The sequence below is a fragment of the Janthinobacterium sp. 61 genome (assembly GCF_002846335.1).
In the GTDB taxonomy this organism is placed as follows: domain Bacteria; phylum Pseudomonadota; class Gammaproteobacteria; order Burkholderiales; family Burkholderiaceae_D; genus Janthinobacterium.
In genome coordinates, this window is the sequence record NZ_PJMQ01000001.1 from 451867 (window position 1) to 509284 (window position 57418).

Here is a 57418-nt window from a genome sequence, read left to right on the forward strand (position 1 = left end):
CGCGCTGGTGCCGGGGAAGTTGGCGAACAGGTTGTTGAAGCTGCGGTTTTCCAGGTAGATCACGACCACGTTCTTGACGTGGGCCTTGAGTTTCGCGTCGAGCGAACCCTTGGCGATGGTCTTTTTGGCTGGCGCGGCGTCGGCCAGCGCCGGCAGGCTGGCAGCCAGGCCGACTGCGGAAGCGGCCTGAAAAATGCGCCGGCGCGAGGGATTGGCGGGTTGGTCGGCCGGATCGGCTGGCAGGGCGGGGGCGAGGTCCTTCACACATTCTCCTTGGGTGTCTCTGTGGGCACGAGTACCGGTGGCGCGGGCCATCGACACTCGTGAAGCGGGAAAATTGTATCACCGGCCCTGCGCCGGCGTGAACTATTCAGCCAGCCCTAGAACTGATAACGCACCTTCAGTGCCACCTTGCGCGACGGGCCATACATGCCCGAGTACCACCAGTCCGACACGGAAGCCGTGTACTGCTTGTCGAGCAGGTTGGCCACGTTGACGGTGGCCGACAGCTTGTCGTTGACGTCGTAGCGCGCCATCAGGCTGGCCACCGAATACGCCTTTTGCTCCCAGTGCAGGGTGCGGTCGATCTGCCAAGCGTCGACCTCCGAATACACGCGGCTTTGCCAGTTCATGCCGCCGCCAAGCGTCAGGCGATTCAGCTCGCCAGGCAGCCGATAAGTGGTCCACAGCTTCACCAGATGGCGCGGAAAGGTGGTCAGGATCGCCTTGCCGGCATTGTTTTCCGTCTGGCTGTAAGACCACGAGGCCGAGATGTTCCAGCTTGGGGTCAGGGCGCCAGTCGCTTCCAGGTCCACGCCCTGGGTCTTGGCGCCCTTGATGGTGCGGTTGGCGGGATTGTTTGTACCAGGCACGGTGTAGCCCGGGTCCGATTCGGCCAGATTGCTCTGGCGGATCTGGTACAGCGCGGCAGCCGTGTTCAGGCGGCCATCGAGCCAGCCGCTCTTGACGCCCGCTTCAAAGGTCTTGCCTTCGCGTGGGGCCAGCAGCTTGCCGTAGCGGTCTTGCTGGGCTTGCGGCTGGTAGATGGTGGAATAACTGGCGTAGGCGCTGTGCGTGCCGTCGATGTCAAATACCAGGCCGCCATACGGCGTGACGACGCGGCTCTCCGAGGCTGGGGACGCGCTGTAGAAGGGCACGGAAGGCGCATCCGAGATGTAATTCTCGCTGTAGCGCAGCACCTTGGCGCCGGCGATCAGTTTCAGGCGCTCGGAGAGATTGAGGCGCGTGGTGGCATACGCGCTGGCCTGGCGGCGCGTGCTGTCGTAGGTGACAAAGGTGTCGCCAAACACGGGCGTTGCCGTGCGATTCCAGCGGTACAGGTTGGCGGGCGTGGTCTGGATACGCTTGTCGAAGCGGCCATCCGTCGTGCTTTGAAATTCGCTGTAGTCCATGCCCAGCACCAGTTCGTGCTGGCGGCCGAACGCGCTGAAGGGGCCGCGCACATTGATGTCCACGCTGTTGACCTGGAGCTGGTAATCGCGGTAATCGGCGCTCAAGCGCAGGCCATCGCCCGTGGCCTGATCGGGGAAGCCATCGCTCACGTTCAGGTAGACGGCGCGCTCTTCCTGCGACGACTGCACGCGGTTGGCCGAGATTTTCAGCTTCCAGTCGCTGGCCAGTGCGTGTTCCACTGTGACGAAGAGGTCGGTCGAATTGGTGCCGAAGCGATTCGACGTGGCCGCCGGACTGAAGGAGCGGGGCAGGTCCGTCATGGCGCCATTGCTGTAGAACAGGGGAAAGCCCAGGTAGGACAGGGATCCATTCGAGCGCTTGCGCTGGTGCGTGACGCCGGCTGTCAGTTTCGTGTCGGCGGACAGGTCCGCCTCGACCACGCCGTAGACCACTTTCTTGTCGCGGCTGTAGCCGTCGATGATGCTGTCGCCTTCCTCGTACACCGTCACCAGGCGGCCGCGCACCGTGCGCGCTTCGTTGAGCGGGCCGGCAATGTCGGCCAGGACGCGCCGCTCATTGTAGGAAGCCAGCTCGCCCTCGACGGAGGCCTGAAACTGTGGCGTCGGCTTTTTGCGCACCATGTTGATGGCGCCCGAGGCATCGCCCGCGCCCGTCATCAGGCCCGAGGCGCCGCGCAGCACTTCGATGCGGTCATATAGCGCCATGTCGGCCAGGCTTTGCGACGGTATCGCGTTGAGGCCCAGGTTTTCCGAATGCGTGCTGACGCCATCGAGCTGGTAATTGGTGATCGAATAGCCGCGCGAAGTAAAGCCCGTGCGCTCGCTGCCCAGCGAGAAGAGGGTGATGCCCGGCGTTTGCGCCATTACTTGCGCGATGGTGCTCAAGCCCTGGTCCTGCATGCGCTGCTGCGTGATGACGCTGACCGACTGCGGCGTTTCCCGGATCGACAGGCCCAGCGGCGTGGCCGTGGCGATGGGCAGGGTGGAAACATACGTGCCCGACCCTTCCGTCGCATCCTGCTGCGCTTTCACCGACACTTCCGGCATCATGGACAGCGCCTCGCCGCCCGCCGCGATATCGGCCGGGCGCAGTACATAGCTGCCGTTGGCGCTGCGCTCGGCCTTCAGGCCCGTGCCGCGCAGCACGCCGTTCAGGGCGGCCAGCACCTCGTGGCGGCCCGTGAGGCCAGAAGACGTCTTGCCGCGCGTCTGTTCCGGCGTGAAGCTGAGGATGACCCTGGACTGGCTGGCAACCTGGCGCAGCGCCGCTGCGAGGTCGCCGGCAGGCACCTGGAAGTCCTGGCTGGCCGCTGGCGCTGCCGCGCTTTCCTGCGCCAGGGCTGGCGCCAGGGCGTTCAGCAGCAGGGCCGAACCGATGAAGACGAGTTGGATGGCATGCGCCATGCGTTTGATGTGCGGCCGTGACCGGGACCTGGAAGACATAACTGGAGACATGGTTACCTTGTGGTGTAGTCGTCAAAAAGAACGTTGCCTACACAGGTCACGCGAGAATCGCAAACGGGTAAGGTTTTTTTGCGGTGGACTCAAAATAAATGCTTGGCGTGCCGGCGCGCTTCCACCTGCACCCAGTAGCGCGTGCGCAGGCGCACGTCGACGGGCAGGGACTCGGGCAGCGACAGCAGCACGGCGTCCAGGTCGGCCAGCGGGAAGACGCCGGAAATGCGCAGCGCGGCGACGTCATCGTCACAGCCCAGCAAGCCGTGGCGGTAGCGGCTCAGCTCATTGAGGAAGTCGCGCAGCGGCATGGCGTCGGCCAGCAGCGAGCCATGGCGCCAGGCCCAGATGTCGGGCGAGACGGCATGCGTGGGCAAGAGCTGTTGCGCCGTCATGCCGCCGCCCTGGCCCGCCTGAATCACCAGCCTGGCATCGCCATGGTGCGGCGTCAGCCGCACGGCGCCTTCCTCGACGGCGACCAGGGTGTTGCCGTCCGCCTGGCGTACCGAGTAGCGCGTGCCCAACGCCTGCGCCTGGCCTTGCGCGGTGTCGACGATGAAGGGGCGGTAGGGCAGGCCCGTGTCGCGGGCGGTGGCGATGAACACTTCGCCCCGCACCAGTTGCAGCAGCCGTTGCGTGCCGCTGAAGCGGATGTTCACGGCACTGCCGCCATTCAGGTGCAAACGGCTGCCGTCGGGCAGGGTCAGCTCGCGGCGCTCGTTGATGCCCGTGGCAATGTCGGCCAGTGCGGCACGGGCCATGTCGGGTGCGTAGGGCGAGCGCGCGCCGAACCAGCCCGTGATGCCGATGGTCGATATCCACGCCAGCAGTTGCAGGCTGTTGCGGCGCGAGACGGGGGCCGCAGGACGCCGTGCCAGGGCCGTGCGGCACGCTTGCGCATCGAGTTCCCGCAAGCCGCCGCTGGCGCTTTCGATGTGTTTCCACGCCCGCTCATGGTCGGGGTGCGCCTGGCGCCACTGGTGCCAGGCTGTTTTTTCCGCCGGCGTGGTGGCGCCACTCATCAGGGTGGCCAGCCATTCAGCTGCCTGCATGGCGATGGCCAGGTCGATGGGCTGGCCCTGTGCGTAGACGGTGGCGCCGCGCATGTCAGTGGCTGGCAAAATCGGGTACGGCAAAAAAGCACAGCAAATTGGCCTTGCTCAGGTATTTTTTGACGGAGTGCGTGGTGGTGCCCAGTTCGGCGGCGATCTCGGCGTAGCTCATGCCGTCCAGGTGGGCCAGCAGGAAGGCAGCCTTGGCCTTGGCGGAGAGCTGATCCAGCGCGCGGTCGATCAGTTGCAGTGATTCGAGCAGGAGGGACATCGCTTCCGGTGAGGGTGCGCAGGCTTGCGGCTGCTGCTGCAGCGCGTCGAGGTAGGCCCGTTCGAGTTCTTCGCGCCGGCAGTGATTGGCCAGCAGGCGCTTGGCGATGGTGGCCAGGAAAGGCCGCGGCTGCACGATGCCGGCACTGCTGCGCGCAACGAAGATTTTGACGAAGGTATCTTGCGCCAGATCGCCGGCCAGCCCCGCATCGTGCAGGCGGCGCTTCAGCCAGTGCAGTAGCCAGGAGTGGTGCTCGGCATACAGGGCCTGGAAATCGGGCGGAGGTGAGGGGGTGGACAGCATGCGTACAGGACGCCTTAATCTAAATGAGAATTGTTCTCATAATAACCTGGCAGTGCGCGCCAGGCAATCAGGAAAACGCGGCGTTGTTGAAATGCGACTGCGCGCCCGGGCCGCGCACGGTGGTGGATTTGCGCTGCTGCACGGTAGATGTAAAAGTTTCCTTGGCGCAAGCTTTCATGTGAGAAAATGCGGGCTGTCGATGTGGTACGGAGCGAAAAATGATGTGGATGGTTGGCGGTGCCCTGATTCTTTTGGTCGCCAGATTTTTATGGTTGGCCTTTTTTCATCGGGTCAACGCGATGTCACGCCAGGCGGAGCTGATGAACTGGCTCGACATCGGCCGGGTGTCGAATGCTGATGGCGGCAAGGATATTTTGTTGGCGAGAAATGAGCGCGGCGCCCGGATCGACTGGCGCACGGGCGAGGTCTGGTTGATGAATCCCAAGGTGGAGGAGCCGTTTGCCGATTTTCTCGCCGTCGAGCGCTGGCTTACCCTGCGCGACATGCCGAAGGCGGACAGGCCTGCGCCAGCCACCCCGGCGGAACCGGAGCCGGAGCCGGCGCCTGAACCCGGACCCGCGCGCGATACCTTGCCGGTCTTCCAGCAAAAGGTCGACGAATGCCTGGCCAAGGCGGAAGGCGGCCAGGAATTGCTGGAAACGAAGCAGGCGTTCGAGGCGGGCAGCGAGCCTTACCTCGAGGCGTCGACGGAATTGAGCAAGACCGCGCTCGAGCTCGACGTGTCGCCAGCGATGGTGGCCACGTTTCATATCAGCGCCTTTGCCGCGCTGGCTGAAACGGCGGGCGCCGACAAGCTGGAACGGGTGGCGGCCAGCCTGCATGCTGCAGCCAGGCAGATCAGGGCCAGCGTCGCAGCCTGAGCACGGGCCAGGCCTGGAATGAAAAAGCCGCTGATACCCTTGCGGGTATCAGCGGCTTTCATGTATTGGTTGCGGGGACAGGATTTGAACCTGTGACCTTCGGGTTATGAGCCCGACGAGCTGCCAGACTGCTCCACCCCGCAGGCGAATTATAGCGGGGTTTGCTGCAATGCGCAATGGCCAGGGCAATTGCGCAGGATAGGGCGCAAGGCGGCGGCACGGCAACGCCATTGTGGCGCAGGCATCATCGTGATTTATGCCGCCGTCGAGCGGATGGCGGCGGCCAGGCGGCGCAGTGAGTCCCGCGTCTGTGGATCGGCGGCATTGGAATACAGCAGCACGTCCAGCGTGGGCAGGGCCGGTAGTCCGAACGTTGGCCCCGCGTCCATCGTTCCTGCGGGCGCCACCCGGCACCCCAGCGCCGCAATGGCGAAACCTGCCGTAATGGCGGCGCCGATGGTGGTGATGCCGCCGCCGACGAAAACCTCGGTCCACGCGATGCCGTGCTCCTTGAGCGCGGCGAGTGCAATGCTTCTTACCCGGCAAGACTCGGATTGCGCCGCGAGACGCAAGGGCTCGTCCGGGTGGTATGCGAAGCCGGGGGCGGCCATCCAGCCGAAGCGTTCTTCGAGTATCACATCGCCACCTTTGCGCAGATGGTCATGCCCCAGCACGATGGCGGCATCAAGCGTGCCGCGATCAAAGCAGCCGAGCACTTCGTGCGATGAGGCGATGCGTACTTCCAGCACCAGATCCGGCTCGGCGTCGTGCATGTGTTTCAGCAAGAGTGGCAGTTCCGCGCCGACGATGTGGTGGCTGATGCCGATCACCAGTCGCCGCTTGCTGGCGCTGAACGCGGCAAGGGCGCCTTGATGGGCTGCTACCAGCTTGCGCGCTGCGACCATGAACTGGTGTCCGTCCGCAGACAGGCCCACCAGGCGCGGCGTACGGTCCAGCAAATGCCGGCCGAGCATCTTTTCCAGTCGCTTGATCTTCAGGCTGACGGCCGACTGGGTGGTGTCGAGCGCCTCGGCCGCGCGCGTGAAGCTTTTCAGTTCCGCTGCCAGAACGAAGGCTTGCACGGCCTCGATATCGAGCGTCTTCATGGGCAATCATTTAAAAAGCGAATCATTGAAATATGGTGCCATGTGTTTTCATTATGGTCAATAGCGCCTATCGTTAGCTATCTCAATCAACCATCAGGAAGGAGTCACTCATGCCGATGACACGCGTATCTCTGCGGCGGGGCAAGCCCGCCACCTATCGCCGGGCCATACTGGATGGCTTGTATCTGGCCATGCGCGAAACGTTTGACGTGCCGGACGATGACCGCTTCATGACGATCAGCGAACACGACGAAGACGATTTCAACTACGGCAAGTCGTATCTTGGCATCGCGCGCAGCGACGATCTCGTCATGATCCAGATCACGGTCAGCAAGACCCGGACGATAGCGCAGAAAAAGGCGCTCTATGGCCGGATCGCCGAGCGCCTGTCCAGCAGTCCCGGCCTGCGTCCCGAAGACATTTTTATCAACCTCGTCGAAGTGGCGCCCGAAAACTGGTCGTTCGGCCATGGCGTCGCTCATTACGCGCCGCGCGACGCCTAAGCGTTACAGGCATGAAAAAGCCGCTGATCCCTTTGCAAGAATCAGCGGCTTTCATGTATCTGGTTGCGGGGACAGGATTTGAACCTGTGACCTTCGGGTTATGAGCCCGACGAGCTGCCAGACTGCTCCACCCCGCAGGCGAATTATAGCGGGGTTTGCTGCAATGCGCAATGGCCTTGCAGCAGATCTGGTATCAGGCAGCTGCCAGGCGCCACAGCGACGTGATTTCCTTCGAGCGGGCCGCGTGCAGGCTGTCCGTGGCGTCCTGCGCGCGCGGGTGCGTGGGTTTCACGTCCAGGCGGTCGAGCACTTTCAAACCCGCTTGCGCTATCCACTCGAGCAATTGTGCGCGCGGGCGCAGGCCCAGGTGCTCGGCCAGGTCCGATAAGATCAGCCAGCCTTCGCCAGCCGGCTCCAGATGATCGGCCAGGCCGGCCAGGAAGCCGCGCAGCATGCGGCTGTCCGGATCGTAGACGGCGTATTCGATGGGCGAGCTTGGACGGGCCGGCAGCCATGGCGGATTGCACACGACCAGCGGCGCGCGTCCAGCAGGGAACAGGTCGGCCTGTACCACGTCGACCTTGCCTTGCAAATCGAGGCGGGCCAGGTTTTCGCGCGCGCAGGACAGGGCGCGCGGGTCCTGGTCGGTGGCGACGATGCGGTCGATGCCGCGCTGCGCCAGCACGGCGGCCAGCACGCCCGTGCCTGTGCCGATGTCGAAGGCCAGTCTGGCGCGCGGGGGCAGGGGCGCGTCGGCCACCAGGCCCACGTATTCGCCGCGGATGGGCGCGAACACGCCGTAATGGGGGTGGATGCGCTGGCCCAGGGCCGGCAGTTCCACGCCCGTGCGGCGCCATTCGTGCGCGCCGATCAGGCCCAGCAGCTCGCGCAGCGAGGCGACGAAGGTCTCGTCGCCGCGGCCATATGCCTCATTGCATGCCAGTTTCACGTCCGGCGCGCGGCGCAGCGGAATCGTGTAGTCGGCGTCAAAAGGCAGCAGCAGCATGGCCAGGGTGCGGGCGCGTTGCGATTGGGCCTGGCGGTGCAGATGGAAGGCTTCCGTGGCGGACGGTTCCGGTTTTGCCAGCTTGGCGGCCTTGGCCTTCTTGCTGGGTTTGTCGTTTTTGTGGTCGGCGCGCCGCGCCAGCGCCTGCAGCAGCTGGCGCGCGTTCTGGAAGTCGCCGCGCCACAGCATGGCCGTGCCTTCGCAGGCCAGGCGGTAGGCCTGGTCGGCCGTCGTGCGGTCATCCGCGATGACGACGCGCTTGGGTGGCGGCATGCCGCTTTCCGAGCGCCAGCGGGCCGAATGCTCGGCGCCGTTTTCGCTCCAGTGGATCTGCGGATGAACGGTAGGTGAAGAGGTGTCGGACATGGGATTCAATCGATAGAAGGGGGCGCGCGGCATGGTCGCCTGCGCAGGCCGTCTTCCATTATACGTCGCTGGACGTGCTGTCAGCGGTGTCCGTGCCATAGGCGAGTGCCAGCGCACGGGCGCGCACCTGGTCTTCGGGCGCCGTTGCCACGGCTTTTTTGGCGGCCTCGGCGGCATTGTCTGGCTGCACCAGCTTGAGCAAGCGCAAGCTCAGGCTGCCCGCCAGGTCGCCATCCTTGCCGCTGGCGCTGGCGCCGTCGGACGCGCTCTGATGGAGATTGCTTTGCAGTTGCTGGCCCAGCAGCTTGAACAGATCGTGCAGATTGCCGGCGAAGGTCGTGGCGGGTAACTCTTTGGCGGGCAGGGCGGCGTCATCGGATGGCGGAACTTCCTGTGCATCATCTTGCGTTTGCGCAAATGCACCTGCGCTGATGTTCGATTGATACTGCACTTCCAGTTCGAAGTCGAACGTCTGGCCATCGGCCGTGGTGATCTTGCCCTTGCCAATGAAATGGGCATTTTCATCGAGGCTGAAGGCGGCGGCGCGACTGCTGCTGCCGGCGCCCGAGACGCTGGCATTGCCGCTGCTGAAGCTGGAACCGGCTTGCAGGTCGACTGAATCGAAGGCGATCGTGGCGCCGTCGCCGAACAGCTGGCGCGTCATGCTGGTCAGAAAATCCTGCGCCACGTCGACGGTGGCGTTGCCCAGCGCATCGGTCCGTTGCGAGAGTCCCCTGGCCGACAGGTCCAGGCCATTCTTCGACAGGGCCACCACGTCTTGCGCCGTGCGCTGCATCAGGGGTGAAGCGCCCAGGCCAGCCACACCGGTGCCCGCCTTTTGCGGCGCTTGCCCTGCCAGGGTATTGGCAGCAGGCTGGCGCGAGCCGGGAACGAGGGCGGGAAGCTGGGACATGGTCGGTTCAAATGGGGGAGATATGCGAATTAACGGCAGTATCTCCCCATTCTTTAACCATTAGTGGTGGTGTGACCAGCTACCGTCTGCCGACTCCAGGTAAGACTTGACGGCATCGGCCTGGCCCGTGGCGTGGCGCTTGAGTTCGCCGCATGCGCAAATGCCCTGATACGGCTGGATATGCGAGCAGGCAGAGACTTTTTGCAGGTAGACCTGCATGGATTTGTGACATTTTACGCACTTGAAGGTGAGGCTGCGGGCGGCTTTCATGGGTTTCCTTGAACTGTTGCGGGGCGTAGGCGGTGCCTGCGCGAAGGCGGCGATTTTAACGCACTCCGGCCACCGTTACACGTTGTTGCATCTGCGCCACGCGCACGTCAACTGAATCCGCGCCATGACGTTGAACGTATACAGGAGGTCACCTGACCGCCATTGAAGAGGTAGCACCATGGAAAAGCATGACAAGGAAAAGCCAGTACAGCCCGCCAAGGAGCTGGTCAGGAAGTGGTTGAAAGCGGAGCTGGAACAGCGCCGGCCCCCGCCCGACCCCGAGCAAATCCGCCGCGAACTGGGCTGGGATTTGCTCAGGCTGGAACGGGAACCCCTGCTTCGCTGACGTCCTTGCCACTCCGCTAGCGCACCGTCACCACGCTCTTGCCGCCGGACCCCGGCTGCACAAGGATGCGGGTGGCGATGCGCTCCGTCATTTCCTGCACGTGCGAGATGACGCCCACCTTGCGCCCCATCGCCTGCAAGCCGTCGAGCGCATCCATGGCCACGCGCAGGGTTTCCGTATCGAGGCTGCCAAAGCCCTCGTCGATGAACAGCGATTCTACGCGCACGCGGTTCGAGGATAGCGAAGCCAGGCCCAGCGCCAGGGCCAGCGAGACGAGGAACGATTCGCCGCCCGACAGCGAGTGCACGGAGCGCAGTTCGCCGCCCATGTCCTGGTCGCGCACCATCAGGCCCAGCGACGGATTGTTCGGATTGTCGATGCGTTCCAGTTGATAGCGACGCGCCAGGTGATTCAGGTGTGCGTTGGCATAGCCGAGCAGCACTTCCAGTGTGAATTGCTGCGCATAGTTGCGAAATTTCTTGCCGTCTGCCGAGCCGATCAATTCATTCAGGCTGGCCCAGCGCCGCTCGATGGCCGCCTGCGCCTCGATCTGCGCCAGCATCGATTGCGCGCTGTGGCGCCGCGCATCGTCCTGCGCGATGGCCAGGCGCAGGCGCGTCGCTTCCTGATTGGCTGCCTGGCGTTCCGCGCCAAGCGCGTCGAGCGCGGCCTGCAGCGCCGCCACGTCCGTTTCCAGTGCTTCCGGTGGCCGCTCCAGGTGGGCCGCCAGTTGCTGCCGGCGTTCGGCCAGCACGGAGAGCGCCGCCGTATGGCGGTCGGCGATCACTTGCAGGGCGTCCCTTTCCGCGCGCATGGCTTCCGGCGCGATGGCCAGATGCGCACGCAAGGCTGCCATGTCGGCTGGCGCATGGGCCGGATGGGCAAGCTGGAACCGGTGCAGCCAGTCCTCCAGCGCTGCCGCAGCATCGCTGTCTTGCTGGCGCAAGGTATCGAGGCGCAGTGCCGCTTGCGTGCATGCTTCGTCCAGCCGCGCGCGCGCCTGGCTGGCCGCTTGCGCCGCCGCTTGCTGCTGCGCCAGATGGTCTTTTGCGCGCGCGACGGCGCCTGCCAGCGCACCTTCCACCTCGGCCACGGCTTGGCCATTCCACAGCGCCGCGCGCTGCGCTTGCAGCGCTTTCAGCTGCGCGTCCAGGGCGGCGTATGCCGCATGCGCCTCCAGTGCCAGCTGCTGCGTCGTGCGCGCGGCAGCATTGGCCGCGTCCAGCTGCGCGGCCAGGGTCGCCAGCGCGTGGAGGCGGCTATCCTGGTCCGCCTGCTGCTTCAGCCATTGCCGGCTTTCCGTGTCGCGCGCCGCGCGGAAGGCGGCGGGGCCGGCGCGCCAGCCATCTTTCCAGCCTTCGGCGCCTTCCACGTCGTCAAACGCGGCATCGAGCTGCGCCAACAAGCCGTCAAGCATGCTGCGCGACGTCTCGGCCTTGTCATGGCTGGCCGCCAGCTGCGCCTGTAACTGCGCCAGCCGTGTTTGCGTTTCGGCGACGGCGGCCGTCAGGCGCCCGTGTTCGGCGCCTGCCAGTTCGTGCGCCGCCTGCGCTTGCTCACGCCGCGCGCTGGCCTGGCGCAGCGCCGTCTCCTGCTGCGCCAGCGCCTGCAAGCCGGCCGCATTGGCCGCCAGTTGCTGCGTGAACCAGTCCGCGCGCTGGTCTTCGGGCGGCAATTGCAGGGTAGCGGCATGCGGCAGCCACTGCGCCTCCAGGGCGGCGATGGCGGACGGCAGGGCCGCCAGTTCGGGCGCTATTTGCGCCTGTTCGCGCGCATAGCCGGCCAGCGCTGCCTTGTGCGTGGCCAACTGCTCCAGATTGCCGCGCGCCTGCGCGCGGCAGGCCAGCACGTCATCCTGCAAGCTGGACAGCATTGCCTTCAAGGCGTGGTTGCTATGGTCGGCGTGAGTGTACGGGTGCTCCAGAGCGCCGCAGACGGGGCAGGGCTGTTCATCCTGCAAGGTCGCACGCAGCTGTTCGACGCTGGCCGCGCATGCCGCTTCCGCGCCTTTCAAGGACTTTTCCGCCTGCGCCAGGCGCGCTTCCAGCAATGCCGTTTGTGCCGCTGCCGCCGCCAGCGCCGTGTGTTCCGTTTGCGTGGCTTGCGCCAGTTGTGCGGCCCTCGCTTGCCCGTGCGCCAGCGCCTGCTGCTGGCGCGCCAGCTCCATCCACGTCTTTTCCGCCGCATTCAACTGGTGCGCATGGTCTTCCAGCTGGCCGCGCTGTTCCTGCAGCAGCTGCCCGTCGATGGCTTGCACGGCGGACAGCGCCTCGCGCCGCTGCGCGTCGTGCGCGGCGAGCGTGGCGGCGGCGGTCGTCAACGCCGCTTGTGCTTCGTGGCCCGCGTTGCCTGCCGCGCGCACCAGCTGCGCCGCTTCGGCCACCTTGGCATCGGCCGAATCGGCTTGCGCGGCGGCCTGGCCGGCCTGGGCGAACAGCTGGTCCGACAATTGCCATGACGTGGCCAGCGCTTGCCACTGCTGGTGCGACGCCAGCCACAGGCGGCCCGTTTCCTGCTCCGCCTGCATGGCGTGCTGGCGCTGCTGCAGATCGTGCAGCGCGCTGCGCGCCCTCTCATTGGCCTGGTCGGCGGCCAGGGCGCCATCTTGCGCCTGGCGGTGCGCCGGCAAGTGGGCTGCAATGCCGGCATCGAGCGCCTTGGCGGCATCGAGCAGGGGCGCCGCATCGCGTTGCGCCCCTTCTCTGGCAAGCAAGGCCGCTGCAGCCAGCTGCAAGGCCTGCGCCAGTTGCGCTTCGCTGGCCACGGCGTACGCCGCCTGTACGCGCGACGCTTCCAGTGCCGCGCCGGTGCTGGCGATCTCGCTGGCCAGGCGCGCCACGTCGTCGATGAGGGGCCGCGCCGGCTGCAGCAATTCCCACTGCGCCAGCGCTCTGCGGCGCTCTTCTGCGGCGGCCCGTTCGGCATCGGCGCTGCCCAGCGCTTCTTGCGCGGCGCTTACCTGGGCGTGCAGCTTGTGCGTCTCCTGGTGCCAGCGCTGCTGCAGTTCCAGCACCGCCTTGCGCAGGTCGAGGTGTTGCAGGGTGTTTTCGGCCGCACCGCACAGCGCCTCGGCGTCGGTGCGCTCGTCCGGCGACAAGGGCCGCTGGTCAGCCAGTTTTTCGCCCAGGCGTTCGAGGACCTGCTTTTCCTTCTTCGCCCGCTCGAAGGCGCGCACGGAAATATCGGTATAGATGCTGCTGCCTGTCAGGGTTTCCAGCAATTCTCCCCGTTCATTGTCTTCTGTCTTGAGGAAGGTGGAAAACTCGTTCTGCGCCAGCAGCACGGCGCGGGTGAACTGGTCGAATGACAGACCGATGCGTTTCTCGATCTCGTCCTTCACTTCCGTCTTGGTGCCGCCGATGGGCTGCAGCGCTGGCAGCTGGTGCAAGCTCATGGCGGTCGCCTGCAGCGCCCCTTCGGACCGGGTGCGCGAGCGGCGCACGCTCCAGCGCGCGCGGTAGTGAGCGCCGTCGTTGCCGACGAAATCGACTTGCGCGTAACCGTCCGGCGTGCCGCGGCGCAGCAGGGTGCGCGTATCCTGGGCGTTGACGGTTTCCTTGCCCACGTCAGGCAGGGCGCTGCCCCTGCCCAGTACCTTCAACAGGCGCGGCGTAGCGTCGTACAGCGCCAGGCATAGCGCGTCGAGCAGGGTGCTCTTGCCCGCGCCCGTGGGGCCGCTGATGGCAAACAGGCCGGCGGACGCCAGCGGCTCCTGCTGGAAGTCGACTTCAAATTCGCCGGCCAGCGAAGCCAGGTTCTTACCGCTGATTTTCAGGATTTTCATGGTTCTCAGGTGCGCTCAGGCGCCGGGCAGCAGCAGTTCGGCCAGGGCCGAGAGGAGTTCGGGTGGTGCTTCCTTGGCGTATTTTTGCAGGTACAAGCGGCGGAAGATGTCGTCCGGCTGCAGCTGGCCCAATTGGTCGAGCGTCATGTTCTCGGGTGCGCTGCTGCGCGCGGCGCTCGACGTCTCGATCTTTGCCAGGCGCACGCTCTTGCCGTCGAGCGCCGTCTCGATGCGCGTGCGCAGGCCCGGCTCGGGCGCGTCCAGTCGCACGCGCACTTCCAGGAAGGGCTGCGCTTCCGGTGGCGCAGCGGGTACGTCGAGGGCTGCCAGCTGCGCCAGCACTTCGGCTATGGGCGCAGGCGTGCTTGGCACGCGCAGCAGGGGCACGGCGCGCGGCACCTCGATGACGCGTACCTCGCGTAATTGCTCGCCTTCGATATCGAGGCACAGCACCTGGTGGCGGTAGTTCACTTCCGCGAAGGACAGGGGAATCGGGCTGCCGCAATAGCGGATGTGTTCTTGCCCGCCCACGGCCTGCGCCTTGTGCAGGTGGCCCAGCGCCGCGTAGGCGATGGCGGCATCGAAGATTCCCGACGGCAGCATCTCGGTGCCGCCGATGACGATGCGCCGTTCGGAATCGTTCGACATTTCGCCGCCCACCATGTGGCAGTGGCCCATGGCAAGGATGGCTTGCCCGGGCTGGCGGCGCGCCAGCGCCAGGTCCGCCAGTTGGCGGTACAGCAGGGCGATGCCGCCCAGGTAGGCATCCTGGGTGTCGCCGGCGGGCAGCTTCGGCACGTCGCCGGGACGCAAGAAGGGCACGGCCAGGCACCATGCCTGCACCTGCCCATCGGCGCCCGACAAGGGCAGCAGCAGGCGTTCCAGGTCGATATCGCCATCTTCGCCGCGCAGCACATGGCCGATCACGTGGGTGCCGTGCGCGGCCAGCAGAGGGCCGGGCGCTTCCAGCCGTCCGGCCGAATCGTGGTTGCCGGCGACGACCACCAGCTGTAGCGCGGGCAGGCGCGCGCGCGCCTGCTGCAGGAACACGTACAGCTGCTTTTGCGAGGCGGCCGACGGGTTGGCGTTGTCGAACACGTCGCCGGCCACCAGCAGTACGTCGACGCGTTCGGCCACGACTGTGTCAAGCAGCCAGTCGAGGAAGCGCTGATGTTCGTAGCCCCGTTCGTAGTTGTGCAGGGTCTGGCCCAGATGCCAGTCGGAAGTGTGCAGCAGGCGCATGGTGGGGCAAGGGTAGGGAAGACAGGCGCCAATATAGCAGGAATGGCGCCAGGCGCCATTGGCTGGATCAAACTACTGCAGCACCCGCGCGATACGTGTTCCTGCCATCCTGCTTGGCCTGGTACAGCAGCACGTCGGCCCGCTGCAGCAGTACGGCAGGGGGGATGTCTTCGTCGCGGTAGAAGGCCAGGCCGATGCTGGCGGAAATGCGCACGATGATGCCATCGAGTTCGAACGGCTGCTGCATGGCGGCGACGATCTTTTCCGCCAGGACGGCCGCGTCGTCGGGCCGGGTGATCTGTTCCATGATGATGGTGAATTCGTCGCCTCCCAGGCGGGCGATGATGTCGGTGGCGCGCATGGTCTGCGTCAGGCGCTGTGCAAAGGCGCGCAGCAGGGCGTCGCCGGTGCCGTGGCCGTGCGTGTCGTTGACGGGCTTGAAGCGGTCGATATCCATGTACATGACGGCCATCAGGTGCCGCTGCCGGCGGCTGGCGTGCATGGCGTCGCTGAGTTTTTGCTGGAAGCCGGCGCGGTTCGACAAGCCGGTCAGGGCATCGACCTGGGCCAGCTTCAGCAAGCGCTGTTTTTCGCGCTTTTGCACGGTGATATCCTGGCGCATCACGTGAAAGCCCGCCACCTGCAGCCTGTCTTCGCCGATCTGCGGGATGTAGATCACTTCCATGCAGCGTTCGATGCCTTCTTTTTCGTCTTCTTCCTCGAAGCTCAGGGTTTCACCGGCAAGCACTCTTTCGATATATGGCGCCATCGTGCGGTAGCGCGCCTCGCCGACGGTCTCGCGCACGCTCTTGCCCAGCGCCTGCCGGCCCGTCAAGCCGAATTCGCGCTCATAGGCGATGTTCAGGAAGCGGTAGACCTGGTCGGCGTCGATATACGCGATCATGGCCGGCAGGGAGTCGGCGATGGTGCGCAGGCGCGCTTCGCTTTCCCGTAGCGCCACTTCCGATTCGCGCAGGGTGGTGATGTCGTCCAGGCTGCCCACATAGCCTTCGATCTTGCCGTCGATGAGGATGGGGGCGATCTTCACGGAGACCCAGACCAGCCTGCCGTCGCGCTGCAGGCAGCGCAGGGTGGACTGGAACGGCGCATGGCTGCGCGTGAGCTGCTCCAGCGCCACGTGCATCAGCGGATAGTCGTCCGGGTGCAGGGCGCTGGTCCAGCCGGCGCCCAGGGCGGCGGCGCGCGGCAGGCCCGTGATCGATTCGAAGGTGCGGTTGACGTAAGTGCAGCGGCGCTGGCGGTCCAGGCGCACCAGCCCGAGCGGCGAGGCGTCGTTGACGGCGGCCAGTTCGGCCTGTTTCTGGCGCAGTTCCAGTTCCTGCTGGCGACGCTGTGAGATATCTTCGGCGATGCACAGGATATGTTCGATCTGCTGGCGCTCATCGAACACGGGCACGGAGACGGCGCGCAGGTAGCGCAGGCTGCCATCATGCAGGCGCAGCGGTTTTTCCGTATGGTCGATGACGCCACGTTCTGCCAGGATGGCGCGGTCGTCCGCGGCGTCGTGCAGGCCGAAGTCAGGCGGGAATGCCTGGCAATCTGTCTTGCCGATGACGTCGGCGGCCAGGTGGCCGGTGATATCCTCGGCCGCCTTGTTCCACACTTCCATCTGGCCGAAATTTTCCGGGCGCGCGCTTTTCACGTAGACCAGCACCGGCAAATGGTCGATCAATGACTGCAGGAAGCTGCGGTTGTCCTGCAGCGCCAGTTCGTCGTGCTTGCGCGCGCTGATGTCGCGCGAAGTGACGGCCACGCCGTCGGTGATCGGCACCACCTGGTGGCGCAGCCAGCGTGTGCCGCCCGAGGCCAGCGGCAGCTCGAATTCATCTTCCAGCGGCCGGCCCGTTTCCATCACCAGCACGAAGCGCTTGAAAAAGCGCTCGTCGCGCAGCAGCGGCACTCGCGGCAGCACGCGCTGGCCCAGCAGTTCGGAGCGTGGCTTGCCCAGCATGTCGGCGGCCCGCTCGTTGACGTCGGCGAAGATGAAGTCTTCCACCGGCTTGCCCGGCGCTGGGCGCCAGGCCTTCAGCAGCAGCACGGCATCGAGGCTGCCCTGGTGCGCCGCGCGCAGCAGCGCTTGCGTTTCCTTTGCCTGGCGGATGCTGCGGCGCAGGCGCGCGCTCTGGCGCATCAGCAGGGCCGTAAAGCCGGCAATGAGCACGCTGGCGGCGAGCAGCGCGCCGACATACGCCAGGCGGCGGTGTTCGAAGCGCGTCAGGGCGGTGGCGCGGCTCACTCCCACCACGGCCAGCAGCGGGTAGCGCGGCAGTTCGCGGTAGCTGTAGATGCGCGCCGTCTTGTCGACGGGCGGCTCGATCAGCAATTCTTCGGCGGCATGCTGGGGCGGCCCAGGCATGCGGAAGTCGATGCGGTCGCTGAGAATCAATTGCTCGCCGATGCGTCCCACCGTCAGGCCGCTGTCGCGTGCCACCAGCATCAGCGCTCCCTGTTCATCGAGGTTCAGGCGATCGTAATCGTCGACAAAATAGGTGGGGTCGACGTGGATGATGATGGCGCCGGCAAAGCGGCCCTGACCATCGTTCAGGCGGCGTGCCAGGCGGATGGTCCAGTGCTTGCTGCCCGCGTCGAGCATCGGCGTGTCGACCAGGGCCGTGTCGGAAGCATTGGCGGCCAGCGCCCTGAAAAATGCCTGCTTGGCCAGGTTTTCCGGCAAATAGGCGTTAGTGCTGTCGAGCACATTGCCCCGCGCGTCGACCAGCGCGATCGGCAGTGCCAGTTTCGATGGCAGCACGCTGTCGAGCAGGCCCTGGCGGCGCGTGAATTCATTCAGGCGCAGGCCGCCGTCCGTTTCCTCGTATTTTAGCTTGAACAATTGCGTGGCGTGATCGGTCTGACGCAGAGTGAAACTGGTATGGTCGGCCAGAGTACGCGCCAGTGACTGGCTGACGGCCACGGCGTCGCGCACGGCGCTGGCTCGCTCCTGTCCCACCTGATAAAAGACGGCCGCCCACAGCGCCAGCAGCAAGATGAGCGCGAACAGGGGCACCAGGCTGAAACGGTACAGGCGGCGGGCAAGGCGTTGCAGGGGTCTTGTTATCGCTATCACGGGCGCTTGCAGGCTATATTCATGGAAAAGGGGAGGGGCGGCGTGGCGCGCATGATAGCCGATCCGGCTGCCTTGCGCGTAACCCTGTTGCCGCCGCTCCCATCGTCTGTTCGCGGTCTGTCGCTAGGCTTATTTTGCGTTAAATCAAATATTCGTGGTGCCGCGCACGCTAAAAAAAGCACGCCGGCGGCGATACGGGCTGGCGGCGTGGCAGAAAAAGTACAATTGCGCCTCCATCCTCATTAAAATGAGTGCTTCTCCCTCCCATATCGAAAGTTGTCATGCAGAGTAAAAAGCCCGACGCGGCAAGACTGGACAAGATCGTGGCCGAAGCGCGCCGCGCCGCCGACCAGCGCGAGAGCGGCTACCGCGAGCGCTCGCTGAAGATGTATCCGTGGGTATGCGGCCGCTGCATGCGCGAATTTACGCGCGCCAACGTGCAGCAACTGACGGTGCACCACCGCGACCATAACCACGACAACAATCCGCCCGATGGCAGCAACTGGGAACTGCTGTGCCTGTATTGCCACGACAATGAGCACTCGCGTTATCTGGAAGCGGACCGTGGCGCCGGCCTGCTATCGGCCGAGGTGGCGCCCGCCACGCACAATCCCTTCGCCGCGCTCGCTGGCCTGATCAAGAAAAAGGACTGAGCGGGCCATCAGGCCTTGATCCCATGCGCATCTTGCTGACCGAAGACGACCCGCAGCTGGGCCGCGCCACGCAGATCGGTCTGGAACAGGGCGGCTATGCCGTCGACTGGGTCACGAGCGCCGAACACGCGCACACGGCCGTGCGCCTGCACGACTATGGCTGCATCCTGCTCGACCTGGGCTTGCCGGGGCAGGACGGCATGCAGGCGCTGGGCGTGCTGCGCGACAACGGCTACAGCGGCGCCGTGCTGGTCGTCACGGCGCGCGACCAGGTGGGCGAGCGCATAGCCGGACTCGATGCGGGCGCCGATGACTTTATCGTGAAACCGTTCGACCTCGATGAGCTGGCCGCGCGCATCCGCAGCGCTTGCCGCCGCGCCGCCGGCCGCCTGCGCGAAAACCTCGTGCACGGCGACCTGGTGCTCGATATCGCGGACCGGCAGGTGACGCAAGGGGGAATGCCCGTGATGTTGACGGTGAAGGAATTTCGCATCCTGCAACTGCTGCTGGAACACGGCGGCCGGGTGCTGAGCCGGGAACAGCTGGAGAAAAACCTGTACAGCTGGGGCGATGAAGTGGAAAGCAATGCCGTGCAAGTGCATATCCACCACCTGCGCAAGAAGCTGGGGCGGGATTTGATACGCACCGTGCATGCGATCGGTTACTGCATCGACAAGCTTAAAGCGGCTTGACGAAAAAACGGGCGGCCCGCAGGCCGCCCGCTTGATCAGAAATCGACGGTTGCTGACAGCCACAGACGGCGTCCGTCCAGGCTGTTGACGTAGCGGTTGGCGTAGGTCAACGTCGGAGCGCGGTAAGGCTGGTAGTCGACGAAGTCCTTGTTGAGCAAGTTGTACACGGCCGCGTTGAGGGTGACGCGCTGGTTCAGCTGGTAGCTGCTGCCCAGGTGCAACATGGTGTAACCCTGGTAGTCGCCCAGCGCGGCCTTGGCGGCGCGCGTGGAAGCCGAGGTGCCCGGATCGCGGAAGCGTTCGCTGCGGTACTCGGCGCGCAGCCAGCCGTTCCACTCGCGCGAGATATCCCACGACAGGCGCGCATTGACGGCGTGCTTGGGCGTGTCGCTCAGGGGCTTGCCGGCGTTGCTGCCGCTCTTCTGTTCGCTTTCCGTGTAGGTGTAGTTGGCGCTGGCCGACAAGGTCTTGCCCAGCGGGAAGCGCGTGTTCAGCTCGACGCCGCGCGTGACGGCCTCATCCACGTTGACCGACTGGCCAAACGCATCGACGTTGGGCCAGTTGCCGAAGCTGACGCAGCCGGGACGGTTCGGCGCGGGACGGTAATCGCAGTTGACGAGGCCTGTGCCCGTGGTGATCTTGTCCTTGAATGCGTTGTTGAACAGGGAGCCGCTGGCGGTCCAGCCCGCCAGGTTGTCGAAATACGCGCCGATTTCCGTCGTCGTGCTCGTTTCCGGCTTCAGGTTCGGGCTGCCGACGAGAGGAATCGTGCCCTGGCCGCCGAAACCGTTGATGCCAGGCGACAATTGCTCCACGCGCGGCGTCTTGTAACCCTTGCTGACGCCGCCCTTGATGGTCCAGTTCGGCGTCGCATTCCACACGGCGTAGGCACGCGGGCTGGTCTGGCCGCCAAAGATGCTGTGATTGTCATGGCGGGCGCCGAAGGTCAGCGCGACATGCTCCAGCACCTGCCATTCGTCTTCCACGTACAGGGCTTTTTGCGTGAATTCGAATTTCTTTGGCGCCACGCCGTCCGTCATGTCCGCTTTCCACCATTGCGCGCCGACGGTAGCCATGTGTTTGCCCAAAGGCATGACCAATTTGGTGTCAAACACCTGGCTTTCCACTTCCAGCGTGCGCGCGCTGCCGGCGACGGCGCCCGGCGTGCCTGGCGGAATCGTGCGGCCCAGAGTTTCCGTCTTGTTCACCATGTAGCTACTGTCGAGCGTGCCGAAGCCGAAGCGGCCCGTGTGCGACAGGGTCCACTGGTCGCGCTTGTATTTCTGCTCGGGACCGTAGCCGCCCTGCAAGCCCAAGGTGCCCAGCTGCTGTTTCGAATTGTCGTAGGTCTGGCGGCCCGCGTCGGCGTCGAGGATGACGGTGTGGTAGCGGTTTGGCGTAAAGGCCAGGCGCGCGCCAACGTTTTCAATGTCCGCGCGCACGGGGTTGGCGCCCATGTTCGGCGCGGTTCCCGGACCGGCCGCGCCGTTGTAGCGGATATCGGCCGCATCGCGGCGCTGCTTGCTGCCGCGCAGGGATAGGCCCAGCAGGTCGGCGGCGATGGGGCCGCTCAGGTAGTAGCGGCCGTTTTTCACGTCGCCAAAGTCCGATTCCTGCTGCAAGGTGTAGTCGGCCGAGATAGAACCCATCCATTGCTTGGCCACCTTGCGCGTGATGATGTTGATCACGCCGCCCATGGCGTCCGAGCCGTACAGGGTCGACATGGGGCCGCGGATGATCTCGATGCGCTCGATGGCGGCCAGCGGCGGCATGAAGCTCGTTTGCGTGCCGCCGAAGCCGTTCGGCGTGATACTGCCGGCCGCGTTCTGGCGGCGCCCGTCGATCAGCACCAGCGTGTAGTCGCTGGGCATGCCGCGGATGCTGATGTTCATGCCACCCGTCTTGTCGCCCGCCGCACCGACGTCGATGCCTTCCACGCTTTCCAGCGCCTGCGTCAGGTTGCCGAAGCGCTCTTTCGACAGCTCCTCGCGCGTCAGCACGGTGATCGAGGCGGGCGCCTGTTTGATATCCTGCTCAAAACCTGAGGCGGAAACCACCACTTCGGGCATGCTGGCAGGCGTGCCCGTCTGGGCGTGAGCGGGCAGGCAGGACAGGGCGGCCAAGGCCAGGGCCAGGGTGGTGGGACGCGGCAGGCGCGCGCGGCGGGTGCTGTTGGACATGCAAACTCCTGGAGGGTTGATACGTTATTGGTGTGTATTTTCTAGGTAATGGGAATCATGAAAGCAATAAGAATCATTCACAATTACTGGCCTGGCTTCCCAAAAAATATTTGGCTCCGGATCATGCGCAGAAGTTCTTAAGAGATTCTTAACAAGCTGGCCGGGAATGCACGGCGCTGTGTTCTCGTCGGCGGCTGCGGCGTCGTGCGCCTGGTCTGCCTGCCGTTGCCGGGCAAGCCGATAGCGATAAAACGTGCAAGTGTCACGCGGAATGCGGTATCTTTCAGCTATGCACAGCCCAGACAAGCACATTTCTCCCGACCTCCCCCCTTTATCGCTGGCTGCCGCGCGCGCCTTGCACCTGGCCGCGCAGGGATTGCTGCAAGCGCGCCGCAAGAAGGCCGTGAAGGCCGACGTGCTGGCCGCCATCCGCCAGATGGGCGTGCTGCAGATCGACACCATCCATGTGGTGGCGCGCAGCCCGTACCTGGTGCTGTGGAGCCGGCTGGGCGATTATCCGCAGCCGTGGCTGGAGCAGCTGCTGGCCGAGGGCGCGCTGTTCGAATACTGGGCGCATGAAGCCTGCTTCGTGCCCATCGAGGATTATGGGCTGTACCGCCACCGCATGCTCGACCCGGCCGCCATGGGCTGGAAATACTCGGTCAAATGGATGGACGAGCATGGCGATGCCGTGGCCGCCGTGCTGGAGCACATCCGCGCCAACGGCCCCGCGCGCTCGGCTGACTTTGAACGCACGGATGGCCAGGCGGGCGGCTGGTGGAGCTGGAAGCCGGAGAAACGCTCGCTGGAAGTGCTGTTTACGTCGGGCGTGCTGATGATCGCGAAACGCCATCATTTCCAGCGCTATTACGACCTGGCCGAAAGAGTGCTGCCCGGCTGGCACGATGGCTTGCTGCCGCCTGAAGAGCAGGTGCGCCGCCACCTGCTGCTGGCCAGCGTGAAGGCGCTGGGCCTGGCGCGGGCCAGCTGGATCAGCGACTATTTCCGCACGAAACAGTCGCGCGCCAGTCTGGCGCAGGATTTGCAGGCGCTGGTGGACGAGGGAGTGCTGCTGCGCTGCGCAGTAGCCGGCTGGGATGATGCCGTCTACGTGCATGCCGAGCATGGCGAATGGATGCGCGCGGCGGCCGCCGGCAAGCTCTCGCCCACCCTGACGACGATATTGTCGCCGTTCGACCCCGTCGTCTGGGACCGGCGCCGCGCGCTGGAATTGTTCGGTTTTGACTACCGGCTTGAATGCTATACGCCGGCCGAGAAGCGCCGCCACGGCTACTTCACTTTACCTATCCTGCGCCGCGGTGCGCTGGTGGGGTGCCTGGACGCCAAGGCGCACCGCGCGCAGGGGCGCTTCGAGATCAAGTCGCTAGCGCTGGAAGACGGCGTGCGTCTCAGTGCCCGCCTGGTGCAGGACGTGGCCGGCGCCGTGCAGCGCCTGGCGCTCTGGCATGCGTGCCCCGCGATTGATATGGCGCGAGCGCAGCCGGCAGCCTTTGGCGCGCAGCTGGCTGCCGCCCTGCAGAATGGCAGCGAAGCGGCAAGGCGGGCCGCATGATGCTGCCACCAGCCCCGCCCGAACTGCTGGACGCCGACGGCCAGCCCCGTTTCGGCCGCTACACGGGGCAGTTGAATGCCTTCGACTGGGCCGCGTTGTCGTCGCCGCATGCGCGCGGCGCCTTCTGGCGTTTGTTCCACCACAAGCGCTGGCATTACGTGGCCCTGTCCACGCCCACCCTGTTTTGCGGCGTGGCCATCGTCGACCTCGGCTGGACCAGCACGGCGTTCGCGTATGCCTTCGACCGTCACAAGGGCAAGATCGTGGCCAGCTTTTCGCAGGATGGCATTCCTGGCCTGTCCGCTGCCGTGGCGCCGCACGCCGCTGCCAGCAGCCGTTTCCGCTTCCTGTCGCACACCATCGTCATCGAGTCCCAGCCGCAGCAGCGCTACCGTTTGCAGCTCGATTGCGGCCATTTCGGCATCGATGCGGAATTCGGCCCGCCCGTGGCGCCGACCCTGCTGGCTATCGGGCCGGTGGCCGAAGGCGGCAGTGTGCATGCGACGCAAAAATCGGGCGGCCTGCCTTTGTGGGGCACGGTGCGCTGCGGCGCCATGGGCTACAGCCTCGATGACGGCGTGGCCAGTTTCGACTATTCGAACGGCTTGCTGGCGCGCGAGACGGAATGGCGCTGGGCTTCGGCGCACAGCCTGGACCTGGGTTTCAATCTGCAGGCCGGCTATTTCGGCGCGCATGAAAATGCGCTGTGGCTCGATGGCCAGCTGTATGCGCTGGGCCGCGCGCATTTTGACTTCAATCCCGACAACCCGCTGGCGCCCTGGCACGTGTGGACGGACGACGATTTACTGGACCTGCACTTCAAGCCTGAAGGCGCGCGGCGCGAGGACAAGAACCTGTGGATCGCCGCCAGCCGCTACATCCAGCCCATCGGTACTTTCAGCGGCTGGGTACGCACCAGCGCGCAATCTCCCAAGCGCATCGTGGCGCATCTGGCGGGCGTGACGGAAAGCCACCGCTCGCGCTGGTAGGCACGCGCGGTTTTTTTGCGAAACGCGCTACAAGGTCAAGTTTTTTTGGCAGCGCATCCTATACACTGGCGCGTAGCCGCTCCGGCAATCCATGAGGCCAGAACATGAGTATCCGTAATCTCGACAAGCTGTTCAAGCCGGCCTCAGTGGCCCTGATCGGCGCCACGGCGCGCGAACACAAGCTGGGCGCCATCGCCCTGGCCAACCTGCTGGGCGGGGAGGGGCAGGGTGCGCAGGACAAAGCGGCGCAGTACAGAGGTGATATCTGGCCCGTCAATCCCAAGTATGACGAGTTGATGGGCCTGAAATGCTACCGCAAGCTGTCCCAGTTGCCCAAGGCGCCGGACCTGGCCATCATCTGCACGCCGCCCGCCACGATTACCGGCCTGATCCGTGACTTGGGTGCGCTGGGTACGCGCGCGGCCATCGTCATGACTTCCGGCCTCGATCCGGTGCGCGAGCAGTCCCTGCGCCTGGCCATGCTGAAAGCGGCCAAGCCGCATCTGCTGCGCATCCTCGGCCCCAACAGCATGGGGCTGCTCGTGCCGAAGCTGGGCTTGAATGCCAGCTTCGCCCACCTGGGTGCGACCAGCGGCAAGATCGCCTTCGTGTCGCAGTCGGGCGCGCTGGTGTCGGGCGTGCTCGATTGGGCCAACGCGCACGGCGTGGGCTTTTCCAAGTTCATTTCGCTCGGTGGCAGCTATGACATCGATTTCGGCGATCTGCTCGACTACCTCGCCGGCGACATCGACACGGCTGCCATCCTGTTGTACATGGAAGATATCCAGGCGGCGCGCAAATTCATGTCGGCGGCGCGGGCGGCCGCGCGCAGCAAACCCGTCATCGTCCTGAAAGCGGGACGCGAGGCGGAAGGCGCCGCCGTGGCGGCCTGGCATACGGGCGCGCTGGCCGGTTCCGACGCCGTGTACGACGCGGCCATCCGCCGCGCCGGCATGCTGCGCGTGTACTCGGCCGAGGAACTGTTCGATGCCGTGGAAACGCTTACGCATATCCGCGCCCAGCGCGGCGAGCGCCTGGCGATTTTATGCAACGGCGGCGGTCTGGGCGTGATGGCCACCGATGCGCTGGTGGGCAGCGGCGGCAAGCTGGCCGATTTGTCGCCCGATACCGTGATCGCGCTGGAAAAGGCCCTGCCACGTGGCTGGTCGCACGACAACCCCGTGGGCTTGCCCGGCGACGCGCCCGTGCAGCGCTATGTCGATGCCATCAAGCCGCTGCTCGACGAGCCGCAGGCGGATGCCTTGCTGCTGCTGCACGCGCCCACGGCCATGGTCTCGTCGATCGACATCGCCGAAGCCGTCACGCCGCTGATCAAGGCCACCTCGCGCACGGTGCTGTCGTGCCTGCTGGGCGGCACCACGGTGGCGCCTGCGCGCCAGGTCTTCAACCGGGCCGGCATTCCCACCTACGACACGCCGGAAAAGGCCGTGCATGGTTTCATGCAGATCGTGCAGTACCGGCGCAACCAGGAAACCCTGATGCAGGTGCCGGCGCAGCTGCCCATGTCGGCCACGCCGCGCCGCGCGCGCGTGCGCGAAATCGTCGCCGCCGCGCTGGCCGCCGGCCAGACGGTGCTGGGCGAATGCCGCTCGAAGGAAATTCTGGCTGCCTACGGCATTCCGGTGGCGATGACGCGCATGGCGGCCGACGTGGAAGAGGCGCTGGCCGTGGCCGCGGACATCGGCTACCCGGTGGCGCTGAAAATTCATTCGCCCGACATCGCCCACAAATCCGACGTGGGCGGCGTGGCGCTTGACCTCGACACGCCCGACATCCTGCGCACGGCCGCCGCTGCCATGCTCAAGCGCGTGCGCCGCATGCGCCCCGATGCGCTGATCGACGGCTTTACGGTGCAGCAGATGGCGCGCCGGCCGCAATCGCATGAACTGATCGTCGGCGTCACCACGGACGCCGCCTTCGGCCCCGTCATCCTGGTGGGGCAGGGCGGCATCGCCGTGGAAGTGACGGCCGACCATTCCATCGGCCTGCCGCCGCTGAACATGGTGCTGGCGCGCGACATGCTGGCCCGCACGCGCGTGTCGAAACTGCTGGCTGGCTACCGCAACCAGCCGCCGGCCGACATCGATGCCATCTGCTACACCCTGATCCAGGTGGCCGAACTGGTGGCCGATATCGGCGAGCTGGCCGAACTCGACATCAACCCGCTGGTGGCTGACGCCGACGGCGTGATCGCCCTCGACGCGCGCATCCGTCTGGAACCGGGCCAGAAGAGCGACCGCCTGGCCATCCGCCCGTATCCGCAGGAGCTGGAAGAGCAGGTGACGTGGATGGGGCAATCCATTTTGCTGCGCCCCATCCGCCCCGAGGACGCGCCGCAGCACCTGGACCTGTTCAATGCGCTGGACCCGGACGACGTGCGCCTGCGCTTCTTTACCTCCATGCGCGAGCTGCCCGTGTCGCAGCTGGCGCGCCTGACGCAGATCGATTACGACCGCGCCATGGCCTTCATCGCCACGCACACGGGCCCGGACGGCAAGCCGGAAACCCTGGGCGTGGTGCGCGCCGTGGCCGACCCGGACAATATCCACGCCGATTTCGCCATCGCCGTGCGCTCGGCCCTGAAGGCCAAGGGCCTGGGCCACATCCTGTTTGAAAAGCTGGTCGACTACTTCCGCAGCCGCGGCACGGAAGCGCTGGTGGGCGAGGCGATGGCGCGCAACAAGGGCATGCAGCGGCTGGTGAAAAGTTTTGGCGGCGAAGTCACGCCATCGGAAGAGCCGGGCGTGGTCAACCTGCATATCGGCTTGCGCGCGCCCTGAAAAAAGCCGGTGCGGGTTTGTGCAGGATCAAACCCGCCCCTGTCGGTAGTCTTTACACTTTCACTTCCAGGATGAGACATCCAGCGCATTTTCGGGAGTGAGTGCATGCTTACGGCAACATATATATTGGTTTCCCTGTCGGTGGAACAGGCCAGTATCCGCATGAGTTTGCTGGCATTTCAAAAATACATGCAGGTGCAACTGCGCCAGCAGAGCCGGCTGAGTCTGGCGCAACTGCAGTACACGGGCGACTGGCTCAACCGGCTGTATCAGGGCGGCTACTGGCGCAAGGTGGAGATGTATCTGATCCCCGCCATGCGCCAGGCCACACCGCATGCGGATGGCTTGCTCAATGGTCTGCTCGATGAACTCAACGGCCTGAACCACGCGGCGCTGGAGAGCATCAACGTCGTGCAGCAGCGCGCAGGAGCCACCCTCGACTGCTCCGAGCAGCAAACCGAGCAGCTGTGTGCGGCCATCGATGCCTTTTGCACGGCCTTGTTGCAGCGCCTGGAAAAAGAAGAGCGCGAACTGTTCGCGCTGGCGCGCAAGGTCATCGTGGGCGAAGCGTGGTTTGCCATCGCCTACCAGTTCCTTGCCCACGATGCGCAGGTGCGGGAAGCACGTCGTGGCAGGGCGCAAGTGCTGCCCTTTATTTTGCCCGTGCCTGTGCCGGCATCGGGGACGCCCGGCGGTGCCATTGCAACCACGGGTATCGCCCGCACCTCGGCGGAGGATGCCTTGCCTGGCATGCCACCGTCCCTGCTTGCGCAGGCTTGAATGGGTAGCGAGCGCCCACCCCGTCCGCCCGTTTGCGCCAGCTCCGCGCCCCTGATTTTGCGCTGGCGCCAGCTGGGGAGAAATGTTGTGTTACTCATTTGGTAACTTGTACAGACCTGTCCGATGCAATACCCCGGGCTTTGTTATGATGATGGTTTTGATTCACGCGAAACCCGTCATGTTCGAATTTCTTTTCAAGCGTTCTGCCAGCAAGTCTTCCGCACCAGACCCTGTCGTGGCAGAGCAGGCCGCCGCTACGGCGCAGAGCGCATCGCGCCGCGCCGAACAGGTTGCGCGTGCCCACGCCGTGGCGGGCGACGAAGTCGCTGCCGCCGATTTTATTGTTTCCAGCGAATTTGCCGATGCCCGCCTGATCGCGGCTGAACACGTCCATACCTTGCCACTGCTGGAAAAAGTCCACCAGGCCATGCGTAACACGGACCGCCGCGTCGCCAAGCTGATGCAGGGCCGCATCGACCTGATCCGCCATCAGGCGGCGGAAACCCAGCGCGCCCAGGCCAGCATAGCTACGGCCCAGCGCCTGTTGAACGATGACAAGCTCAGTCCCAATCAGGTAGCCGAGCTGGACCGCCAATGGCAAGTCATCAAGGCCACGCCCGAACTGGCGACGGCCTTTGCCGCCGCGCGTGCCGCGCTGGCCGCCCGCCTGGAAGCGCAAGTGGTATTGCAACGCGCCGTGATCGACGCCGTCGCCGCCGCGCGCGCGCTGGCCAGCAATGGTCAGTCCGCCGACGAACTGGCGCAGGCGCTGGCCCGCCTGGATGCGGAACATGCGCAGCATGCGCAATCGCCCGAATGCGGTTCGCTGCCGAAACACCTGGAAAGCGATTTCATCCAGGCGCGCGAACAGGCGCAGTCCGCTTTACAAGCCCTGCAGCAGCACCAGGCCGTGTTCGACGCGCGCCAGGCCGCGCTGGCCGAATGGCAGGCGCAGGACGCCGCCACTCTCGACGTGGATACCCTGAAACGCGCGTGGCAAGCCTTGCCGCGCCTGCCTGAGTCGCCGCTGTCCGACAGCCTGCAGCAGCAATTTGCAGCCGTGCTGGCCAGCGCCCCTGCGCCTGCCGTCACTGCCGCGGTCGTGGCCACGCCAGTGCATGCCGAAGCGGCGCCGCGCAAGCCGCGCCAGGAGCTCGCTGCCGTGTCGAAAGAAGCGACGGAGCAGTTCTTCAAGACGCTCGACGCCATGGAAGCGGCGCTGCAGGATGGCTTGTTGCACGTGGCTTCCGAGCATGACAAAACTTTGCGCGATAGCAAGCACGGGCGCCTGACGCCTGCGCAAGCGGATCGCCTGGCCCATGTGCGCGGGGAGTTCAAGCGCCTGGCCGACTGGGCACGCTGGGGCGGCAACGTGTCGCGCGAGGAACTGGTCAAGGCGGGCGAGGAATTGCCGGCACAAGAATTGCCGATGGCCGAGCTGGCCAAGAAAGTGGGCAGCCTGCGCGAGCGCTGGAAGTCCCTCGACACCTTGTCCGGCCCCGCGCCGAAATCCCTGTGGGAGCGTTTCGATGCCGCCTGCAGCCTGGCGTACGCGCCGGCGGCCCAGCATTTCAAGCAACTGGCCGAAGAGCGCCACGGCAATGCGGCCAAGGCCCAGGAATTGATCGCGGAAACGGCGGCCCTGGCAGCCGAAGAAAGTACCGACTGGAAACACGTCGCCTCCGCCTCGCAGCGCTTGCGCCAGGCGTGGACGCGCCTGGGCACCATCGACCGCAAGGAAAAGAAACGCCTGGATGCGGAATTTGGCGCCGCACTGGACGCCTTGTCGAAGCCGCTGGACACGCAGCGCCAGATCGAGACGGCGCGCCGCGAACAATTGATCGTCGAAGTGGGCTTGCTCAAACCATCCGAGCGCAACACGGTCGACATGTTGAAAGCCTTGCAGGATAAATGGCAGGAACTGGCGAAAGCCCTGCCGCTGGAGCGCCGCGCGGAACAGGCGCTGTGGCAGCGCTTCCGCGCCGCCTGCGATGATATCTTTGCCAAGCGCAAGGAAACGGCCCACGCGGCCGACCATGAACGCCGCGAACACCTGCATGCGCGCGTAGCCCTGTGCGCCAGCCTGGAGACGGCCGTCGTGCCCGAGGGTGACGACAAGGCCCGCAGCGCCTTCATCCATCACCTGCTGCGCGAGACGCGTGCCGCCTGGAACGCCACCGGCCCCGTGCCGCGCGCCAGCGAAGCGAAGATCGAACAGCGCTACCAGGCGGCTGTTGCCGGCGTGCAAGCGCAAGCGGATGCCATCGCCGAGCGCGCCGGTGCGGCCCAGGCCAACGCCTTGCGCGACAAGCTGCGCCTGACGCAGGCATTGGAAACGGCCTTGGTCGAAGGCGATGCCGGCGCGGATGCGGCGCCTTGGGTTCAGCGCTGGAGCGCCTTGCCGCCACTCGACGCCCAGTACGAACGCAGCCTGCAACAGCGCTTTGCCGCTGCCCAGGCCGCGCTGGGCGAGGGCGCTGCCGCCTACGTGCAGCAATTGCAGGCTAACCAGGATCGCCTGCGTGATGAAGTGCTGCGCCTGGAAATCGTCGCCGGCGTCGACAGCGGCGCCGAATTTGCCCGCGACCGCCTGAAAATGCAGGTGGAAGTGCTGCAATCGTCGCTCAAGTCAGGCCAGAAGCCGCTCACGCAAGTATCGCAGCTGATGCAGCTGTGCGCGATTGCCGCTGCCACCGATGCGCGCACGGCCAGCCGCATCGAAACCTTGCTGCGCCGCATCGGAGGCCACGCCAAATGAGCACTTCCGTCCGCGTCCAGCAAGCTGATTTTGACCTCAGTCAAGAAATTGCACAATTGCGTGCAGGCAACCCCAAGGTAGGCGCCGTCGTCGGCTTCGTCGGCACGGTGCGCGACATGAACGAGGGGCTGGACGTGGCCGCCATGGAGCTCGAGCACTATCCTGGCATGACGGAAAAGTCGATCGAGGCCATCGTCGAGCAGGCGCGGGGTCGCTGGCCCCTGTCCGGCGCGCTGGTGATCCACCGTGTAGGGCCCCTGCAGCCGCAGGAACAGATCGTGCTGGTGGCCGTCTCCTCGGCCCACCGGGGCGAGGCCTTCGCCGCATGCGAGTTCATCATCGATTACCTGAAGACGGAAGCGCCGTTCTGGAAGAAGGAAGACACGCCCGAAGGGGCGCGCTGGGTCGATGCGCGTGACAGTGACGAGACGGCGCTGGACAAATGGACGGCAAAAGCAAGCGCCATTTGAGGCGTATCCGCCGCGCACGTTAGCATTTGCAAGAATGCATCAGTTTTCTGCTTTGTGTATGCTTGAAAAGCACTGCCTCACCCCAATTTGGTTAACAACTAATTAACCGGGAGCGCTTTTCATGCGACAAGACAAACTCACTACCAAATTACAGGAAGCCCTGGCCGATGCGCAAAGCTTGGCCGTGGGCAACGACAACCCCTATATCGAACCAGTCCATCTGCTGACTGCCCTGTTGAACCAGGACGACGGCGGTGCCCGCTCGCTCTTGCAGCGAGCCGGCGTCAACGTGGGCGGCTTGTCCAAGGCCCTGGGCGCCTCGATCGAACGCCTGCCGAAAGTCTCTGGCACGGGAGGCGACGTGCAGGTCAGCCGCGAATTCGTGGCCCTGTTGAACCTGGCCGACAAGGAATCGCAAAAGGCGGGCGACCAGTTTGTGTCCAGCGAAATGGTCTTGCTGGCCATGACGGACGACAAGTCCGACTGCGGCAAGCTGGCGCGCGAAAACGGCCTGACCCGCAAGGCCTTGGCATCGGCCATCGAGGCCGTGCGCGGCGGCAATAAGGTGGACTCGCAAGAGGCAGAAGGCCAGCGCGAAGCCTTGAAAAAATACACCCTGGACCTGACGGAGCGGGCGCGCAAAGGCAAGCTCGACCCTGTAATCGGCCGTGACGATGAAATCCGCCGCACCATCCAGATCCTGCAGCGCCGCAGCAAGAACAATCCCGTGCTGATCGGCGAACCGGGCGTGGGCAAGACGGCCATCGTCGAAGGCCTGGCGCAGCGTATCGTCAATGGCGAAGTGCCGGAATCGCTGAAGGGCAAGCGCGTACTCTCGCTGGACATGGCCGCCCTGCTGGCTGGCGCGAAATTCCGCGGCGAATTCGAGGAACGCCTGAAATCCGTGCTGAAGGAACTGGCCATGGATGAAGGGCAAACCATCGTCTTCATCGACGAGATGCACACCATGGTGGGTGCGGGCAAGGCCGAAGGCGCGATGGATGCCGGCAATATGCTGAAACCGGCGCTGGCGCGCGGCGAGCTCCATTGCGTGGGCGCGACCACCCTCGACGAGTACCGCAAGTACATCGAGAAGGATGCCGCGCTGGAACGCCGCTTCCAGAAAGTGCTGGTCGACGAGCCGACCGTGGAAGCGACCATCGCCATCCTGCGCGGCTTGCAGGATAAATACGCGCTGCACCACAAGGTGGAAATCACGGACGCGGCCATCATCGCCGCCGCCGAGCTGTCGCACCGCTACATCACTGACCGTTTCCTGCCCGACAAGGCGATCGACCTGATCGATGAAGCGGCGGCGAAGATCAAGATCGAGATCGACTCGAAGCCGGAAGTGATGGACAAGCTGGAACGCCGCCTGATCCAGCTCAAGATCGAGCGCGAAGCCGTCAAGAAGGAAAAGGACGAGGCCTCGTTGCGCCGCCTGGCCTTGATCGAGGAAGAGATCGTCAAGCTGCAGCGCGAATACAACGACTTCGAGGAAATCCTGAAGGCGGAAAAAGCCGTGGTGCAAGGCAGCACGCACATCAAGGAAGAGATCGAGAACGTCAAGCTGCAGATGGAGCAGGCCACGCGTGAAAGCAACTGGCAGAAAGTATCGGAATTGCAATACGGCAAGTTGCCGCAACTGGAGGCCCAGCTCAAGCAGGCTGACAGCGGCATCCCGAAACGCGATCCCGACCAGCCAAAATTGCTGCGCACCGAAGTGGGCGCCGAGGAAATCGCCGAAGTAGTGTCGCGTGCGACGGGTATTCCCGTATCGCGCATGATGCAGGGCGAGCGCGACAAGCTGCTGCATATCGAAGAAAAGCTGCATGAGCGTGTCGTGGGCCAGGATGAAGCGATCACGGCCGTGGCTGATGCTATCCGCCGCTCGCGCGCGGGCTTGAGCGATCCGAACCGTCCCTATGGTTCCTTCATGTTCCTGGGGCCGACGGGCGTGGGCAAGACCGAGCTGAGCAAGGCGCTGGCGACCTTCCTGTTCGATACGGAAGAATCGATGATACGCATCGACATGAGCGAGTTCATGGAGAAGCATTCCGTGGCCCGTTTGATCGGCGCGCCGCCCGGCTATGTGGGCTACGACGAGGGCGGCTACCTGACGGAAGCCGTGCGCCGCAAGCCGTATAGCGTGATTTTGCTCGACGAAGTGGAAAAGGCGCATGCCGACGTCTTCAACGTGCTGCTGCAAGTGCTCGACGATGGACGCATGACTGACGGCCAGGGCCGCACGGTGGACTTCAAGAATACCGTCATCATCATGACCTCGAACCTGGGCTCGCACAAGATACAGGCCATGGAAAGCGATGATCCCGGTGTCGTGAAGCTGGCCGTGATGGCCGAGGTACGCTCGCACTTCCGTCCCGAATTCGTCAACCGTATCGACGAAATCGTGGTGTTCCATGGCCTCGACGAGAAAAACATCGGCGCGATCGCAAAGATCCAGCTGAAGATCCTCGAAGAACGCCTGGCGCGCATGGACATGCAACTGAGCTTGACGGACGCGGCACTGCAGCAAATCGCCGAAGCGGGCTACGATCCGGTGTATGGAGCACGTCCTTTGAAGCGGGCGATCCAGCAGCAGATCGAAAATCCGCTGTCGAAGCTGATCCTGGAAGGCAAGTTTGGCCCGAAAGACGAAATCCGCATCGATGCCCAGAACGGCAACCTGGTGTTTTCGGGTGCGCAAGTGGGGCTGGACAAGGTGTAATCTGGCCGGTCAGTCCCTGCGGGATTGGAATTTGCCCCATTGGGGCAAATTCCCCCGTCGGGTCTGACCCCAGTTTTGCGCTGTGGGGTGTTGGCGCAAGCTAACATCGGCATAATCTAAAGCAGGGCGCGATCAGGGTAGACCTGATCGCGCCCTTCTTGCTATCATCGTCACTATTTTCTGATACTTCTGGAGGCGACACGATGGCAAACACATGGCAAGCAGGACGGCGCATTGGAGCGGGATTGACCTTGGCGGCAGCCGTGCTGGCTTTGCCTGCCCAAGCTCAGGCCCAGGAAGAGAAAGTGCTGAACATCTATAACTGGTCGGACTACATCGGCGACGATACGATCAAGAATTTTGAAAAGGAAACGGGCATCAAGGTACGCTACGACGTTTTCGATAACAACGAAATCCTCAACGCGAAACTGGTGGCGGGCAAGTCCGGCTACGACATCGTCGTACCGACGGCCCAGTGGGCGCGCCTGCAGATCGACGCGGGCCTGCTGCGTAAGCTCGACAAGAGCAAGCTGACGAACCTGGGCAACCTGGACCAGAACTTGCAGGCGAAGCTGGCGAAGATCGACCCGAACAACGATTATCTGGTCGACTGGCTGTGGGGCTATACGACGGTGGGCATCAACGTCAACAAGGTCAAGGCCGCGCTGGGCGCCATGCCCATGCCCGATAATGCCTGGAACCTGGTTTTCGACCCGAAATACGCGTCGAAGCTGAAATCGTGCGGCGTCTCCTTCCTCGACTCGCCATCGGAAGTGTTGCCGGCTGCCCTGCAATACCTGGGCAAGCCCGCCTACTCGAAAACGGCTGGCGACTACCAGGAAGCGGGCAAGGTGCTGCAAGCGATCCGCCCCTACGTGACCCTGTTCAGCTCGTCTGGCTACATCAATGACATGGCCAACGGCTCCGTCTGCGTCGCGCTGGGCTGGTCGGGCGATATCAATATCGCGCGCCAGCGTGCCATCGATGCGAAAAACGGCAATGTGATCCAGGTACTGGTGCCGAAGACGGCCGCCCTGATGTTCGACACCATGGCCATCCCCGCCGACGCGCCCCATCCGAACAATGCGCACCTGTTCATCAACTACATCCTGCGCCCGCAAGTGCATGCCAGCCTGAGCAACAAGGTGTTTTACGCGAATCCGAATCCGGCCAGCATCAAGTATGTACGCAAGGACATCGGCGAGAACAAGGCCATCTTCCTGTCGGACACCGACAAGCAGCGCATGGCCGCACCGGAAGCGACCACGGCCGATATCCGCCGATTGATGACGCGCATCTATACGAAGTTCAAAACGGGAGTGTAAATACAAGGATGGCGCGAGGGACGGGCCTGTAGGCCGTCACTGGCGCCATGCGATATTGCCGAGGTGAACACTACTCGTGGTAGCGGTCCATCAGCTTGTGGTGGCTGCCGCGCATTTCTTCGATCAGTTCAAAGGCGACGAAGCCGATGATGGCGGCGAAGATGGCGATGAAGAGAAAAACGAGGAAGGTTAACATGGTCTTTCAGCCGCCGTTGGACGGCTGTCCGCTGGGTTGCTCAAGGTGCCAGAGCATTGCTCCAACACGTCGTTGATGCAATTAAACTCTAGCAGATCGGCAGCGCTTTGCAAGGCTGCCGAGTTGCAATTCCTACTAGTATTTGTCCCAGCGCACTTTTTGTGCATTAAGCTGTTTCACCGCCCCCTTATTTCACCACCAGGTCATGCGCCATCACAGCTTTCAAGTAGACGCTGATCGGGTCGCCCAATTCTCGCTGCGAGAACCACCAGGCGCTGGCCTTGCGCATCTCCCATTCCTGCTCCTCGCCCGTCAGCAGCAGGGCGGCGGCCTGGCCCAGGGTGGGCTGGTGGCCGACGATGAGCACGGTTTCCTTGCCGCCGGGCCAGTTGGCAGCCTTCAGAATGTCTTCCGCCTCGGCACCTGGCGCCAGTTCCGGCATCAGCTTGAACTTGCGCCCCAGCGCTTCCGCCGTTTGCAAGGTGCGCAGGGCGGGGCTGACGAGGATGCGGCAATTTTCCGGTAGTTGCGAGGCCAGCCATTCGCCCATGCGGCGCGCCTGTTTCTGACCTTTGACGGTCAGGGCGCGTTCGAGGTCGGGCAGGCCCGGCTCGGCTTCTGCGTGTCGCCACAAGATGAGATCCATGCTGTGCTCCTCTGTGTAGAAATGCCTATTCGCCGACCTCCGCGCCCGGCGTGCCCAGTGTATGCATCAGATACTGCTGGGCGCTGAATGGCGTTTGCTTGCCGCGTGGCTTGCGGCGCGCATAGTGGCCTGTCGGCTCCAGTTCCCATGCATTCGTATTATCCTTCAAATACGGATTCAGGCCCTCGGCGATCACACGCCGCTTCAGCGCCCGGTCCAGCACGGGGAATGCCACTTCCACGCGGCGGAACAGGTTGCGGCTCATCCAGTCGGCGCTTGCCAGGTAGACATCGTGCGCCAGGTCGTTGCGGAAGTAGTAAATGCGGCTGTGTTCGAGGAAGCGGCCGATCACGGAGCGCACCTTGATGTTTTCCGACAGGCCAGGCACGCCCGGTTTCAGAGTGCAGGCGCCGCGCACGATCAGGTCGATCTTCACGCCATCGGTCGACGCCGCATACAGGGCGCGGATCACGGATTCATCGACCAGCGCGTTGACTTTCACGATAATGCGCCCGCGCCGGCCGGAGCGGGCGATCTTCGCCTCGTTGCGGATGGCCTTGATGATTTCGCTCTGGAGGCCGAACGGCGCCAGCCACAAATGGTTCAGGTTGTGCGGCTTGGTCAGGCTGGTCAGGTGGATGAAGACTTCGTTCACTTCCACTGCCAGGTCCTGGTTGGCCGTCAGCAAGCCAAAATCCGTGTACAACTTGGTGGTGGTGGGGTGATAGTTGCCTGTGCCCAAGTGAGCGTAGAAGCGCAGCGCGCCTTCTTCGCGGCGGATGACGAGCGCCACCTTGGCGTGGGTTTTCAGGCCCACCACGCCATACACGACTTGTGCGCCCGCCTGTTCCAGCTTGTCGGCCCAGTTGATATTGGCTTCTTCGTCGAAACGCGCCATCAATTCCACGATGACCGTCACTTCCTTGCCCATCTTCGCGGCCGCAATGAGTGACTCCATCAAGTCCGAATTCATGCCCGTGCGGTAGATCGTCTGCTTGATGGCCACAACGGACGGATCGTAGGCGGCACTGCGGATGAAATCGATGACTGTCTGGAAGGACTGGTAGGGATGGTGCAGCAGGATGTCATGCTTGTTGAGCGCGGCAAAGATGTCGCTGCCGATGGCTTTATGCGCCAGGCCCGGGAAGAAGGGCGGGAAGCGCAGCTCGGCTTGCTTGACGTGGTCGATCATCTCCGACAGGCGCACCAGGTTCACGGGGCCATTGACGCGGTATAGACGGCTTTGATCAAGGCTGAACTGGTCGAGCAGGAATTGTGACAACTCCGGTGGACAATTGCGCGCCACTTCCAGGCGCACGGAGGTGCCGAACTGGCGTCCCACCAGTTCGCCCTTCAGGGCCTGGCGCAGATTCTTGACTTCGTCTTCGTCCACCCACAGGTCGCTGTCGCGCGTGACCCGGAATTGCGAATAGGCAATCACTTCGCGTCCGGCGAACAGGTCCGAGATGTGTGCATGGATGACGGAGGACAATAAACAGAAGGACACGCCATCACCGGATATCTCGTCCGGCAGCTTGATGACGCGCGGCAAGACACGGGGCGCCTTGACGATGGCGATCGCCGTGCCGCGCCCGAAGGCATCCTTGCCGCTCAGCGAAACGATGAAATTGAGGCTTTTATTCACCACTTGCGGGAAAGGGTGGGCCGGGTCCAGGCCGATAGGTGTGAGCAGGGGGCGCACTTCGCGGTCAAAATACTGCTTCACCCACGCGCGCTGCGCCTCGTTGCGGTCGCTGTCGCGCAGCAAATGCACGCCCGCTTCGCGCAGGGCTGGCAAGACGTCGCTATTTAATATCTCGTACTGGCGTTCCACCAGCGCATGGCATTCCTTGCCGATGCGTTCCAGATTGGCCGCCAGGACAGGGTGGCCCGCCAGTGAACCGCCGATGCTGCCGGCCGCCAGCAAGCTGGCCACGCGCACCTCGAAGAACTCATCCATGTTACTGCTGACGATGCACAGGTAGCGCAGGCGCTCGAGCAGTGGAATGTTCGGGTCTTCCGCCTGGGCCATCACGCGCCGGTTGAAAGTCAGTTGCGACAGTTCGCGGTCAAGCAAGATGCCCGATTTGGTCACTTCCGTGTGCAGTTCAGGTTTCATATTCTTTTGTCTTTGCAGATAGTTAATTCTAGCCGTATTTCATCATGTATGACGCGCTGTGAGTGTAATCATGAAATATGACGTAAGCGTGACATAAGCTGTCATAAAGCGTCGCCCATTCTGTCATTTTTCGTGCCGGAAATGGCGTTCCCCGGGGCGTAGGCAAATATTTCATGAAATTTTGCGCATGTCATAAAGCTGTCATATTCGCTTGCTAGACTGCGCAGCATTCAACCGGGACTTTGAGCCCTAACAACCCTGAGGACTTGATATGCAAATGAAGCAAATGTTCAAATTTATCGTCGTGGGTGCTTCGGCAGCGATGGCATTTTCTTCCGCTTCCGTCATGGCGGCAGATATGACAGGTGCTGGTGCTACCTTCCCATACCCTATCTACGCCAAATGGGCTGAGACTTACAAAGCCAACACCGGCAACGGCCTGAACTACCAGTCCGTCGGTTCCGGCGCTGGCATCAAGCAAATCAAGGCCAAGACTGTTGAATTCGGCGCCTCGGACATGCCTTTGAAGGCAGAAGAGCTGGAAGAAGCAGGCCTGATGCAGTTCCCTGCCATCATGGGCGGCGTGGTCACCATCGTCAACCTGGACGGCGTGAAGCCAGGCCAGCTGAAAATGACGGGCAAGGTCGTTGCCGACATTTACCTGGGCAAGATCACCAAGTGGAGCGCTCCTGAGATCGCCGCACTGAACACGGGCGTCAAGCTGCCAGACACGGAAATCACCGTGGTGCACCGCGCCGACGGTTCGGGTACCTCTTTCCTGTTCACCGACTTCCTGTCGAAAACCAACCCGGAATTCAAATCAAAAATCGGCGCTGGCTCGGCTGTGAAATGGGCCGTGGGCGTGGGCGGCAAGGGTAACGAAGGCGTTGCCGCTAACGTACAGCGTATCAAGGGTTCGATCGGTTACGTCGAGTGGGCTTACGCCAAGAAAAACAATATGTCGCACACCCAGCTGCAAAACAAGGACGGCAACTTCCTGCAGCCTGACGACGACAACTTCAAGGCGGCAGCCGCTTCGGCACCTTGGACGCAAACCCCAGGCTTCGGCGTGGTCCTGACCGACCAGGCTGGCAAGAACAGCTGGCCTATCACGGGCGTGTCGTTCATCCTGATGCACAAAGTCCAGCCTGACGCAGCCAAGGCAAAAGAAGTCCTGAAATTCTTCGACTGGGCCTACAAGAACGGCGGCGCAGCTGCTGTTGAACTGGACTACGTGCCTATGCCAGCATCGGTCGTGAAACTGGTGCAGGAATCGTGGAAAGCCAATCTGAAAGATGCATCGGGCAAAGCGATCTATTAATTCGATAGCTTGACCAAATAAGTACCGATCCTTGTCCCCGCCAGCAGCACGGCGGGGCAGGGAGTTAGCCAGGACCGCCCGCAAGCCCTTGCAGGCGATCCTGGCTAAAAATAAAACATGAGTTCAAAACAAGCAATACCGGCAGTACCACCCACATCTGGCACAATATGAGCGCACAATCAACCTCCTCCACGATCCCCATGCCAGGCGGCACCATGACCGACTCCATCAGTCACGCGCAAATGCTTTCCACCATGCGCAAGCAGCGCATCCAGGATTTCCTGTTCCACAAGGTGACGATGCTGTTCGCCCTGTCGGTGCTGATCGTCCTGGTCGGCATCATCATTTCGCTGATCATGGAATCGATACCGGCCTTCAAGACCTTCGGCCTGCATTTCATCGTGTCGGCAGAATGGGACCCCGTCAATGACCAGTACGGCGCCCTGATCCCCATCATCGGCACCCTGGTGACGTCCGTCATCGCCCTGCTGATCGCTTTTCCCGTCAGCTTCGGCATCGCGCTGTTCCTCACGGAAATCTGCCCGGCCTGGCTGCGCCGCCCGCTGGGCACTGCTGTCGAGCTGCTGGCCGGCGTGCCATCGATCATCTACGGCATCTGGGGCCTGTTTGTCTTCGCGCCCCTGTTTGCCGACCACGTCCAGCCTATCCTGAAGGCCACGCTGGGCAACGTGCCCGTCATCGGCCAGCTGTTCAGCGGCCCCATGATGGGCATCGGCTTGCTGACGGCAGGTCTGGTGCTGGCCATCATGATCATCCCTTTCATCGCCTCGGTGATGCGCGACGTGTTTGAAATCGTCCCTGCCGTGCTGAAGGAGTCCGCATACGGCCTGGGCTGCACACGCTGGGAAGTGGTGCGCAAGATCGTCTTGCCTTACACCAAGACCGGCGTCGTCGGCGGCGTCATGCTGGGCCTGGGCCGCGCACTCGGTGAAACCATGGCGGTGACCTTCGTCATCGGCAACGCCAACAAGCTGTCGTGGTCGCTGTTTGCCGCCGGTAACAGCATCACCTCCTTGCTGGCCAATGAATTCGGCGAAGCGCAATCGGCGCTGCACGTGTCCTCGCTGTTCTCGCTGGCCCTGATCCTGTTTGTCATCACCTTTATCGTCTTATCCGCCGCCAAGCTGATGCTGGCTGGCATGTCCCGCAAGGAAGGCACGAAATGAGCCAAGTGAGCACCCTCGACGTTCCGGCCAAGCCGGCCATGAATCCCGTCTACCGCAAGCGCCTGCTGATGCACCGCATCGGCATCGCCCTGTCAGTGGCGGCCATGGCCCTGGGCCTGGCCGTGCTGGTATGGATTTTGTTCACGCTGGTGATCAAGGGTTTCGGTGCCTTGTCGATCGACCTGTTCACGCAAACGACGCCGGCCCCCGGCAGCGAAGGCGGCGGCCTGATCAATGCCATCGTCGGCAGCGCCCTGATGGTGGGCCTGGCTACCGTCGTCAGCACCCCGATCGGCATCCTGGCCGGCATCTACCTGGCCGAATACGGCGAAGAAAACAGGCTGGCGCAAGTGACGCGTTTTGTGACGGACATCATGCTGTCGGCGCCATCGATCGTCATCGGCCTGTTCGTGTATGCGCTGTACGTGGCGCATGTCAAGCACTTCTCCGGTTACGCGGGCGCCATCGCGCTGTCGCTGATCGCCGTGCCGGTGGTGGTGCGCACGACGGACAATATGTTGCGCCTGGTGCCGAACAGCCTGCTGGAAGCCGCGTTTGCCCTCGGTGCGCCGCGCTGGAAGGTCGCCACCCTGGTGCGCTTGCGCGCCGTCAAGGCTGGCGTGATCACCGGCGTACTGCTGGCATTGGCCCGCATCGCCGGCGAAACGGCGCCGCTGCTGTTCACGGCCCTGAATAACCAGTTCCAAAGCTTTAACATGAATGCGCCGATGGCCAACTTGCCGTCCGTCATCGCATCGTTTGCGATGAGCCCGTACGACAACTGGCGCTCGCTGGCCTGGGGTGGCGCACTGCTGATCACCTTCAGCGTGCTGGCCTTGAATATCCTGTCGCGCACCGTGTTCAGCCAAAAAGTCCCTAATTAAACAGATATCGAGCGAAGCGAACCCACATGAATACGCAAATGAATCCAGCACAAGACCTGGCACCAAAGAAAAAAACCATCGAAATTTCGGGCCTGAACTTCTTTTACGGCAAAACGCAAAGCTTGCATAACGTCAACCTGGACATTCACGAGAAGAAGGTTACCGCTTTCATCGGCCCGTCCGGTTGCGGCAAATCGACCCTGCTGCGCACCCTGAACCGCATGTACGACCTGTACCCGGGCCAGCGCGCGGAAGGTTCCATCCTGTACCGCGGCCGCAACGTGCTCGACGCCGACCAGGACGTCAACATGCTGCGCGCCAAGGTCGGCATGGTGTTCCAGAAGCCCACGCCGTTCCCCATGTCCGTGTATGACAACATTGCCTTCGGCGTGCGCCTGTATGAAGACCTGTCGAAGGGCGAGATGGACGAGCGCGTCGAGTGGGCCCTGAAAAAAGCGGCGCTGTGGGGCGAGGTCAAGGATAAGCTGAACAAGAGCGGCCTGTCGCTGTCTGGCGGCCAGCAGCAGCGTTTGTGCATCGCGCGCGGCGTGGCCGTGAAGCCGGACGTGTTGCTGCTCGATGAGCCGACCTCGGCGCTGGACCCGATTTCGACGTCGAAGGTGGAAGAGCTGATCAGCGAACTGAAACAGGATTACACGATCGCCATCGTGACGCACAATATGCAGCAGGCGGCGCGCTGCTCCGATTACACGGCCTATATGTATCTGGGCGAACTGGTGGAATTCGGCGAAACGGACCAGATTTTCATGAATCCGGCCCGCAAGGAAACGCAGGATTACATCACGGGCCGCTTCGGCTGATCTGCCCAGAATAACGACATACAAGACAACTGAATACGGAGAGACAGCATGTTAGGCGAACATTCATCCAAGCAATACGACAACGAACTCGAAGCGATCCGCTCGAAAGTGCTCCTGATGGGCGGCATCGTTGAAACCCAGTTCCTCGACGCGATGACGTGCTTTCGCATCGGCAATCCGGAACGCGCCGACCGCGTGATGCGGGAGGACGACGTCGTCAACCAGCTGGAAGTCTCGCTGGACGACGCTTGCAGCCATTTGATCGTGCGCCGCCAGCCGGCCGCCAACGATTTGCGCACCATCATGGCCACCATCAAGGTGATTACCGACCTCGAGCGCGTAGGCGACGAGGCGACCAAAATCGCCCGCGTGGCGAAGAATCTGCACAAGCGCGGCAACGGCGTCGTCAACCATTACGAGATGGTGCGCGGCATTGCCAACACGGCCACCGACATGCTGCACGACGCGCTCGATGCATTCGCACGCAACGATGGCAAGCAGGCCTTACAATTAATTGCACAAGATGCCATCATTGACCATGAGTTTCGGTCTATCATGCGCAACTTGATCACCTTTATGATGGAAGACCCGCGCACGATTTCGGCGGCGCTCGATACCCTGTGGGTGGCCAAGGCCATCGAACGCATCGGCGACCATGCGAAAAACATCGCCGAATACGTGATTTACGTGGTTGAAGGCAAGGACATCCGCCACACCAAGGTGGCTGCTCCCGCCATTTCCGAGGAGCTCCCTGAGTAAGCTTTATGGCATCTGATAAAACCACGGTATTGATTGTTGAAGATGAGCCGGCCATCGTTGAATTGGTGACTTATTCGCTGCGCGAATCCGGCTGGAATTGCTGTTCCGTACAAAACGTTGCCGATGCCTGGGATTTCATCCAGCACCGCACGCCGCACCTGATCTTGCTGGACTGGATGCTGCCGGACCAGACGGGCTTGCGCCTCCTGTCGCGTATCCGCGCGGACCGCAATTTCGCCGCCATCCCCGTCATCATGCTCACCGCCAAGAGCATGGAAGAAGACAAGCTGGCCGGCCTGAACAGCGGGGCTGACGATTACGTCACCAAGCCGTTCTCGCCGCGCGAACTGCTGGCGCGCGCCAAGGCTTTGCTGCGACGCAAGAGTCCGGAACACGCGCAGGCGCCCATGCGCGCCGGCAACGTGGCCTTGGACCCTGTCAGCTGCACCGTGATGATGGATGAGCAGAAGATCGATATCGGCCATGCCGAATACAAACTGCTGAAATTCCTGCTGGCCCATCCGGAGCGCGTGTTTTCGCGCAGCCAGTTGCTCGACAAGGTGTGGGGCGACCATGTGGTGATCGAGGAACGCACGGTTGATGTCCACGTATTGCGCTTGCGCAAAGCCTTGAAAGAGGCGGAAAGCCTGATCAAGACCGTGCGCAGCGTCGGCTACATGTTGTCTGAAAAGTAAAGCCTGTCTCTTATGAATCCGAAATTGCTGTTCTGGGTACCGGCCGCCTTGCGCATGGTGCTGGCGCTGCTGGGCGTGACCGTCGTCTGGTATCTGTTTGGCGCCACGTATGCGCTGGGCATCGCCTTCGTGCTGATGGCCATGATGGTGTTCGTGCAGCTGTCGTATCTGTTCCAGCTGAGTAACTGGCTGGACAATCCGCAAAGCGCCAAGTTGCCCGACGGCTGGGGCGCCTGGACCAGCATCTTCGCGCGCCTGTACCGCATGCGCCGCGACGACGAGAAAAACCAGGCCGAGCTGACGGAATGGCTGGCGCGCTTCCGCCAGGCCATGCACCTGTTGCCCGATGGCGTCGTCATCATGGACGACGTGCTGTTTCTCGAATGGTGTAATCCCGCCGCCGAGAAGCATCTGGGCCTGACGCACGAGCGCGACAAGGGCATGCGTGTCACCAACCTGATCCGCAGCCCCGAGTTCATGGATTACATCATCCTGGGCCGCTACGACCAGCCGCTGACGATCACCTTCCGCAACCGCAAGCTGATCGTGCAGATCATTCCGTTTGAAAACCGCCGCCAGATCCTCGTCACCCACGATGTGACGGAGACGGAGCGCATCGAAATGATGCGCCGCGACTTCATCGCCAACGCCTCGCACGAACTGCGCACGCCGCTGACGGTCATCGTGGGTTTCCTGGAAATCGCTTCCGCCGAGCTGGACCTCGATGCCACCACGCGCGCCGCCCACCTCAAGCTGATGACGGAGCAGGGCCACCGCATGCAGCATTTGATCGAGGACATGCTGACCCTGTCGCGCCTGGAATCGGTCGACTATCCGCTGCGTCCCGAGCCCGTGGATGTCAAGAAACTCATGCAGCAAGTCTTGCGCGACGCCAAGGGCTTGTCGGCCGGCAAGCATGAAGTGACGATGGAATGCAATGGCCCCGATGTGCTGGGCAGCTACGACGAGCTGTATAGCGCCTTCGGCAACCTGGCCTCGAACGCCGTGCGCTATACGCCGGCAGGCGGCAGCATCATGCTTCGCTGGCAAGATGGCACGGCAGGACCGCAATTCATCGCGCAAGACACGGGCATCGGCATCAGCCAGGAACATATTTCGCGCCTGACGGAACGCTTCTACCGCGTCGACAAGAGCCGCTCGCGCGAAACCCAAGGCACGGGCCTGGGTCTGGCCATCGTCAAGCATGTGCTGCTGCGCCACGGGGGGACTTTGGCCATCCAGTCCGTGGTTGACAAGGGCAGCAGCTTCATCGTCAGCATGCCCAAGTCCGTCGTCACGCCGCTGCAGGGCGAATTGCTGGTCAAGTAGTTCGCAGGGGGCGACAGTCGCCCCTGTTTCCCCCTGGCTGCTGGTGCATTGTTGGCATAAGTCGTTACAATCAGGTCATGACTTTAATCAACACCTCTTTTCGCCACGCCGGCGCGCAGCAACTGGCCCAGTCGCTGCAGGCTGCGCGCCAGGACACTCTTTCCCTGTTCGACTGTTATGTCAATGCCGGGCTGGACGTGGTGGCGGGCCTGCCCCGCCATCCGCGCCTCAATCCGCCCTTGTGGCAACTCGCGCATATCGCCTGGTTCGCCGAGTGGTTCATCTTGCGCGAGGCCGCTTCCAGCCATCCGGCCGACGCCATCTACAATTCCCTGCTGACGCGCGGCGACGATTTGTTCGACGCCAATATGGTGGAGCACCGTGCGCGCTGGAAGCTGGAACTGCCCAGCCCGGGCGCCGTGAAAACGTATTGCCACGAAGTGCTCGACAGGGTGTTGGACAAGCTGTCGCGTGAACCCAACGTCGACAGTGCCCTGGCGCCGTACCGGCTGGCGCTGGCGCAAGAAGACTTGTGCGGCGAGGAAATGCTGGCCGGCTTGCAATGGCTGGGCCTGGAAGCACCGGAACCCCTGTCTGCCAGCCCGGCCTTGCCGCCCGGGGCGGGGGAGATTGCGTTTCCTGGCGGAAGCATTGAAATGGGCTCGCCGCGCGATGCCGGTTTTGCCTTCGACAATGAATCACCGCCCTATCGCTGCTATGTGCCGCCGTTTTCCATCGATGCTTGCGCCGTATCAAACGCCCAGTTTTCCGATTTCGTCGCCGATGGCGGCTACCAGAACCGCCAGTTCTGGAGCGCGGCCGGCAGCGCCTGGCTGATGCAGCAGGAGCGCTCGTCGCCCCTGTACTGGCTGCGCGAAGCGACGCAGTGGCGCACCATGCGTTTCGGCCGGCGCACGACCTTGCCGCCGAATGAAGCCGTACGCCACATCAATCTGTATGAAGCGCAAGCGTACTGCGCCTGGGCAGGCCGCCGCCTGGCGACCGAGGCGGAATGGGAGTATGCTGCGCTGTCCGGCCATCCGCGCTTTCATTGGGGTCAGGTGTGGGAGTGGACGGCGACGCCGTTCGAACCGTATCCGGGCTTTGCGGCTGATGCCTGGCGCGAATACTCAGCGCCGTATTTCATGCAGCACCAGGTGCTGCGCGGCGCCGCCTTCGCCACGCCGCCACGCCTGCATTCGGCCCGCATGCGCGCCTTCCACGCGCCCGAGCGCGGCGACATCTTTGCCGGCCTGCGCACCTGCGCCTGGTAAGTCCGAGACAGCCAGTTGCAGTTGCTACCCTTTTCAGGAATACTTTTGAGTACAGATAACGCCCCGCAGTTCATTCCCAAACGCATCACGCCCACGCTGGAGCAGGTCGCCGTCCAGACAGCGCAAAAGAAAGTGGTCTTGATCGACGCCAATGCCGGCGCGGCCAAGACGACGACTCTGGCCCTGCGCCTGGCCGAGGCCTTGCACCGGGGGCGCGCGCCCGAACGCATGCTGGCCCTGGTCTTCACCGAGGCGGCGCGCGTGGCCCTGCGCCAGCGCCTGCTGGAAGTGGGCGTGCCGCTGGGCGTCGTCAAGCGCCTGACCATCGACACCTTCGACGCTTTTGCCGCCAAGGTGTTGCTGCAGCTGGAAAACATGCAGGTGGCGTTCATGCGCAGCGATGAAGAGCTGCGTCCCGTGGCCTGGGAAGCACTGGAAGTCGTGTCGGAAAAGTACGCCCACCGTTATCCGCTGGAAATCAACACGACCAACGGGGCGATTGCCGAGTTTTTGAAACTGCAATTGCGCACCAAGGCACGCCTGGATTTTCAAAATCCTGACTTCGAGAGCAATTCCCTGGATGACAATCTGGAGCTGCTGGGCATGTCGCGCACGCATTATCTGTGGCTGCGCGAATACGAAGGCTTGCGCGGCGCCGACACGGGCGATATCCAGTTCCGCGCACCGTTCGACGCCACCTACGATCTGGTGCGCATGCTCCACGGCGACGAGCCGCTGCGCCAGCAATTGCCGGCCTTCCAGATCATCGTGGCCGATGAATTGCACGATCTGAACGAAGCGTCGTTCCGCCTGCTGACCATGCTGATACGCCGCGGCAACGCCTTTTTCTGCGGCGCCGGTGACAAGGATCAAGTGATTTACACCTGGTCGGGCGCCGACCATCGCTTCCTGCGCCAGCGCTTCGAGCAGGAGTTTCCTGCCTTGCAGCGCCTGCCGCTGACGGCATCCTACCGCTATGGCACGCAGCTGGCGCAGGCCGTGGGGGTGCTGAAGAACAAGGCCAGCGTGTCGGCCCTGTCGCGCGCCACCCACATCGACGTGCTCGAGTACGATCATGCGCAGCCGCAAGCGTGCAGCGCCCAGCTGATCGCCGCGCTCGAACACGCGCATGCGGGCACGACGGCCATTTTGCTGCGTGACCGCGACCAGGCTATCCGCGTGGAAACGGCGCTGTTCCAGAGCGGCATTGCGTATGGCCTGGTGGACATGAACAGCTATCTGCTGAGCCTGGAAGTGCTGATGCTGCGCGGCATGGTCGCCATCGCCCGCAAGGACTTGCACGCGATCAAGAGCGGCCCGCGCCGCGGCGAAATTCTCGAAGCCCTGGTGGCCTTTGCGGAGATCCCGTTTACCCGCACGGAGTTGCAGCAAGCCAAGGCCGACGTGGCCAATTACCCGGACTTGCTGGAAGGCTTCCTGACGAACCAGCTGGCCAAGTCGCACAACCAGGACAAGGCGGCGCTGACCCTGGCCGCCGTCGACTACCTGCGCGCGCTGCCACCCGACGCTTTGGCGGGCGACGCTCTGCAGCACATCTTTGGCCTGATGCAGCTGGAACAAACGGCGCGGCGCATCTATGTCGATCCGGCGCAGGCGCGGGTCGTCGCCCGTTCCCTGCATGGCTTCATTGCCGTGTGCAGCGAAGCGGGCGTGTCGCTGGGCGGCTTTGCCGGCTGGCTGGGCGAGATGGAGGAGGCCGTTGCCGTGACCAGCGGCAAGGCCAGGCTGGTGATCGCCTGCATCGACCAGATCAAGGGCCTCGAATACAACCACGTCATCTTGCCTTACCTTGCCGTCGATGAATTCCCGCGCAGCAAGACTGACCCGCTGGAAGAGGAAAACCGTTTTTATGTGGCCGCCACGCGCGCGCGCGACAGGCTCACCTTAATCACGCCGCAAGACCCCGGCTACCGGAGCCGTTACATTGCCGCCCTGCAGCTCAAACAGAAGATTGTTGCGTCCAAGTCATAGATCTTTTGCTGGGCAGCTGCTTTTTGCGAAAGGGGAAACGGCGCATACTTTGTTGGTGTGATTGATTGCAATCTGAACCAACAAAGGAGTAATGATGCGAGTATTTTTGACGGGCGCAGCTGGCTTCATCGGCAGTTCCATCGCGGCGGGCCTCGTGCGCGCCGGCCATCAGGTCACGGGCCTCGTGCGCAAACCGGAACAGCTGGCCGAGTTGGCCACCCTGGGCGTGCACGGCGTCGTCGGCACACTGAACGACCGCGAATTGCTCATCGAGCAGGCGAAGGCGGCGGATGCCGTCATCAATGCGGCCAGCAGCGACCACCGGGGCGCCGTCGAAGCCATCCTCGACGCACTGGCCGGCACGAACAAAGTGTTCCTGCACACGAGCGGCTCGTCCATCGTCGGCGATGCTTCGGGCGGCGAGGGTACCGAGCAGATTTATGATGAAGACAAGCTGCCCGCGCCTGCGGCCGACAAGGCGGCCCGGGTCGCCATCGACGACCTGGTATTGGCCAGCGCCAGTCAGGGTATCCGTGCCAGCGTGCTGTGCAATACCCTGATCTACGGCCATGGCGCCTTGCCGCGCGACAGCGTGCAGTTGCCCCGTTTGCTCAGGCAGGCGCGCAAGAGCGGCATCGTGCGCCACGTGGGGCCGGGCCGCAACATCTGGTCCAACGTGCATATCGACGACGTCGTCAGCCTGTATCTGCTGGCGCTGGAAAAGTCGCCCGCTGGTACGTTTTACTTTGTCGAGTCGGGCGAAGCGGCCTTCCGCGACATGACGGCCGCCATCGCCAAGGCACTGGACCTGGGGCCTGCGCAGGATTGGCCACTGCCCGAGGCGATTGCCGAATGGGGCGACGAGATGGCTTCCTACGGCCTCGGTTCCAACAGCCGCGTGCGCGGTGCACGGGCACGCACCGTGCTGGGCTGGCAGCCGCAGGGACCGACCGTACTGGAGTGGATCGAGAACGACATGTTGCAGCCGCCGCATGCCATCATCGCTTGATGCAGCTCAGCAAAACCGCATCTGTGTGCGCTAGCGAACGGTGCTTTGTGGCGATCAGGAGTATGATGGCTTTGCTTGGTTGAGACGCACTGCCGTGAAGTTGGCGGCATGTTCGATCTTCCAGCAGGTCAGCCGGTCGCCTCAAGGATCGGCACCAGATTTTCGCTGCCGGCGCGTTGGCGCCACGCGGCTGTTCACTGTAACTCCAGGTCGCGGTGTGTACTGCGAACCCCTTCAAGGCCGGCGCCAGCCGGTCTTTTTTTGCCTCTCGTTCCTGCCGCTGCGCCATTCACCGCCATCTGTCCGCCATTCGCCGAAGCGGTGTTTTCGCGCGCCCGAAATCCGCGTATCTTTACGATCAACCAACTACCAGGGGTGACCGTGAAATCTGAACCAGCTTATTGCCGCCGTACCCAGCTGCTGTGGGGCGTGCTGCTGATCGCCATCGGCGCCATCATCCTGCTGGACCGACTCGATGTGATCTATCTCCACCATTACTATGCACTATGGCATTATTGGCCGCTGATACTGGTCGTCTTCGGCCTGAACAAACTGCTCACGCCCGTGTCCGCGAAGCAGGTACTGAGTGGCCTGTGGCTGATCTTTTTCGCTGCCTGGTGGTATGTGTCGTACGAAGAACTGTGGAATTTGAATTTCTACAATAGCTGGCCAGCCTTGCTGATCGCCTGGGGTGTGGGCCTCGTGCTGGAACCGCTGTTGAACAAACATTTTATTGCCTACCGGGAGTCCGAGCATGAAAAATAAACCGCCGCTGCACTCGCCATCGCAGATCGTGCTGGGCGTCATTGTCATCGGCCTGGGCTTGTTGTTCCTGCTCGATAACCTCGGTTTCATCAATGTGCGCTACACCTTTCGCTTCTGGCCCACGGTGCTGATCGTGTTTGGCTTGCTGAAACTGTCGCAAAGCCGCAGCGCGAACGGCTATTTGCTGGGCGGCATGCTGGTGCTGCTGGGTGTGGTATGGACCCTCAAGCACATGGGCATTTTCTACATGAACTGGGACTTGTTGTGGCCCTTGCTGATCATCGGCCTGGGGGTGGCCGTCGTGTCGAAGTCCTTGCCCGGCGCGCAACAGCGCCAGCGGCGCCGGCGCTTTGCCGCGCAGCAGGACAGCACGGCAGCGCCTGACTCTTTCGGCCAGGCCCGCAATGGTGCCGTGTCGCTGGACAAGGACGCCGCAGCGGCAGCGCCCGGCGCCAGCGGGCAGGCGGACGATGACAGCATCATCGAAGTAACGGCCATCCTGGGCGGCTATGTGCGGCGCGTGTCGTCCCGGCGCTTCAGGGGCGGCGATATCAATGTCATCATGGCCGGCTGCGAAATCGACTTGCGCCAGGCCTCGATCGAAGGCGAAGCCGTGCTCAACGTATTTGCCCTGTGCGGCGGCGTCACCATCAAGATTCCGCCCGACTGGAGCGTGGTGCTGCAGGGCACGCCCATTCTCGGCGGTTTCGAAGAAAAGACCATCGTGCCGCCGAACCAGGACAAGCGTTTGTACGTGACGGGCTACGCCATCATGGGCGGCCTGGAAATCCGCAACTAGGCGCGCATGTCCGGGACCTTGTCGAAGCGGCGCGGCGCCGTGGCCGTGGTGGTGGTTTGCCTGGCGCTGGGCCTGGCCTTGGCGTTCGTGCTGGCCAGGGTGGCCCATGCGCCCAGGCTCAACGCCGTCCTGCTGGTGGTGCCCGCCACGCTCGTGTATGCGATAGGATCCGGTTTTTCCGCGTTTTACCTGTGCCGCGCCTACCCCTTGCACGCGGGCCATCCGCTCGCCATTGCCGGCGTGATGGGCGTAGCGGCCCTGTTCGCCGGCTTGTTGTGGGCCACCTTGCTGCAATTTCTGAACAGCGTCAGCCTGTTGCTGGAACTGCGCTGGCTGGGCGTGAACCTGACGCAATCGCTGCTGGCCCTGTTTTTCGGCCTGGGCTTGCTGCTGTATTGCCTCGCTGTCGCCGTGCATTATCTGCTGCTGGAATTCGTACGCGCCAGGATGGCCGAGCAGCGGGGCCTGGAAGCGCAGCTGATGGCGCAGGAAGCGCAATTGCGCATGCTGCGCACGCAGATCGACCCGCATTTCCTGTTCAACAGCTTGAACTCCATCAGCGCCTTGACGTCTATCAATGCGGCGGGAGCGCGCCAGATGACGGTGCAGCTGGCCAGTTTCTTTCGCCAGAGCCTGAGCCTGGAGGCGCACAAGCACATTACCTTGGAGCAGGAACTGGTACTGATCCGCCATTTCCTTGCCATCGAACAGGTGCGTTTTGGCGAACGCTTGCAAGTGTCGGAAAGCATCGACACCGCCGCGCTGGCGTGCTTGCTGCCGCCCATGCTGATACAGCCACTGGTGGAAAATGCCGTCAAGCATGGTATCTGTGGCTTGACGGAGGGCGGATTGATCGAGATCGAGGTACGTCGCGCGGGCAGCCTGCTGCAGATTGCCGTGCGCAATGCTGTTGATGCGGATCAAGGACCTGCCCGCGGCAAGGGCATGGGGCTGGAGAATGTGCGCCAGCGCCTGGCCAGCGCCTATGGGCATGAGGCGGGCGTGCACTGGGCGCGGCGCGGTGCGACGTTTGAAGTGACGCTATCGATGCCGGCGCAGACCGGTGACACGGAGGAAGCATAATGCAGGAAAGAATGCGGGTGGCCATCGTCGATGATGAATTGCTGGCGCGCAGCGTGCTGCGCGAATACCTGGCGCGCCATGACGATATCGACATCGTGGCCGAGTGCAGCAATGGCTTCGAGGCCGTCAAGGCCATCGCGGAACTGGAACCGGAACTGGTGTTTCTCGACATCCAGATGCCGCGCCTGGACGGTTTTGAGGTGGCGGAACTGACCGGCGCGAAGACAAAGCTGATCTTTGTCACGGCCTACGACCAGTACGCCTTGAAAGCGTTCGAATGCCATGCCCTGGACTATCTGCTGAAGCCGTTCAGCGAACAGCGCTTCGAGCAGGCGCTGGCCCATGCGCGCGCCAAGCGCAGCACGCCCGCGACTGTGCTGACGGTGGCGCGCGAGGCGGCCACGCGCGCAGCGCCCCTGGACCGCGTGCTGATACGTGACGGCGCCAAGGTTCACGTCATCGCCAGCGCGCGCATCGACTATGTCGAAGCGCAAGACGATTACATCAGCATCCGTTCCGAGGGCAAGTCCTACCTGAAAAGCCAGACCTTGGCGGAGCTGGAAGCCCAGCTCGACCCTGCCAAGTTCCTGCGCGTGCACAGGTCGTATCTGCTCAATATCGACGGTATCCGCCGCATCGAGGCGGCCACCAAGGACAGCCACGTGGCCATCCTGCGCGACGACACGAGGATACCCGTGAGCAAGGCGGGCTACCAGAAGCTCAGATTACTGGTCGGCTAGCTGCACGTCCCACCAGGATGGCAGCAACTGGCGGATTTCCGGCCGGGAAAAGCGGTCGTCGATCAAATACACGACGCCCTTGTCCGACTGCGTGCGGATGACCCTGCCGGCCGCCTGCACCACCTTTTGCATGCCCGGATACAGATACGTGTAGTCGTAGCCGGCGCCGAAGATGTCGCCCATGCGCTGGCGGATCTGTTCGTTGACGGGATTGATTTGCGGCAAACCCAGGGTGGCGATGAAGGCGCCGATCAGGCGCGCGCCGGGCAAGTCGATGCCTTCGCCGAAGGCGCCGCCCAGTACGGCAAAGCCGATGCCGCGCGTATCCAGACCGAAGCGGCCCAGGAATTGTGTGCGGGCACTATCGTCCATGCGGCGCGGCTGCTGCCAGATGGGCACGTCGGGATAATGCTGGGCAAACAGGGTGGCCGTCTTTTCCATGTAATCAAAACTGCTGAAAAAGGCCAGGTAGTTGCCCGGCGTTTGTGCATACTGGCGCGCCATCAGCTGGGCAATGGGCAGCAGCGAGGCGGCGCGGTGCTGATAGCGCGTGGAAATACTGTCGGCCACGCGCACGGACAATTGTTCTGCCTGGAATGGCGATTCCACGTCGACCCAGGCCGTGTCGGCTGGCATGCCCAGGGTGTCGCTATAGTAATTCCACGGGCTCAGGGTGGCGGAAAACAGGGCCGTGCTGTGGCTGGCCGCGAAACGTTCCTTGAGGAAGGGCGCCGGCACGATGTTGCGGATGCAGACGGTGGAGCCAGCAATAGATCCCGTATTTGTCTTGCTGACATCGAACAGCGAATGCGCGCCGAAACTCTCCGCTAGGCGGTTGATCAGCAGCACGTCGAAATAAAAGCGCTGCAAGTCTTCATCGAGCGCCGCCGCATGTTCGGCCAGGTAATCGCCGATGGCCGTCGCCACCCCTTGCAGGGCGCCAAAGAATTTCTCCGGCAAGGCTGGATGCACGTGGTAGTCGCCATCCTGCTCCTTGAGCAGGGCCGTCCATTGGCGGGAAAGGCGGTCCAGCGGCTTTTTCAGCCCCTCGGGCGCAAACTTGCGCAGCATTTTCAGGTTGATTTGCGCCAGCTCCGCCGAATACATGCTGCGCGCGCGCGACACCATATTGTGCGCCTCGTCGACCAGCACATTGACCTTCCAGTCGTGGGCCAGGGTCATGCCGTACAGCATGGCGCTGAGGTCGAAGTAATAATTGTAGTCGCCGATGACGACATCGCTCCAGCGCGCCAATTCCATGCCCAGGTAGTAGGGGCAAATACCTTGCTGCAAGGCGATGGCGCGCACGGCTTCCTTGTCCAAAATCAGGCCACTGGCCAGCGCCACTTCGCGCGCCAGCGGCAAGCGGTCGTAAAAACCCTTGGCCAGCGGGCACGATTCGCCATGACAGGCTTTGTCAGGATGCTCGCAGGCGCTGGTCTTGGCGCTCAGCTCCAGCACGCGCAGGGGCAGCAGGGGTGCGCTGTCCTTCAGGATGGCACAGGCGTCGAGCGCCATTTGCCGCCCGGGCACCTTGGCGGCCAGGAAAAACAGCTTGTCGAGGCCATGCGCTGCCGTGGCTTTTAACATGGGAAACAGGCTGCCCACGGTCTTGCCGATGCCTGTGGGAGCCTGGGCCAGCAAGCCGCAGCCGCGGCTGCTGGCCTTGTACATGGCTTCCGCCAGCTGGCGCTGGCCCGGACGGAAGTCGGCATGGGGGAAGGCCATGCTGGTCAGCTGCGCATCGCGGCTGGCCCTGTGCGCCAGCTCCTGCTCGGCCCAGTCGAGGAACAGTGCGCAATGCTGCTCAAAGAAAATGCGCAGCGCCTCGGCCGTGCATTCCTCGTGCATCACGGTTTCCTTCTGGCTGGCGATGTCGAAATACACGAGCGCCACCCGCAGCATGGGCAAATTCAGCTGCTGGCACTGCAAATGGCCGTAGATGCGCGCCTGCGCCCAGTGCAGCTGGCGATGGTTGGCCGGCATGGCATCGAGCTCGCCCCGGTAAGTCTTGATCTCTTCCAGTTGCCGCCGGGCCGGGTCGTAGCCATCCGCGCGGCCCCGCACGTGCAGGGGGCCGAAGTCGCCGGACAGGCTGATTTCGCGCTGGTAATCGTCGTCGCGCCGGCCCGTGACGGTGGCGTGGCCGGCCATGCCTTCCTGCGCCGTGGGCGATGGCGTAAAACGCAAGTCCAGGTCGCCCACCTTGGCAGTGAATTCGCACAGGGCGCGCACGGCGATCGTGTACCTGCTGGCGCTCATGTGGCCACCTCCCACTGCAGGTAGCACACGCTGACGGGCATGGCGTGTTCGGCGCAATACGCAATCCAGCGCAGCTGGTTGTCTTGCAGGCGGTCGCCCGGACCCTTGACTTCGATCATGCGGTAGCGCTGTTCTGCCGGCCAGAACTGGATTAAATCAGGCAAGCCGCTGCGGTTGCTTTTGATATCGAGCAAGATGCGCTCGAACGCTTTCTTCAGGTGGGTGGACGGGATGCAGGCCAGCGCCAGGTCCAGCAAGCCGCCGTCCAGCACTTCCCAGCTGACGAAGGGCGAGACGATGCCGTGCTTGGCGGCATGTGCGGCGCGTATCGTCGCCTGATATGTGCCGTCGTCCAGTTGCGCCAGGCAGGCGGCAAAGTCCAGGCTGCGGCGCTGGTAAAAATCGGCGCTGTGCAAGTCGGCCGGGCCACGGTGGAACGGGTGGAAGAAGGCACCTGGCATGGGCTTGAAGATGGCGGGCCAGCACAGCAGGCCGAACAGCGAGTTGATCAGGGTGTTTTCTACGTAGTACACGGGCGCGTCGTCCTGCATCAGGTGCTGCTGCACCACGCCCTCCACGTAGCACGCTACGCCTGGATAGGGCAGCAGCAGGTCGATGCGCTCGACGGCGGTGGGGGCGTTGGCCGCCTGCTTCGCATGGCCCAGCTTGCGCCGCAAACGGGGCGCCATGCGCAGTAATAATTGCAGCTCCGCCTCGCTTTCGGGCGCTGCCAGCGCGATTGTCAAGCGCTCGTAGGCCGCTTGCGGCTGTTCATCTTTTTCCAGCACGCGGATGGCGCGGCCCCGCGCGCCCGGATAGCGGCAATCGGCGTAGGCGCGGTAGGCGGCAGGCCAGTCCTGGCATTTCTCCAGATGCTGGGCGATCTGGAAACGCAGCTTGTCGCGCCGGCTGGCCAGCCAGGTATTGTCCTGCGACAAGGGTAACGCCGCCAGTTCCTGCAGCACTTCGTTCGCCGGCGCACTGTCGTTGTAGCGTTCGCGGCACTGGTGCAGCACTTCGTAGTACTCGATATCCTGGCGCGTGCGAAAGCCGCGCGATTGCGGCGAGAATTCCACTTTTTCGTACTGGTACACGCCGAGATCGGACAGCACGAATTCCGACCAGTCCTGGTGATAGTTGCCAAAGTAAATCAGGCGCAGGCGGTCGCACAGCGCTTGCAGGCCGATGCGGTACAGCACGTCGTTGCAGGCCGGATGCCAGGTGGAAAACGGTTTATTTTCTGCATGCTGTTCGCGCAAGGCGTCGAGCTGCTCGGCCTTGCGTGCCGCTTTCAGGGGCGCGCCGAGGTGAAAGGCCTGGGCGATCTCAGCTTTTAGCAGCAAGTCGAACAGCTCATCGAGCGAGATGAGGGGATCGGCTTCCACCCATGCCAAGGCCAGCAAAGGCAGGGCGGCCGCGCGCGTGTCGCCGATTTCCGGATAATTGAGCTTGCTGGCGCGAAACAGGCAGCCCTTGCGCATGACGAGGCGCACGAACAGGGCGCGCGACGGCTGCGGCAGTGCGCCGAATGCGGCGATGAACTGCATTTCTTCAGCACTCAGCAGATCGGCGTAACGCGCGCTGATCCAACTCAGCACATCCTGGAAATTATCCAGATAGTACAGGGGATTTTCCAGGACTCTCAGCATGGGGATGGCAATAGGGCAAGTTGCAAGGTGAAGGGTTTTACTGTGTTTATATACAGTTTAAACCTTCAGCCGCCGCTTGCCCAGCGAATTATGTTCAGCCAGCCGTGCTGTAGGCAAAACAGTTGTCGAACTTTGCGTAGGGAATCATTCCCTCGCGCAGGCTGGCCAGTTCGGTATCGGTCAGCAAGCCCCGATGGGCTTCCTTGCGTCCTTTCGGCAGCACCACCTCGTAATCGATGATGTCCCTGGCCAGCAGCGTTTGCAGGACCTGCGCCTGTTCCGGCGTCAGGTAGCGCGCATGCGTGCCCAGGGTCTTTGCCAGTTGCTCCCTGAATTCCTCGTCGCTGACCTCGTTGTACGTATCCTGGTCCGCCATGCTGATCAACAACATGTGAAACACGAAGTCCTGCAGGTTTTTCGCCAGGTACTGGGCTTCGTTCTGGTCATGCCACAGCAGCACAATGGGCAGCTCGCCCTCGTGCAGGCTGGATGCGAAAAAGCAGTAGTGATCGCCCGCGCCCGTTTGCGCGAACGGGATGAAGCGGAAGGCGGGGTCGATCTGCCGGTAATCGTCCGCGTCGCGCAAGGTGTCCGCTGCTTCGGCAACGGCCTCGATATTGAGCAATTCGAAATCATCGGCATGCAGCAGCAGGGTGGGTTTATCTTTTAATGTGGGATAGACCAGCTTGTACCAGTCGGGGCCATATTCACCCACGGCCAGCATGCCGTCGCGCTCCAGCTGGCGGTACAGTGCAGGATAGCTGAAGCCGTGTTTGTGTTCAATTTCTGACAGTGTCATGTTTGCCCTGTTAAACGTGATTCATGGGCGCATGATAGCCGAGGAGATGGTGCGCACGGTGCGCATCATGGCGGCAACGCCTGGATAATTAATAAACATTTTGGTTTACTTATGTGGCCTG

45 protein-coding genes and 2 tRNA genes (1 of these 47 cut by a window edge) are annotated in these 57418 nt (G+C 63.3%); 27 read left to right on the forward strand and 20 right to left on the reverse strand.

Features of this window, described 5'->3' with window-relative positions; genetic code table 11:
- The 4 genes from CLU92_RS02130 to CLU92_RS02145 form a co-directional block, all read right to left on the reverse strand.
- Positions 1-264, reverse strand: partial view of an acid phosphatase gene (locus CLU92_RS02130; protein WP_101480527.1) — the start only. 1401 nt of this gene lie to the left of the window's left edge; only the first 264 of its 1665 coding nucleotides appear in the window; its start codon is at positions 262-264; its stop codon lies beyond the left edge, outside the window.
- A gap of 116 nt (positions 265-380) precedes the next feature.
- Positions 381-2837 (reverse strand): TonB-dependent receptor, encoded by a 2457-nt coding sequence (locus tag CLU92_RS02135; protein ID WP_257560875.1) that lies wholly within the window; start codon positions 2835-2837, stop codon positions 381-383.
- A 140-nt stretch (positions 2838-2977) separates the two neighbouring features.
- Entirely contained in the window at positions 2978-3994 is a 1017-nt protein-coding gene (locus tag CLU92_RS02140) for a FecR domain-containing protein (protein WP_101480529.1), read from the reverse strand.
- Position 3995: 1 nt separating this feature from the next.
- On the reverse strand, positions 3996-4514 hold the full coding sequence (locus tag CLU92_RS02145) for a sigma-70 family RNA polymerase sigma factor (protein ID WP_101480530.1): 519 nt from the start codon (positions 4512-4514) through the stop codon (positions 3996-3998).
- Between the two features lie 320 nt (positions 4515-4834).
- Between CLU92_RS02145 and CLU92_RS02150 the strand changes: the two genes are divergently transcribed.
- Entirely contained in the window at positions 4835-5395 is a 561-nt protein-coding gene (locus tag CLU92_RS02150; RefSeq protein ID WP_101480531.1) for a hypothetical protein, read from the forward strand.
- Positions 5396-5461: 66 nt separating this feature from the next.
- Here CLU92_RS02150 and CLU92_RS02155 read toward each other — a convergent pair.
- Together CLU92_RS02155 and CLU92_RS02160 are read right to left on the reverse strand one after the other, a co-directional pair.
- A tRNA-Met gene (locus CLU92_RS02155) sits at positions 5462-5538 on the reverse strand.
- A 111-nt stretch (positions 5539-5649) separates the two neighbouring features.
- Positions 5650-6501, reverse strand: coding sequence for a LysR family transcriptional regulator (locus CLU92_RS02160; protein WP_101480532.1), 852 nt, complete (start codon positions 6499-6501; stop codon positions 5650-5652).
- A 110-nt stretch (positions 6502-6611) separates the two neighbouring features.
- On the opposite strand from CLU92_RS02160, the gene CLU92_RS02165 reads away from it, so the two are divergent.
- A complete protein-coding gene (locus CLU92_RS02165) occupies positions 6612-7004 on the forward strand; it encodes a tautomerase family protein (RefSeq protein WP_101480533.1) in 393 nt (130 codons plus the stop codon).
- A 60-nt stretch (positions 7005-7064) separates the two neighbouring features.
- On the opposite strand, the gene CLU92_RS02170 is transcribed toward CLU92_RS02165, so the two are convergent.
- From CLU92_RS02170 to CLU92_RS02185, 4 genes are all read right to left on the reverse strand, one after another.
- A tRNA-Met gene (locus tag CLU92_RS02170) sits at positions 7065-7141 on the reverse strand.
- Positions 7142-7197: 56 nt separating this feature from the next.
- Positions 7198-8376, reverse strand: a complete 1179-nt coding sequence (locus CLU92_RS02175; RefSeq protein WP_143452516.1) for a methyltransferase — start codon at positions 8374-8376, stop codon at positions 7198-7200.
- A gap of 58 nt (positions 8377-8434) precedes the next feature.
- Positions 8435-9289 (reverse strand): hypothetical protein, encoded by an 855-nt coding sequence (locus tag CLU92_RS02180; protein WP_101480535.1) that lies wholly within the window; start codon positions 9287-9289, stop codon positions 8435-8437.
- Positions 9290-9349: 60 nt separating this feature from the next.
- Positions 9350-9559 (reverse strand): hypothetical protein, encoded by a 210-nt coding sequence (locus CLU92_RS02185; RefSeq protein ID WP_034755039.1) that lies wholly within the window; start codon positions 9557-9559, stop codon positions 9350-9352.
- 178 nt (positions 9560-9737) lie between these two features.
- Between CLU92_RS02185 and CLU92_RS27640 the strand changes: the two genes are divergently transcribed.
- Complete coding sequence (locus CLU92_RS27640) at positions 9738-9905, forward strand: hypothetical protein (RefSeq protein WP_166674825.1); 168 nt, start codon at positions 9738-9740, stop codon at positions 9903-9905.
- 16 nt (positions 9906-9921) lie between these two features.
- Here the strand turns inward: CLU92_RS27640 and CLU92_RS02190 are convergent, their stop codons facing one another.
- The 3 genes from CLU92_RS02190 to CLU92_RS02200 form a co-directional block, all read right to left on the reverse strand.
- On the reverse strand, positions 9922-13689 hold the full coding sequence (locus CLU92_RS02190) for an AAA family ATPase (RefSeq protein ID WP_101480536.1): 3768 nt from the start codon (positions 13687-13689) through the stop codon (positions 9922-9924).
- A gap of 15 nt (positions 13690-13704) precedes the next feature.
- The gene (locus CLU92_RS02195; RefSeq protein WP_101480537.1) at positions 13705-14931 is read right to left on the reverse strand and encodes an exonuclease SbcCD subunit D C-terminal domain-containing protein; all 1227 of its coding nucleotides are present in this window, start codon (positions 14929-14931) and stop codon (positions 13705-13707) included.
- A gap of 67 nt (positions 14932-14998) precedes the next feature.
- On the reverse strand, positions 14999-18019 hold the full coding sequence (locus CLU92_RS02200) for a PAS domain S-box protein (protein ID WP_243858174.1): 3021 nt from the start codon (positions 18017-18019) through the stop codon (positions 14999-15001).
- 281 nt (positions 18020-18300) lie between these two features.
- Between CLU92_RS02200 and CLU92_RS02205 the strand changes: the two genes are divergently transcribed.
- Together CLU92_RS02205 and CLU92_RS02210 are read left to right on the forward strand one after the other, a co-directional pair.
- The gene (locus CLU92_RS02205; RefSeq protein WP_034755042.1) at positions 18301-18672 is read left to right on the forward strand and encodes a YajD family HNH nuclease; all 372 of its coding nucleotides are present in this window, start codon (positions 18301-18303) and stop codon (positions 18670-18672) included.
- Positions 18673-18695: 23 nt separating this feature from the next.
- Complete coding sequence (locus CLU92_RS02210) at positions 18696-19364, forward strand: response regulator (RefSeq protein ID WP_101480539.1); 669 nt, start codon at positions 18696-18698, stop codon at positions 19362-19364.
- A gap of 35 nt (positions 19365-19399) precedes the next feature.
- Here CLU92_RS02210 and CLU92_RS02215 read toward each other — a convergent pair whose 3' ends face one another.
- Positions 19400-21544, reverse strand: coding sequence for a TonB-dependent receptor domain-containing protein (locus tag CLU92_RS02215; RefSeq protein WP_101480540.1), 2145 nt, complete (start codon positions 21542-21544; stop codon positions 19400-19402).
- Positions 21545-21833: 289 nt separating this feature from the next.
- On the opposite strand from CLU92_RS02215, the gene CLU92_RS02220 reads away from it, so the two are divergent.
- The 8 genes from CLU92_RS02220 (at position 21834) to CLU92_RS02255 (ending at position 34968) form a co-directional block, all read left to right on the forward strand.
- Positions 21834-23117, forward strand: a complete 1284-nt coding sequence (locus CLU92_RS02220) for a winged helix-turn-helix domain-containing protein (RefSeq protein WP_101480541.1) — start codon at positions 21834-21836, stop codon at positions 23115-23117.
- A complete protein-coding gene (locus CLU92_RS02225; RefSeq protein ID WP_101480542.1) occupies positions 23114-24106 on the forward strand; it encodes a DUF2804 domain-containing protein in 993 nt (330 codons plus the stop codon). Before CLU92_RS02220 ends, CLU92_RS02225 begins: the two co-directional genes overlap by 4 nt.
- Positions 24107-24210: 104 nt before the next feature.
- A complete protein-coding gene (locus CLU92_RS02230) occupies positions 24211-26907 on the forward strand; it encodes a bifunctional acetate--CoA ligase family protein/GNAT family N-acetyltransferase (protein WP_180338403.1) in 2697 nt (898 codons plus the stop codon).
- A 105-nt stretch (positions 26908-27012) separates the two neighbouring features.
- Positions 27013-27687 carry a hypothetical protein gene (locus tag CLU92_RS02235; RefSeq protein WP_143452517.1) on the forward strand — a complete coding sequence of 225 codons (675 nt, stop codon included), beginning with the start codon at positions 27013-27015 and terminating at the stop codon, positions 27685-27687.
- A gap of 178 nt (positions 27688-27865) precedes the next feature.
- Complete coding sequence (locus tag CLU92_RS02240) at positions 27866-30445, forward strand: DUF349 domain-containing protein (RefSeq protein WP_101484451.1); 2580 nt, start codon at positions 27866-27868, stop codon at positions 30443-30445.
- Positions 30442-30915: a molybdopterin synthase catalytic subunit MoaE gene (gene moaE / locus CLU92_RS02245; RefSeq protein WP_101480544.1), complete on the forward strand. Its 474-nt coding sequence runs from the start codon at positions 30442-30444 to the stop codon at positions 30913-30915. Before CLU92_RS02240 ends, moaE begins: the two co-directional genes overlap by 4 nt.
- A 121-nt stretch (positions 30916-31036) precedes the next feature.
- Positions 31037-33643: an ATP-dependent chaperone ClpB gene (gene clpB / locus CLU92_RS02250; protein WP_101480545.1), complete on the forward strand. Its 2607-nt coding sequence runs from the start codon at positions 31037-31039 to the stop codon at positions 33641-33643.
- Positions 33644-33846: 203 nt separating this feature from the next.
- Complete coding sequence (locus CLU92_RS02255) at positions 33847-34968, forward strand: polyamine ABC transporter substrate-binding protein (RefSeq protein ID WP_101480546.1); 1122 nt, start codon at positions 33847-33849, stop codon at positions 34966-34968.
- A 70-nt stretch (positions 34969-35038) separates the two neighbouring features.
- Here CLU92_RS02255 and CLU92_RS28070 read toward each other — a convergent pair whose 3' ends face one another.
- The 3 genes from CLU92_RS28070 to ppk1 form a co-directional block, all read right to left on the reverse strand.
- A complete protein-coding gene (locus CLU92_RS28070; RefSeq protein WP_254926692.1) occupies positions 35039-35164 on the reverse strand; it encodes a hypothetical protein in 126 nt (41 codons plus the stop codon).
- A 187-nt stretch (positions 35165-35351) separates the two neighbouring features.
- Positions 35352-35810 (reverse strand): phosphohistidine phosphatase SixA, encoded by a 459-nt coding sequence (sixA, locus tag CLU92_RS02260; protein WP_101480547.1) that lies wholly within the window; start codon positions 35808-35810, stop codon positions 35352-35354.
- 25 nt (positions 35811-35835) lie between these two features.
- On the reverse strand, positions 35836-37929 hold the full coding sequence (gene ppk1 / locus CLU92_RS02265) for a polyphosphate kinase 1 (protein ID WP_101480548.1): 2094 nt from the start codon (positions 37927-37929) through the stop codon (positions 35836-35838).
- Positions 37930-38200: 271 nt separating this feature from the next.
- Here ppk1 and pstS point away from each other — a divergent pair, with 271 nt between their 5' ends.
- From pstS to CLU92_RS02335, 14 genes are all read left to right on the forward strand, one after another.
- Positions 38201-39250: a phosphate ABC transporter substrate-binding protein PstS gene (gene pstS, locus CLU92_RS02270; protein WP_101480549.1), complete on the forward strand. Its 1050-nt coding sequence runs from the start codon at positions 38201-38203 to the stop codon at positions 39248-39250.
- Positions 39251-39465: 215 nt separating this feature from the next.
- On the forward strand, positions 39466-40437 hold the full coding sequence (gene pstC, locus CLU92_RS02275) for a phosphate ABC transporter permease subunit PstC (RefSeq protein ID WP_257560884.1): 972 nt from the start codon (positions 39466-39468) through the stop codon (positions 40435-40437).
- A complete protein-coding gene (gene pstA, locus CLU92_RS02280) occupies positions 40434-41321 on the forward strand; it encodes a phosphate ABC transporter permease PstA (protein ID WP_101480551.1) in 888 nt (295 codons plus the stop codon). Before pstC ends, pstA begins: the two co-directional genes overlap by 4 nt.
- A gap of 38 nt (positions 41322-41359) precedes the next feature.
- On the forward strand, positions 41360-42142 hold the full coding sequence (gene pstB, locus CLU92_RS02285) for a phosphate ABC transporter ATP-binding protein PstB (RefSeq protein WP_373629715.1): 783 nt from the start codon (positions 41360-41362) through the stop codon (positions 42140-42142).
- Between the two features lie 48 nt (positions 42143-42190).
- A complete protein-coding gene (phoU, locus tag CLU92_RS02290; RefSeq protein ID WP_071078202.1) occupies positions 42191-42901 on the forward strand; it encodes a phosphate signaling complex protein PhoU in 711 nt (236 codons plus the stop codon).
- A gap of 5 nt (positions 42902-42906) precedes the next feature.
- Positions 42907-43596 carry a response regulator gene (locus tag CLU92_RS02295; protein WP_094444609.1) on the forward strand — a complete coding sequence of 230 codons (690 nt, stop codon included), beginning with the start codon at positions 42907-42909 and terminating at the stop codon, positions 43594-43596.
- 12 nt (positions 43597-43608) lie between these two features.
- Entirely contained in the window at positions 43609-44925 is a 1317-nt protein-coding gene (phoR, locus tag CLU92_RS02300) for a phosphate regulon sensor histidine kinase PhoR (protein ID WP_101480552.1), read from the forward strand.
- Between the two features lie 77 nt (positions 44926-45002).
- Positions 45003-46199 carry a selenoneine synthase SenA gene (gene senA, locus CLU92_RS02305; RefSeq protein WP_257560893.1) on the forward strand — a complete coding sequence of 399 codons (1197 nt, stop codon included), beginning with the start codon at positions 45003-45005 and terminating at the stop codon, positions 46197-46199.
- A 45-nt stretch (positions 46200-46244) separates the two neighbouring features.
- The gene (locus CLU92_RS02310; protein ID WP_101480553.1) at positions 46245-48191 is read left to right on the forward strand and encodes a UvrD-helicase domain-containing protein; all 1947 of its coding nucleotides are present in this window, start codon (positions 46245-46247) and stop codon (positions 48189-48191) included.
- 94 nt (positions 48192-48285) lie between these two features.
- A complete protein-coding gene (locus CLU92_RS02315) occupies positions 48286-49200 on the forward strand; it encodes an NAD-dependent epimerase/dehydratase family protein (RefSeq protein ID WP_101484453.1) in 915 nt (304 codons plus the stop codon).
- A gap of 381 nt (positions 49201-49581) precedes the next feature.
- A complete protein-coding gene (locus CLU92_RS02320) occupies positions 49582-49965 on the forward strand; it encodes a LiaI-LiaF-like domain-containing protein (RefSeq protein WP_257560895.1) in 384 nt (127 codons plus the stop codon).
- The gene (locus tag CLU92_RS02325; RefSeq protein ID WP_101480555.1) at positions 49955-50764 is read left to right on the forward strand and encodes a LiaI-LiaF-like domain-containing protein; all 810 of its coding nucleotides are present in this window, start codon (positions 49955-49957) and stop codon (positions 50762-50764) included. The genes CLU92_RS02320 and CLU92_RS02325 overlap by 11 nt, the downstream gene beginning before the upstream one ends.
- Positions 50765-50770: 6 nt before the next feature.
- On the forward strand, positions 50771-51847 hold the full coding sequence (locus CLU92_RS02330) for a sensor histidine kinase (RefSeq protein ID WP_101480556.1): 1077 nt from the start codon (positions 50771-50773) through the stop codon (positions 51845-51847).
- 11 nt (positions 51848-51858) lie between these two features.
- Positions 51859-52587, forward strand: a complete 729-nt coding sequence (locus CLU92_RS02335; protein ID WP_101480557.1) for a LytTR family DNA-binding domain-containing protein — start codon at positions 51859-51861, stop codon at positions 52585-52587.
- On the opposite strand, the gene CLU92_RS02340 is transcribed toward CLU92_RS02335, so the two are convergent.
- From CLU92_RS02340 to CLU92_RS02350, 3 genes are all read right to left on the reverse strand, one after another.
- Entirely contained in the window at positions 52573-54849 is a 2277-nt protein-coding gene (locus CLU92_RS02340; protein ID WP_101480558.1) for an ATP-dependent DNA helicase, read from the reverse strand. The genes CLU92_RS02335 and CLU92_RS02340 overlap by 15 nt on opposite strands.
- Complete coding sequence (locus CLU92_RS02345; RefSeq protein ID WP_101480559.1) at positions 54846-56498, reverse strand: VRR-NUC domain-containing protein; 1653 nt, start codon at positions 56496-56498, stop codon at positions 54846-54848. The genes CLU92_RS02340 and CLU92_RS02345 overlap by 4 nt, the downstream gene beginning before the upstream one ends.
- Positions 56499-56592: 94 nt before the next feature.
- The gene (locus CLU92_RS02350) at positions 56593-57297 is read right to left on the reverse strand and encodes an SMI1/KNR4 family protein (protein ID WP_101480560.1); all 705 of its coding nucleotides are present in this window, start codon (positions 57295-57297) and stop codon (positions 56593-56595) included.
- Between the last annotated feature and the right edge of the window lie 121 nt (positions 57298-57418).

Excerpts from the sequence above, each read along its gene's own strand:
- CLU92_RS02135 (WP_257560875.1), bottom strand. The coding sequence starts at position 2,837 with ATGGCGCATGCCATCCAACTCGTCTTCATCGGTTCGGCCCTGCTGCTG.
- CLU92_RS02140 (WP_101480529.1), bottom strand. The coding sequence starts at position 3,994 with ATGCGCGGCGCCACCGTCTACGCACAGGGCCAGCCCATCGACCTGGCC.
- CLU92_RS02145 (WP_101480530.1), bottom strand. The coding sequence starts at position 4,514 with ATGCTGTCCACCCCCTCACCTCCGCCCGATTTCCAGGCCCTGTATGCC.
- CLU92_RS02150 (WP_101480531.1), top strand. The coding sequence starts at position 4,835 with ATGAACTGGCTCGACATCGGCCGGGTGTCGAATGCTGATGGCGGCAAG.
- CLU92_RS02160 (WP_101480532.1), bottom strand. The coding sequence starts at position 6,501 with ATGAAGACGCTCGATATCGAGGCCGTGCAAGCCTTCGTTCTGGCAGCG.
- CLU92_RS02165 (WP_101480533.1), top strand. The coding sequence starts at position 6,612 with ATGCCGATGACACGCGTATCTCTGCGGCGGGGCAAGCCCGCCACCTAT.
- CLU92_RS02175 (WP_143452516.1), bottom strand. The coding sequence starts at position 8,376 with ATGTCCGACACCTCTTCACCTACCGTTCATCCGCAGATCCACTGGAGC.
- CLU92_RS02180 (WP_101480535.1), bottom strand. The coding sequence starts at position 9,289 with ATGTCCCAGCTTCCCGCCCTCGTTCCCGGCTCGCGCCAGCCTGCTGCC.
- CLU92_RS02185 (WP_034755039.1), bottom strand. The coding sequence starts at position 9,559 with ATGAAAGCCGCCCGCAGCCTCACCTTCAAGTGCGTAAAATGTCACAAA.
- CLU92_RS27640 (WP_166674825.1), top strand. The coding sequence starts at position 9,738 with ATGGAAAAGCATGACAAGGAAAAGCCAGTACAGCCCGCCAAGGAGCTG.
- CLU92_RS02190 (WP_101480536.1), bottom strand. The coding sequence starts at position 13,689 with ATGAAAATCCTGAAAATCAGCGGTAAGAACCTGGCTTCGCTGGCCGGC.
- CLU92_RS02195 (WP_101480537.1), bottom strand. The coding sequence starts at position 14,931 with ATGCGCCTGCTGCACACTTCCGACTGGCATCTGGGCCAGACCCTGCAC.
- CLU92_RS02205 (WP_034755042.1), top strand. The coding sequence starts at position 18,301 with ATGCAGAGTAAAAAGCCCGACGCGGCAAGACTGGACAAGATCGTGGCC.
- CLU92_RS02210 (WP_101480539.1), top strand. The coding sequence starts at position 18,696 with ATGCGCATCTTGCTGACCGAAGACGACCCGCAGCTGGGCCGCGCCACG.
- CLU92_RS02215 (WP_101480540.1), bottom strand. The coding sequence starts at position 21,544 with ATGTCCAACAGCACCCGCCGCGCGCGCCTGCCGCGTCCCACCACCCTG.
- CLU92_RS02220 (WP_101480541.1), top strand. The coding sequence starts at position 21,834 with ATGCACAGCCCAGACAAGCACATTTCTCCCGACCTCCCCCCTTTATCG.
- CLU92_RS02225 (WP_101480542.1), top strand. The coding sequence starts at position 23,114 with ATGATGCTGCCACCAGCCCCGCCCGAACTGCTGGACGCCGACGGCCAG.
- CLU92_RS02230 (WP_180338403.1), top strand. The coding sequence starts at position 24,211 with ATGAGTATCCGTAATCTCGACAAGCTGTTCAAGCCGGCCTCAGTGGCC.
- CLU92_RS02235 (WP_143452517.1), top strand. The coding sequence starts at position 27,013 with ATGCTTACGGCAACATATATATTGGTTTCCCTGTCGGTGGAACAGGCC.
- CLU92_RS02240 (WP_101484451.1), top strand. The coding sequence starts at position 27,866 with ATGTTCGAATTTCTTTTCAAGCGTTCTGCCAGCAAGTCTTCCGCACCA.
- moaE (WP_101480544.1), top strand. The coding sequence starts at position 30,442 with ATGAGCACTTCCGTCCGCGTCCAGCAAGCTGATTTTGACCTCAGTCAA.
- clpB (WP_101480545.1), top strand. The coding sequence starts at position 31,037 with ATGCGACAAGACAAACTCACTACCAAATTACAGGAAGCCCTGGCCGAT.
- CLU92_RS02255 (WP_101480546.1), top strand. The coding sequence starts at position 33,847 with ATGGCAAACACATGGCAAGCAGGACGGCGCATTGGAGCGGGATTGACC.
- CLU92_RS28070 (WP_254926692.1), bottom strand. The coding sequence starts at position 35,164 with ATGTTAACCTTCCTCGTTTTTCTCTTCATCGCCATCTTCGCCGCCATC.
- sixA (WP_101480547.1), bottom strand. The coding sequence starts at position 35,810 with ATGGATCTCATCTTGTGGCGACACGCAGAAGCCGAGCCGGGCCTGCCC.
- ppk1 (WP_101480548.1), bottom strand. The coding sequence starts at position 37,929 with ATGAAACCTGAACTGCACACGGAAGTGACCAAATCGGGCATCTTGCTT.
- pstS (WP_101480549.1), top strand. The coding sequence starts at position 38,201 with ATGCAAATGAAGCAAATGTTCAAATTTATCGTCGTGGGTGCTTCGGCA.
- pstC (WP_257560884.1), top strand. The coding sequence starts at position 39,466 with ATGACCGACTCCATCAGTCACGCGCAAATGCTTTCCACCATGCGCAAG.
- pstA (WP_101480551.1), top strand. The coding sequence starts at position 40,434 with ATGAGCCAAGTGAGCACCCTCGACGTTCCGGCCAAGCCGGCCATGAAT.
- pstB (WP_373629715.1), top strand. The coding sequence starts at position 41,360 with ATGAATCCAGCACAAGACCTGGCACCAAAGAAAAAAACCATCGAAATT.
- phoU (WP_071078202.1), top strand. The coding sequence starts at position 42,191 with ATGTTAGGCGAACATTCATCCAAGCAATACGACAACGAACTCGAAGCG.
- CLU92_RS02295 (WP_094444609.1), top strand. The coding sequence starts at position 42,907 with ATGGCATCTGATAAAACCACGGTATTGATTGTTGAAGATGAGCCGGCC.
- phoR (WP_101480552.1), top strand. The coding sequence starts at position 43,609 with ATGAATCCGAAATTGCTGTTCTGGGTACCGGCCGCCTTGCGCATGGTG.
- senA (WP_257560893.1), top strand. The coding sequence starts at position 45,003 with ATGACTTTAATCAACACCTCTTTTCGCCACGCCGGCGCGCAGCAACTG.
- CLU92_RS02315 (WP_101484453.1), top strand. The coding sequence starts at position 48,286 with ATGCGAGTATTTTTGACGGGCGCAGCTGGCTTCATCGGCAGTTCCATC.
- CLU92_RS02325 (WP_101480555.1), top strand. The coding sequence starts at position 49,955 with ATGAAAAATAAACCGCCGCTGCACTCGCCATCGCAGATCGTGCTGGGC.
- CLU92_RS02330 (WP_101480556.1), top strand. The coding sequence starts at position 50,771 with ATGTCCGGGACCTTGTCGAAGCGGCGCGGCGCCGTGGCCGTGGTGGTG.
- CLU92_RS02335 (WP_101480557.1), top strand. The coding sequence starts at position 51,859 with ATGCGGGTGGCCATCGTCGATGATGAATTGCTGGCGCGCAGCGTGCTG.
- CLU92_RS02340 (WP_101480558.1), bottom strand. The coding sequence starts at position 54,849 with ATGAGCGCCAGCAGGTACACGATCGCCGTGCGCGCCCTGTGCGAATTC.
- CLU92_RS02345 (WP_101480559.1), bottom strand. The coding sequence starts at position 56,498 with ATGCTGAGAGTCCTGGAAAATCCCCTGTACTATCTGGATAATTTCCAG.
- CLU92_RS02350 (WP_101480560.1), bottom strand. The coding sequence starts at position 57,297 with ATGACACTGTCAGAAATTGAACACAAACACGGCTTCAGCTATCCTGCA.